General features: G+C 61.9%; 52 protein-coding genes, 1 tRNA gene and 1 pseudogene (1 of these 54 running past the window's edge). 32 read left to right on the top strand and 22 right to left on the bottom strand.

Annotation, left to right across the window (positions count from 1 at the left end):
• Window positions 1-42: the 5' end (the start) of a hypothetical protein gene (locus tag VFI82_01735; GenBank protein ID HET7183374.1), read on the bottom strand. The gene continues 225 nt to the left of window position 1, outside the view; the window shows 42 of its 267 coding nt (coding positions 1-42); the start codon lies at window positions 40-42; its stop codon lies off the left edge, out of view.
• A gap of 298 nt (window positions 43-340) precedes the next feature.
• Between VFI82_01735 and VFI82_01730 the strand changes: the two genes are divergently transcribed.
• On the top strand, window positions 341-628 hold the full coding sequence (locus VFI82_01730; protein HET7183373.1) for a DUF2007 domain-containing protein: 288 nt from the start codon (window positions 341-343) through the stop codon (window positions 626-628).
• On the opposite strand, the gene VFI82_01725 is transcribed toward VFI82_01730, so the two are convergent.
• The 5 genes from VFI82_01725 to VFI82_01705 all read right to left on the bottom strand — a co-directional run bounded on the left by VFI82_01725 (window position 597) and on the right by VFI82_01705 (window position 7592).
• Entirely contained in the window at window positions 597-3236 is a 2640-nt protein-coding gene (locus tag VFI82_01725) for a ComEC/Rec2 family competence protein (protein HET7183372.1), read from the bottom strand. The two genes, VFI82_01730 and VFI82_01725, sit on opposite strands and share 32 nt — an antisense overlap.
• Window positions 3237-3285: 49 nt before the next feature.
• Window positions 3286-4599, bottom strand: coding sequence for a 23S rRNA (uracil(1939)-C(5))-methyltransferase RlmD (gene rlmD / locus VFI82_01720; GenBank protein ID HET7183371.1), 1314 nt, complete (start codon window positions 4597-4599; stop codon window positions 3286-3288).
• An 89-nt stretch (window positions 4600-4688) separates the two neighbouring features.
• Complete coding sequence (locus VFI82_01715; GenBank protein HET7183370.1) at window positions 4689-5423, bottom strand: hypothetical protein; 735 nt, start codon at window positions 5421-5423, stop codon at window positions 4689-4691.
• Window positions 5424-5565: 142 nt separating this feature from the next.
• Window positions 5566-6390: a type III pantothenate kinase gene (locus VFI82_01710; protein HET7183369.1), complete on the bottom strand. Its 825-nt coding sequence runs from the start codon at window positions 6388-6390 to the stop codon at window positions 5566-5568.
• A gap of 83 nt (window positions 6391-6473) precedes the next feature.
• Window positions 6474-7592: a biotin--[acetyl-CoA-carboxylase] ligase gene (locus VFI82_01705; protein HET7183368.1), complete on the bottom strand. Its 1119-nt coding sequence runs from the start codon at window positions 7590-7592 to the stop codon at window positions 6474-6476.
• Between the two features lie 130 nt (window positions 7593-7722).
• On the opposite strand from VFI82_01705, the gene VFI82_01700 reads away from it, so the two are divergent.
• Window positions 7723-8253: a hypothetical protein gene (locus tag VFI82_01700; GenBank protein ID HET7183367.1), complete on the top strand. Its 531-nt coding sequence runs from the start codon at window positions 7723-7725 to the stop codon at window positions 8251-8253.
• Window positions 8254-8336: 83 nt separating this feature from the next.
• On the opposite strand, the gene nadC is transcribed toward VFI82_01700, so the two are convergent.
• The 3 genes from nadC to VFI82_01685 all read right to left on the bottom strand — a co-directional run bounded on the left by nadC (window position 8337) and on the right by VFI82_01685 (window position 13867).
• A complete protein-coding gene (gene nadC, locus VFI82_01695; GenBank protein ID HET7183366.1) occupies window positions 8337-9215 on the bottom strand; it encodes a carboxylating nicotinate-nucleotide diphosphorylase in 879 nt (292 codons plus the stop codon).
• Window positions 9216-9229: 14 nt separating this feature from the next.
• Window positions 9230-12049, bottom strand: a complete 2820-nt coding sequence (locus VFI82_01690; GenBank protein ID HET7183365.1) for a valine--tRNA ligase — start codon at window positions 12047-12049, stop codon at window positions 9230-9232.
• 174 nt (window positions 12050-12223) lie between these two features.
• Entirely contained in the window at window positions 12224-13867 is a 1644-nt protein-coding gene (locus VFI82_01685; GenBank protein HET7183364.1) for a winged helix-turn-helix domain-containing protein, read from the bottom strand.
• A 318-nt stretch (window positions 13868-14185) separates the two neighbouring features.
• Between VFI82_01685 and VFI82_01680 the strand changes: the two genes are divergently transcribed.
• Together VFI82_01680 and VFI82_01675 are read left to right on the top strand one after the other, a co-directional pair.
• Complete coding sequence (locus VFI82_01680; GenBank protein HET7183363.1) at window positions 14186-14650, top strand: hypothetical protein; 465 nt, start codon at window positions 14186-14188, stop codon at window positions 14648-14650.
• Window positions 14651-15181: 531 nt separating this feature from the next.
• Complete coding sequence (locus VFI82_01675; protein ID HET7183362.1) at window positions 15182-15577, top strand: STAS domain-containing protein; 396 nt, start codon at window positions 15182-15184, stop codon at window positions 15575-15577.
• A 211-nt stretch (window positions 15578-15788) separates the two neighbouring features.
• Here the strand turns inward: VFI82_01675 and rpmB are convergent, their stop codons facing one another.
• Complete coding sequence (rpmB, locus tag VFI82_01670; protein ID HET7183361.1) at window positions 15789-15977, bottom strand: 50S ribosomal protein L28; 189 nt, start codon at window positions 15975-15977, stop codon at window positions 15789-15791.
• A gap of 411 nt (window positions 15978-16388) precedes the next feature.
• Here rpmB and VFI82_01665 point away from each other — a divergent pair, with 411 nt between their 5' ends.
• The 5 genes from VFI82_01665 (at window position 16389) to add (ending at window position 22289) form a co-directional block, all read left to right on the top strand.
• Complete coding sequence (locus VFI82_01665) at window positions 16389-16802, top strand: DUF971 domain-containing protein (protein ID HET7183360.1); 414 nt, start codon at window positions 16389-16391, stop codon at window positions 16800-16802.
• Between the two features lie 78 nt (window positions 16803-16880).
• Window positions 16881-19484 (top strand): UvrD-helicase domain-containing protein, encoded by a 2604-nt coding sequence (locus VFI82_01660; GenBank protein ID HET7183359.1) that lies wholly within the window; start codon window positions 16881-16883, stop codon window positions 19482-19484.
• A 67-nt stretch (window positions 19485-19551) separates the two neighbouring features.
• A complete protein-coding gene (locus tag VFI82_01655; protein ID HET7183358.1) occupies window positions 19552-19713 on the top strand; it encodes a hypothetical protein in 162 nt (53 codons plus the stop codon).
• The gene (locus VFI82_01650) at window positions 19714-21270 is read left to right on the top strand and encodes an amino acid permease (protein ID HET7183357.1); all 1557 of its coding nucleotides are present in this window, start codon (window positions 19714-19716) and stop codon (window positions 21268-21270) included.
• Complete coding sequence (gene add, locus VFI82_01645; GenBank protein ID HET7183356.1) at window positions 21270-22289, top strand: adenosine deaminase; 1020 nt, start codon at window positions 21270-21272, stop codon at window positions 22287-22289. Before VFI82_01650 ends, add begins: the two co-directional genes overlap by 1 nt.
• Before the next feature lie 8 nt (window positions 22290-22297).
• Here add and VFI82_01640 read toward each other — a convergent pair whose 3' ends face one another.
• On the bottom strand, window positions 22298-23158 hold the full coding sequence (locus tag VFI82_01640) for a hypothetical protein (GenBank protein ID HET7183355.1): 861 nt from the start codon (window positions 23156-23158) through the stop codon (window positions 22298-22300).
• Between VFI82_01640 and VFI82_01635 the strand changes: the two genes are divergently transcribed.
• Together VFI82_01635 and VFI82_01630 are read left to right on the top strand one after the other, a co-directional pair.
• Window positions 23157-24086 carry a universal stress protein gene (locus tag VFI82_01635; GenBank protein ID HET7183354.1) on the top strand — a complete coding sequence of 310 codons (930 nt, stop codon included), beginning with the start codon at window positions 23157-23159 and terminating at the stop codon, window positions 24084-24086. The genes VFI82_01640 and VFI82_01635 overlap by 2 nt on opposite strands.
• 209 nt (window positions 24087-24295) lie before the next feature.
• On the top strand, window positions 24296-24514 hold the full coding sequence (locus tag VFI82_01630) for a hypothetical protein (GenBank protein HET7183353.1): 219 nt from the start codon (window positions 24296-24298) through the stop codon (window positions 24512-24514).
• 129 nt (window positions 24515-24643) lie between these two features.
• Here VFI82_01630 and VFI82_01625 read toward each other — a convergent pair whose 3' ends face one another.
• Window positions 24644-26854 carry a bifunctional (p)ppGpp synthetase/guanosine-3',5'-bis(diphosphate) 3'-pyrophosphohydrolase gene (locus VFI82_01625; GenBank protein HET7183352.1) on the bottom strand — a complete coding sequence of 737 codons (2211 nt, stop codon included), beginning with the start codon at window positions 26852-26854 and terminating at the stop codon, window positions 24644-24646.
• Window positions 26855-27105: 251 nt separating this feature from the next.
• Here VFI82_01625 and VFI82_01620 point away from each other — a divergent pair, with 251 nt between their 5' ends.
• From VFI82_01620 to VFI82_01605, 4 genes are all read left to right on the top strand, one after another.
• Entirely contained in the window at window positions 27106-27999 is an 894-nt protein-coding gene (locus VFI82_01620; GenBank protein HET7183351.1) for a hypothetical protein, read from the top strand.
• Window positions 28000-28076: 77 nt separating this feature from the next.
• Window positions 28077-29000 (top strand): hypothetical protein, encoded by a 924-nt coding sequence (locus tag VFI82_01615; protein HET7183350.1) that lies wholly within the window; start codon window positions 28077-28079, stop codon window positions 28998-29000.
• 126 nt (window positions 29001-29126) lie between these two features.
• Window positions 29127-30098 carry a TIGR01777 family oxidoreductase gene (locus VFI82_01610; protein HET7183349.1) on the top strand — a complete coding sequence of 324 codons (972 nt, stop codon included), beginning with the start codon at window positions 29127-29129 and terminating at the stop codon, window positions 30096-30098.
• 248 nt (window positions 30099-30346) lie between these two features.
• Window positions 30347-31678 carry a hypothetical protein gene (locus VFI82_01605; GenBank protein HET7183348.1) on the top strand — a complete coding sequence of 444 codons (1332 nt, stop codon included), beginning with the start codon at window positions 30347-30349 and terminating at the stop codon, window positions 31676-31678.
• 81 nt (window positions 31679-31759) lie between these two features.
• Here VFI82_01605 and ftsH read toward each other — a convergent pair whose 3' ends face one another.
• The 4 genes from ftsH to VFI82_01585 form a co-directional block, all read right to left on the bottom strand.
• Entirely contained in the window at window positions 31760-33673 is a 1914-nt protein-coding gene (gene ftsH, locus VFI82_01600; protein HET7183347.1) for an ATP-dependent zinc metalloprotease FtsH, read from the bottom strand.
• 188 nt (window positions 33674-33861) lie between these two features.
• Window positions 33862-35352, bottom strand: coding sequence for a tRNA lysidine(34) synthetase TilS (tilS, locus tag VFI82_01595; GenBank protein ID HET7183346.1), 1491 nt, complete (start codon window positions 35350-35352; stop codon window positions 33862-33864).
• 102 nt (window positions 35353-35454) lie between these two features.
• Window positions 35455-36612 (bottom strand): Ig-like domain-containing protein, encoded by a 1158-nt coding sequence (locus tag VFI82_01590; protein ID HET7183345.1) that lies wholly within the window; start codon window positions 36610-36612, stop codon window positions 35455-35457.
• 509 nt (window positions 36613-37121) lie between these two features.
• Window positions 37122-38045, bottom strand: a complete 924-nt coding sequence (locus VFI82_01585; protein ID HET7183344.1) for a redoxin domain-containing protein — start codon at window positions 38043-38045, stop codon at window positions 37122-37124.
• Window positions 38046-38298: 253 nt separating this feature from the next.
• Here VFI82_01585 and VFI82_01580 point away from each other — a divergent pair, with 253 nt between their 5' ends.
• The 5 genes and pseudogenes from VFI82_01580 (at window position 38299) to VFI82_01560 (ending at window position 40982) form a co-directional block, all read left to right on the top strand.
• Window positions 38299-38448 carry a hypothetical protein gene (locus VFI82_01580; protein ID HET7183343.1) on the top strand — a complete coding sequence of 50 codons (150 nt, stop codon included), beginning with the start codon at window positions 38299-38301 and terminating at the stop codon, window positions 38446-38448.
• An 18-nt stretch (window positions 38449-38466) separates the two neighbouring features.
• Window positions 38467-38805 (top strand): annotated as a pseudogene (locus VFI82_01575) (redoxin domain-containing protein).
• Window positions 38806-38990: 185 nt separating this feature from the next.
• Window positions 38991-39605 carry a DNA protection during starvation protein gene (gene dps / locus VFI82_01570; protein ID HET7183342.1) on the top strand — a complete coding sequence of 205 codons (615 nt, stop codon included), beginning with the start codon at window positions 38991-38993 and terminating at the stop codon, window positions 39603-39605.
• 93 nt (window positions 39606-39698) lie between these two features.
• A complete protein-coding gene (locus VFI82_01565; protein ID HET7183341.1) occupies window positions 39699-40067 on the top strand; it encodes a 2Fe-2S iron-sulfur cluster-binding protein in 369 nt (122 codons plus the stop codon).
• Between the two features lie 174 nt (window positions 40068-40241).
• On the top strand, window positions 40242-40982 hold the full coding sequence (locus tag VFI82_01560) for a YIP1 family protein (protein HET7183340.1): 741 nt from the start codon (window positions 40242-40244) through the stop codon (window positions 40980-40982).
• Window positions 40983-41021: 39 nt separating this feature from the next.
• On the opposite strand, the gene selA is transcribed toward VFI82_01560, so the two are convergent.
• On the bottom strand, window positions 41022-42407 hold the full coding sequence (selA, locus tag VFI82_01555) for an L-seryl-tRNA(Sec) selenium transferase (GenBank protein HET7183339.1): 1386 nt from the start codon (window positions 42405-42407) through the stop codon (window positions 41022-41024).
• A gap of 170 nt (window positions 42408-42577) precedes the next feature.
• On the opposite strand from selA, the gene thiL reads away from it, so the two are divergent.
• The 4 genes from thiL to VFI82_01535 all read left to right on the top strand — a co-directional run bounded on the left by thiL (window position 42578) and on the right by VFI82_01535 (window position 46446).
• On the top strand, window positions 42578-43513 hold the full coding sequence (gene thiL / locus VFI82_01550) for a thiamine-phosphate kinase (protein HET7183338.1): 936 nt from the start codon (window positions 42578-42580) through the stop codon (window positions 43511-43513).
• A gap of 142 nt (window positions 43514-43655) precedes the next feature.
• Window positions 43656-44093, top strand: a complete 438-nt coding sequence (locus tag VFI82_01545) for a DoxX family protein (protein HET7183337.1) — start codon at window positions 43656-43658, stop codon at window positions 44091-44093.
• A 248-nt stretch (window positions 44094-44341) separates the two neighbouring features.
• A complete protein-coding gene (locus VFI82_01540) occupies window positions 44342-44818 on the top strand; it encodes a hypothetical protein (GenBank protein HET7183336.1) in 477 nt (158 codons plus the stop codon).
• A 77-nt stretch (window positions 44819-44895) separates the two neighbouring features.
• The gene (locus VFI82_01535) at window positions 44896-46446 is read left to right on the top strand and encodes an acyl-CoA carboxylase subunit beta (GenBank protein HET7183335.1); all 1551 of its coding nucleotides are present in this window, start codon (window positions 44896-44898) and stop codon (window positions 46444-46446) included.
• Between the two features lie 5 nt (window positions 46447-46451).
• Here the strand turns inward: VFI82_01535 and VFI82_01530 are convergent, their stop codons facing one another.
• Window positions 46452-47624, bottom strand: coding sequence for an alpha/beta fold hydrolase (locus VFI82_01530; GenBank protein HET7183334.1), 1173 nt, complete (start codon window positions 47622-47624; stop codon window positions 46452-46454).
• Window positions 47625-47715: 91 nt separating this feature from the next.
• Window positions 47716-48378 (bottom strand): deoxynucleoside kinase, encoded by a 663-nt coding sequence (locus tag VFI82_01525; GenBank protein HET7183333.1) that lies wholly within the window; start codon window positions 48376-48378, stop codon window positions 47716-47718.
• Between the two features lie 180 nt (window positions 48379-48558).
• Between VFI82_01525 and VFI82_01520 the strand changes: the two genes are divergently transcribed.
• Window positions 48559-49266 (top strand): polysaccharide deacetylase family protein, encoded by a 708-nt coding sequence (locus VFI82_01520; GenBank protein ID HET7183332.1) that lies wholly within the window; start codon window positions 48559-48561, stop codon window positions 49264-49266.
• Window positions 49267-49283: 17 nt separating this feature from the next.
• Here the strand turns inward: VFI82_01520 and purE are convergent, their stop codons facing one another.
• A complete protein-coding gene (gene purE / locus VFI82_01515) occupies window positions 49284-49793 on the bottom strand; it encodes a 5-(carboxyamino)imidazole ribonucleotide mutase (GenBank protein ID HET7183331.1) in 510 nt (169 codons plus the stop codon).
• A 38-nt stretch (window positions 49794-49831) separates the two neighbouring features.
• Between purE and VFI82_01510 the strand changes: the two genes are divergently transcribed.
• Window positions 49832-50206, top strand: coding sequence for a hypothetical protein (locus VFI82_01510; protein HET7183330.1), 375 nt, complete (start codon window positions 49832-49834; stop codon window positions 50204-50206).
• Here the strand turns inward: VFI82_01510 and purD are convergent.
• Entirely contained in the window at window positions 50158-51438 is a 1281-nt protein-coding gene (gene purD, locus VFI82_01505) for a phosphoribosylamine--glycine ligase (GenBank protein HET7183329.1), read from the bottom strand. The genes VFI82_01510 and purD overlap by 49 nt on opposite strands.
• A gap of 94 nt (window positions 51439-51532) precedes the next feature.
• Between purD and VFI82_01500 the strand changes: the two genes are divergently transcribed.
• From VFI82_01500 to VFI82_01485, 4 genes are read left to right on the top strand one after another with little or no spacing between them, the layout of a single operon-like run.
• On the top strand, window positions 51533-52930 hold the full coding sequence (locus tag VFI82_01500) for an Nramp family divalent metal transporter (GenBank protein ID HET7183328.1): 1398 nt from the start codon (window positions 51533-51535) through the stop codon (window positions 52928-52930).
• Window positions 52931-52932: 2 nt separating this feature from the next.
• Window positions 52933-53367: a universal stress protein gene (locus VFI82_01495; GenBank protein ID HET7183327.1), complete on the top strand. Its 435-nt coding sequence runs from the start codon at window positions 52933-52935 to the stop codon at window positions 53365-53367.
• Entirely contained in the window at window positions 53364-54188 is an 825-nt protein-coding gene (locus tag VFI82_01490) for a transporter (protein HET7183326.1), read from the top strand. The genes VFI82_01495 and VFI82_01490 overlap by 4 nt, the downstream gene beginning before the upstream one ends.
• Window positions 54189-54239: 51 nt before the next feature.
• A complete protein-coding gene (locus VFI82_01485; protein ID HET7183325.1) occupies window positions 54240-54743 on the top strand; it encodes a DinB family protein in 504 nt (167 codons plus the stop codon).
• A 339-nt stretch (window positions 54744-55082) separates the two neighbouring features.
• Here the strand turns inward: VFI82_01485 and VFI82_01480 are convergent, their stop codons facing one another.
• A complete protein-coding gene (locus VFI82_01480; protein ID HET7183324.1) occupies window positions 55083-56315 on the bottom strand; it encodes a GGDEF domain-containing protein in 1233 nt (410 codons plus the stop codon).
• A gap of 215 nt (window positions 56316-56530) precedes the next feature.
• Between VFI82_01480 and VFI82_01475 the strand changes: the two genes are divergently transcribed.
• Both VFI82_01475 and VFI82_01470 read left to right on the top strand, forming a co-directional pair.
• Complete coding sequence (locus VFI82_01475) at window positions 56531-56836, top strand: metal-sulfur cluster assembly factor (GenBank protein HET7183323.1); 306 nt, start codon at window positions 56531-56533, stop codon at window positions 56834-56836.
• 79 nt (window positions 56837-56915) lie between these two features.
• Window positions 56916-56992 (top strand) — tRNA-Pro (locus VFI82_01470).
• The last annotated feature ends 172 nt before the right edge of the window (window positions 56993-57164 follow it).

The raw sequence follows: 57164 nt of genomic DNA, 5'->3' as shown, positions 1-57164 counted from the left end.
CGCCTGGCTCCATTCCCGATTGTGCGTTTCCCCTGATTCCATGTGGTCCCTTGAGAAATGAAAGTCACCCCCGCATGCCGTTCTCATTGGATGCGTCCAGCCAGCAATAGAACCCGCCCTGGTTGCGGATTTCAGGGCTAACCCGAGCGGCGATTACGTACGGTTTTCCCGGAGCGGCACGAGCCTTGCCGCCTGCTGCAGCAACTACCATCCTCGGGCGCGGAAATTTTGTTACGATTTGCAGTCCAAGGCGCATCATACCCCGGGTCGCAAACCCGGCAAGCGGAATTGCGGATAACGAAAGTAACAAGCGGGGCGCATCTCAAGTAAGGGGGGGACTATGGCCACCAAGCCGATGCCGAATGAAGAGCTGGTCGAAGTGTTTGGCGCGAAAGAAGAGTCGGAAGCGATGGTGGTAAGCGGGCTGCTGGAATCCGCCGGGATTGACTGCATGATCACGGCGACTGAGGCTCCGCAGGACGTGCTGCCCGGGGTCGGTGATACGGTGGTCAAGGTCTCGGCGGAAGATGCGGAGGAGGCGCGCCGGATCATCGAGGAAGCGCTCGCCAGCGGCGAACTGAACGCCGACAACGAACTCAGTTCGGGTGAAGAGGAAGAACCGGCTTGACCTGCTCGCCGTCGAGATAAAAACCGACAGCGCCGAAGGTGTCGGTGCGATAGGTGATGATGCCCCGCTCCGCCAGGCGCTGCAGCACCTCCGGTCGCGGATGCCGAAAAGAATTCCGGTAGCCCACCGAAATGACCGCGAACTGCGGATGCACGCGGTCGAGGAATTGCGGAGTGCTGGAGGTCAGGCTGCCGTTGTGGGCCACCTTGAGCAAATTGGCCTGGGGTTGGAGCCCGTTGTCGAGCACGGCACGCTCGATCTTTTTCTCCGCATCGGCGGGCAACAGCGCCGCCGAATTCCGGTAGCGAACCCTCAAAACCAGCGAATCGTTGTTGCGTGGATTCTTCGCAACCTGCCAGCCGGGCGGCGGTGAGAGCACTTCGAAGCCGGTGCCGCCGAATTGAAAGGTGTCGCCAGCGCTGCGGCGGATGACGGCGACATTGTTGGCCGACGCGTGACGCAGCAGGTAGGTGTAGGAGGCAGTCGGCGCGTTCGGTCCGACCCAGAGTTCGCGCGGGCGGAAGGTGCTGATGATGGTGGCCATGCCACCGAGGTGATCGGCATGGGCGTGGGTGAGCACGGCGGCGTCCAGCCGGGTGATCCCGCGCGACCACAGGTAAGGAGCGATCACGTCTTCGCCGAAATCGAACTCAGAGTGCGAGGGGCCAAGCGCGCCGGCGGCGTCCACCAACAATGTCTTGCCTTCGGGTGTAACGAGCAGCGCGCAATCCGCCTGGCCGACATCGATCGCGGTAATCTCCAGCACCCCGGCCGTCCATTGCGGCCTGCGGGGAAGCACCGTCAGGAGCAAGGCCGATAGCGCGAGCGCTCCCACCCCGGCGAACACCAGCGCCCGGCGGCGCTGGCGGAGCGACCAGAGGCAAAACAGGAACGCCAAAGCGGCGGAAGCGGCGGCCATGACTGTGGGCGGAGGCACGCGCCAATCCGCGGCGCGCAAGCCGCCGAGCACGCGGATGGAGCCGGTAATCCCGTCCAGCGACCAAGCGGTGACCATGATCGCGGGTTTCGCCAGCACCGGGGAGACGCAGGAGAGCGCCAGCGCCGCCGCCGCGGCCGGCATCAGCACACCGGTCAAAGGCACGACCACGGCGTTTGCGGGAAGGCCGACAACCGTGGCGCGGTGAAAATAGACGATCATCGGCAGCGTGAGCGCGAACTGCGCGACGATGGAAATCACGAGCACCTCGTAGGTGGCAACGGCGATGCGCGGAATGCCCATCACCACAAGGCGCGACATCCATGGGCCGGTCAGCTTGGCCAGCCGCCCGCAGAGCAGCCGCATATCGAGCCGGAACTGGGCTGCACGCGGGGGCATAGCGAGGTCGAGCTCGGGGTCATCGATAACTGACAGGGCGAGACGGTACGGCTCCGAGGTTCGCCGCAACAGTGGCACGCCAATCCCGGCGATGGCCAACACAGCGCCAAAGGTCAGCTGAAAACTGGGGTCGGAGAGGGAGCGCGGATCCATCGCCAGCAGCACCAGGGCGGCGATGCCGACGGCATTGAGCGCGGCACGGTCGCGGTAAAGGAGGCGGGCGCCGAGATAAACGGAGAGCATGAGGACGGCGCGCAGGACCGGCGCGCCCAAGTCGGCCAGACAGGCGTAGCCAAGCGACATTACAACCGTCACCGCGGAGGAGACCACGTCGCTGACCCGCAGCCGACGCAGCACCCAGAAGATCACGAAAGCCAAGATGCTGACGTTCATTCCCGAGACCACCAGGATGTGGTACACGCCGGTGCGCTGGAAGGCCATGCGGGTGTCGCGATGAATGGAAGCGGTGTCGCCGATGAGCATGGCATCGATCAGCGCGGCGCGCTGCGGATCCCACAAGGCGTGCACGCGAGAAAGGATGCTGCGGCGAGCGCGGCTGGTCCACACTCCGGCAGTCGTGCCGCTGAAACCCGGGAGCAGTTCGACACGATCGGCACGGACAGCGGCCAGCGCGGTGATACCGCGCCCGGCGAGATATCCGCGATAGTCCCACGCGCCGGGATTGCCGAAATTACGGGGCTCGCGAAGGCGAGTAGTAAAACGCAGGCGCTCACCGTAAAGAAACTGATGGCGCTCGGCGGTTTCAGAGGCGACGGCGTCTTCCGATTCCTCGCGCGAGTAGAGGGTCAGGCGGATGCCGGCGCGCGCGAGCGTGTGGCACGGGTCTCCGACCCGGGTATCTGTGCCGCACCGATCCATTGCCTCGGTTTCGATCTCGACGATCTGACGGCGATCGCCGGAGAGCAAGCGTACAACGCCGTCCTTGACGACGTGGGCAGTGATCGTCGCTTCCGATCCGTCGAGAAAGGGCGTGACCTGCTGCGCACGAAGGGAACCGGAGGCCTCGGAATTGCGAGCACCGGCGGCCAGGCATCCCAGCGCGGCGATGGCGCAAAAAGCAGCTATCACCGCCAGGATCGCATGCTTACGAAAAAAAACGATTGCCGCCAGAACGAATGTCACCGCCGCGACTGCCCACCACATCGGGGGGCGCCACGCCAGCGAGTCGAGCAGGATTCCGCAAGCAAATGCCAGCGCGGCAAACACCGCGGGCAGACGCTCGTACGGCGGCGTGTCAACAGCCGGTTGCATAAGCAGAACCACTAATTATGGAGCGGAATACTGGTCGAGAACCCGGAAGTTAGCGCTCCAGCGCCACCAGAGTTTCGATATGGAACGTTTGCGGGAAGAGGTCGAGCAGGTGAATCTCGCGAATGCGATAGCCGGCGGCGTTAAGGATGCCGAGGTCGCGCGCCAGCGTAGCCGGGTCGCAGGAAACGTAAGCCAGATGCTGCGCCTTCATGGCGGCAACGGCGCGCGCCACCTTTTCGCCCAAACCTCCACGGGGAGGATCGAGGACGACGCAGTCGAATCGCGTTTCGGATGGAACTTGGGTGAGGAAACTTTGAACGTCAGTCCGGTAAGCGGCAGCGTTTCTGGGCAAATTGGCGCGCAGGTCAGAGAATGACGATTCCGAGGACTCCACCGCCGCGACCTGCCGGAAGTTTTGCGCCAGGGCGAGGGAAAACAATCCGACGCCGGCGTAAAGATCGAGCGCAAAACCGCCGCTGCGGCCGTCCGTTACCAGTGCAACCATTTCGTCGAGCAGGAAACGGTTGGCCTGAAAAAAAGACCCGGCACTGACACGGTACTCGGCTTGGGCAGCGCGATAGCGGAGGCAATCCGCTCCGAAGTTCGCCTTCTGTTCTTTGGGCCCCGCGATGCGGACTGCGCTGGAGTTCGCGGTTGCTCGAAAGGGAACGACGCCGACGATGTTCGGCAGCTCGTGCCGCAGCGCTTGCGCAAACTCCCCGACCGGGAGCAGCTCGCGCGCGCGCTGTGGCGTAACCGAAACCTCCAGGAGCAGTTCGGAATCTTTGGCATTGGCGAAGAACTCGATTTCCGTAACGCCGGCGGGAATGCTCGCGGCTTCGCCGAGCTTCCATACCGCCGCCAAAGCGCGATTGATGAGAGGCGAGCTGATGGGGCACTCGCGCACGGAGAGCAGCGCGTGCGACGCGAAACGGTTGTAGCCGATGGCAAATTCGGGCTCGGTGCGGACGCGCATGCGCGAGCGATTGCGGTAATTCCAAGGCAGCGAAGGGTGGGCGCGAATCTCGCCGGGGAATTCCAGCTTGGCGATACGGCGAAGCGTCTCGCGCAGGATCTCCGACTTGATCCGTACCTGCTGTTCGTACGGCACCTGCTGGTACTGGCATCCGCCGCACTGGCCGAAGTAGGGGCAGGCGGGCTCGATGCGCGCGGGTGATGGCTGGAGCACGTGGTTCAGCCGGGCACGCGCAAATCCAGGCTTACTGTCGCTGAGGGTGACGTCAACGCGCTCGGCCGGAAGCACAAAAGGAACGAAAACGGCTTTGCCTTTGCCGTGTTCGTCGGGCGGCAGATGCGCCAGGCCGTCGCCGCCGTAGATCAGCTTCTCGATGGTTAGTTCCAAGCGGCGATTATAGCGGCACACCGAGACACGGAAGAGGAATGAAGAATTCAGAATGAAGAATGACGCATGACCAACGCACTCATGCGCGATCACTGCATATAGAAGAGGCTCAGGCGGGGCAGTCCGAATTTCTCCAGCAGGCGCTTGTGAACGTATTGCTTCAGCAACTGCTCGATCTGCGGCGCGCTCATGTTGCGACGATAGGGCGCCAGTTCGCGGTCGGCCTCGGCGCGGACGGCCACCAGTTGCTCATCCGGTGTGGCTGCTAACAAAGATGCGAACAGTTTTTCTTCCAGCACGGTGAGGCGGCGCTCGAAGTCCTCTAATGGGATGGCCGCGCCGGTATGCGGTTCAGAGACCCGCGGCACACAGGATCGGGCAAGCGCGCCTAGAGAGCGCGCGGTTTCGCGGGCGAGGGCTTGCGAACTGGCGGGCAAGCCGGCGGTTGAAGCCTCAATGGCCGCAGCGTTGCGTTCCAGGTAGGCGGCGACTTCGGCCGGCGCAAATCCAGCCTCAGGTTTTTCCGCACGCGCGGTTCCCACCTCCGCCTCCTTCATTTCCTCGGCGGCGGCCAGGATCTCCTGCGCGCAATAGGCAAGGCTGTTGACCTTGCGCGTCTTCGACGGGCGCCGCTCCCAGCGCGCGAAGGCAGCGTCAATGCCGCGCAGCGCGGCTTCCAGCGGAATGCCGGCATCCTTCCAGGTCTCGATCAACGCCCAGTCAAGCGTCGAAAGCAGCAGGATGGTGCCGCGGCGGCGCTGGAAGTGCTCCTCGATTTCGGTGAAGTAGTTGAAGTAGTTTTCCACGCAAAAACAATCTGCCATAGATCAGCGGGCGAAGAACAGACTTTCATCAGGGCGAGGTTTCACGTTTCGCGTTTCGAGCGGAGATACCGAGACGAGCCGCGTCATTAGGATTTCAGATGATCGGGATTGACCGGTCAGTCGGGACTCTCGGCTTTTGTAGCTACTTGGCGCTTTTCTTTTTCGCGGCGGTCGCCTGGTTGCGCTCCCAGATGAGGCGCAGGCCCTCCAGCGTCAGCAGGTCGTCCACCTCGGTGATGAACCGCGAGTGCGCGCCGATCAGGCTGCCGAGACCGCCGGTAGCGACCACCTTGGTCTTCTCGCCAAGTTCCGCGATCAGCCGCTCCAGGATGCCATCCACCAGGCCAAGATAGCCATAAAACAAACCGGCTTGCAGGCTGTTCACCGTATTGGTGGCAATAATCTTCGCGGGCTTGCGTATGTCAACCCGCGGCAACCGCGCCGTGTGCTCGAAAAGCGCATCCGCGGAAATGCCAATCCCGGGCGCGATCACCCCGCCCAGGTACTCGCCCTTGACGGAGATCGCGTCGAAGGTGGTGGCGGTGCCGAAATCCACCACAATGCACGGCCCGCCGAATTTCTGGTAAGCGGCCACACCGTTGACCACGCGATCGGCGCCGACTTCCGCCGGGTTGTCGTAGTGCACCGGCATCCCGGTCTTTACCCCCGGCTCGATGAACAGCGGCTTGGTGCGGAAATATTGTTCGCAGACTTCGCGCAGCGTGGTGTCCATGGGCGGCACTACCGAAGAGATCACAATTCCCTTCACCTGCGCGACTTCCAGTTCGGCCATGGCGAACAGGTTGCGGAACAGCACGCCGTACTCGTCCACGGTCTGCGTCTTGATGGTGGCGACGCGCCAGTGCGCCAGCAGGCGCGCGGGTTCGCTGTCGCGGTCGAAACCGACAGTGGCTTCGAAGACGCCCAAAACCGTGTTCGTGTTGCCGACATCAAGAACGAGAAGCATTTTTAGTGATTCTTTCCCTCCGGGGCTAAAGCCCTCATTTTTGACAGCTCCCGGGCGGCACGGCTGAAGCCGTGCCCTACCCATTACTCAATCTTTCTCACTCCGCCTGACAGCACCGTGCGCAACCCGCTCTCGGTTCGCACCCGCAAGAATCCGCGTTCGTCGAGGCCTTCGGTGAAGCCTTCGTAGCCTCCGTCTTCTTCCACGCGCACCCGGCAACCGCGCGCCGAGGAAGAATGCTGCTCGAAGCGCCGCCGTATTTCCGCGCGCGCTGCGGAATCGGCAAGGGTGCGGTACTCGCGATCGAGGGATTTTAGCAAAGCCGAGGTCAGCTCTACCCTCGACCAGGCCCTGCCGCTTTCGATGCGCAAGGAAGTGGCGAGCGAATCGAGGCTGGCGGGAAAGGACTCCTGGTTGACGTTCATGCCGAACCCGACTACGGCGTAGCGCACGCGCGTGGTCTCGGCATTCATTTCGATGAGGATGCCACAGAATTTTCTGCCGCCCAGCAGCAGGTCGTTGGGCCAGCGCAGATCAGCACGCAGGCCTGTGACTTGTTCGACCGCCTCGCGCACCGCCAAGCCGGCGGCCAGCGAAAGCAAGAGCACGTCTGCCGGCGGCAGCGCAGGACGCAGGACCGCGGAACAATAGATTCCCGCCGACCGCGCCGAATGCCAGCCGTGGCCTCCGCGTCCGCGCCCCGCCGTCTGCTCCTCGGCAACGTACACGGTCCCTTCCGGCGCCGGTGCTGCCGCCGCATGCGGCTTTCGTGCCCTGCCGTGGTCAGGAGTGACGCCGGCCGCAGCCTGCATGGCGTCCGCATTAGTCGATCCAACCCGGAAGTAATGGTGGATATGATCGGCGAAGATGGTGCCCTTCAGCGCCGGGGCAAGGAATTCCGGCAAGAGCAGATCGGGGACGCTTTCAATCTGGTATCCCGTCGCCGGGCGGCCGGCAATGCGCACGCCCAACCGGCGCAAGTGCTGCACCAGCCGCCAGACTTCAGAACGGCTGGCCGCGATTTCCTGCGCCAGCTTGGTCCCGCTGACCACGACCATGGCATGGTCGGAGAGCAGCCGCACCACGCGCCCCAGTCGAGCGTCGGTCAGTCCGACATCGCGCGCGCGCACAGCGGCGACTGACCGCAGCGACCGCCGCGTCCGCGTTGTGCTGTTGCGAGGAATACCGGAATTATGCTCCACAAGTGCCCGGTTTCCAATGGAAGGAATCATGGGACTAAGGTGAATCGCCGGGACAATTCGCGGGAACGCCCGAGTGTCACCACCGCGGCTCCTGCCTATATTCGTGGCCTCCCCACAATCAGGAGGATGAATGGGACAGGGAAGGCGCGGGCTGGCCGGGCCGCTGGTGTTGCTGTTGGCCGTGACCGCGATTGCCGGCGAATTGCCGGATTCACCGTCGACGAACTTCGCGCCGGAGCATTCCCTGGTTTCGGTTTCGGCGACCGAACTGCGCGTAGCCCTGCCTCCGGCCCTGGACTTGGCGGAAGCGATCGCATCGCCGGCGATTGTCATCGAAAGCAAACCTGTCGCGGCGCCGAAGAAGAGAGTCTTCGATAAGAAATTTGCGGTGCTGGCGGGACTGGCGGCAGGCCTGACCGTCGCCGACTTCGAGATGACGCAGCATTGCCTTGCTCGGCGCACCTGCGTGGAATCCGATCCGCTGATGCCGACCTCCCGTGCCGGCATGTACGCCAGCAACATTCCGCTGAACGCCGCGCTGTTCTGGTGGAGCTATCGGCGCAAGCAAGACGGCAAGCGGCTGTGGTGGCTGGCGCCGCTGATGGTAGTGGGCTCGCACGCGGCGGGAGTGGGAACCAACATTCGCTTCGTCGGCAAATAACAGACAGCCACTGATTTTTTCCCGGATGAACACAGGTGAAAAATGCTGTGTGCTGGTCCGTGTAATCCGTAGCGGATACCTTTCTAGGCGGGTTTGGTGCGCAGGTTCATGTCCACCGCCGACAGCGAGTGCGTCAGCGAGCCGACCGAGATAAATTTCACGCCCGTCTCGGCGTAGGCACGCACTGTTTCCAGAGTCACCCCGCCGGAAACTTCCAGGGGCACGCGCCGGCTGTGATGCGAGACGCGTTCGACCGCCCGCCTGACGTCCTCCAACGACATGTTGTCGAGCAGGATGGCTTCCGCGCCGTGCTGCAGGGCGGTCTCCAGCTCTTCCAGGTTCCGCACTTCGATTTCGATGGGCTGATCGCCGCGGCGATTATGGATGGCGCGCTCGAGCGCAGGCGCAATGCCGCCGGCCAGCGCAATGTGGTTGTTCTTGATCAGAACGCCATCGCTCAGGTCAAGCCGGTGATTGTGGCCGCCGCCGCAACGCACGCCATATTTGTCGAGCATGCGCAAGCCCGGCGCGGTCTTGCGGGTATCGAGAATGTAGGTGCCGGTGCCCTCGACGGCGTCCACGAACTTGCGGGTCATGGTCGCGATGCCGCTGAGCCGCTGCAGCAGGTTGAGGATCACGCGCTCGCAGGAGAGGATGACACGCGCGTTGTGCTGGATGACAGCAACGAAATCGCCCTTTTTCAGCCGCACCCCATCGAAGACTTCGGGATGGCTCTTGACGTCGGGAAAGGAGCGGACCGTGCCATCGAGCTGCGCGAACACTTCAAAGATGCGCGGGATGGAACCCAGCCCGGCCAGCACGCAATCCTGCTTGGTCATGATGGTCGCGACGGCCTGCTGGTTGGGCTCGATGCAGGCATAGGTGGTGGCGTCGCGCGTGGCCCTGTCCTCCAGCAGCGCGTTCTCGATGACCGCAGTAATACGCCGGCTATGCCAGTCCATTTGCGTCTTTCATGTCAACCCAGCTCGGCGAGCGCTGCCCGCGCTTTCTCCCGCAGCATCTTCGCTTCTTCCAGCTGCTTGCGCAACCCTTCCACGACCTTCGGCGGCGCTTTCGCCAGGAACTGCTGGTTGCCCAATTGCCGCTCGCCGCTTTCGATCTGTTTTTCGATCCGCGCCATTTCCTTGTTCAGCCGTTCGCGCTCGGCAGCAACATCAATCTTCTTTTCGTAGACGACGCGCACCTCGAAGCGCGCCGTGGAACGCGCCCCGGATTCCCGGGCCAGGGACTGCGGCACGAACGCCATCTGCTCCACGTTGGCCAGCCGCTGCACCGCGCCACGATTCTCCTCGAAGATGCGCTGCACGCCGTCCTGCGTGTGCACCTGGATGGGAATGTTCTGCCGCGGTTCGACCTTCAACTCCGCCCGCAGGTTGCGCACGCTGACGATGAGGTCCTGCAGGATGGCCATCTCGTTCTCCGCCGCTTCCTCCACCTGCCTGGCATCCGCTTGCGGGTAAGCCGCCAGCGCGATCGACTTCAGCGGCGGTTTCTGGTCATACAGCGCATGCCAGATTTCCTCGGTGATGAACGGCATGATGGGATGCAGCAGGCGCAATGCCGCTTCGAACAACGACACCAGATTCGCGATCGCGCGCGAGACCGTCTGCTTGTCGTCGCTGTTGAGCCTGGGTTTGATCAGCTCCAGGTACCAGTCGCAGAACTCGCCCCAGAAGAACTGGTATATCGTGTGGCAGGCATTGTCAAAACGATAGCTCCGGATGGCCTCGTTCATCTCCTCCGCCACGCGATTGAATCGCGACAGGATCCAGCGGTCTTCCAGCCCCGCCGCTGTAAAGCCCTGCACGCCGGCCACCTGTGTGGCGCGGGTTTCCGACCCGCGCTCCCAGGTCAAAGACCCGGGCCACACGCCTTCAGCCCGATCCAGGTTCATGAACATGAAGCGCGCCGCATTCCATATCTTGTTGGCGAAGGCGCGATAGCCTTCCGTACGCGACGGATTGAACGCAATGTCGGTGCCCGGCGCGGCCTGCGCCGCCAGCGTGAAGCGCGTCGCGTCGGTGCCGTACTGCTCAATGACCTCGATCGGATCGAGCACGTTGCCCTTCGTTTTCGACATCTTCTGCCGGTCGGCGTCGCGCACCAGCGCGTGGATGTAAACCTCGCGAAACGGCACACTCTCGGCAAGGTCGCTTGCTGCCGGCGGTCGACCGCCGACCGTCGAGCCGGGTCGATGCGGCGGCATCATGAAGTGGCAACCCATCATCACCATTCTTGCCACCCAGAAGAACAAGATGTCGAAGCCGGTGATGAGCAGCGTGTTCGGGTAAAACGCCGCCAGGTCGGGCGTGGCATCAGGCCAGCCCAACGAGGTAAAGGGCAGCAGCGCCGAGGAGAACCAAGTGTCCAGCACGTCAGGATCCTGCTCCAGTTGCGGGCTGCCGCAGTGCGGGCACGCCTGCGGGGCTTGGCGCGCGACCGTGATCTGGTTGCACTGTCCGCAGTACCAGGCCGGAATGCGGTGTCCCCACCACAACTGGCGCGAGATGCACCAGTCGTAGAGCTTCGCCATCCATTGCAGGTAAATGGCGGCATTATTTTCCGGAGTGAAGCGCAACGCGCCGGTGTTCACCGCCTCGATGGCCGCCGCTGACATGCTCATCCCGCCGCTACTCGGTTCCTTGTTCACGGCGACAAACCACTGCGTTGAAATGCGCGGTTCCACGATCGAGTGACAGCGCTGGCACTTGCCAAGCGGCACCACGTAATCCTTGGTGCTCACGAGCAAGCCCTGCTCCTGCAGGTCGCGCACGATGCGTTCGCGCGCCTCGAAGCGGTCCAGGCCCGCGTACGGTCCCGCGTTTTCGTTCATGCGCGCGTGCTCGTCCATCACCGTGATCTGCGGGAGGTGATGGCGTAGCCCGGCCTGATAATCGTTCAGGTCGTGCGCCGGCGTCACCTTCACCGCGCCGGTGCCGAATTCCGGGTTCGCAACCTCGTCGAGGATGATCGGGATCTCGCGGTGCATCAGCGGCAGAACAACCTTCTTGCCGTGCAGATGGATATAGCGCGCATCGGTCGGATTGACGGCGACGGCGGTGTCGCCCAGCATCGTCTCCGGACGCGTGGTCGCCACCGTGATGGATTCTTTCGCCGACCCGCTGACCGGGTACCGCACCTGGTAGAGCTTTCCCGGCGTGTCCTCGTGCACGACTTCCAGATCGCTGATTGCGGTGGAGCAGCGCGGGCACCAATTGATGATGTAAGTCCCGCGGTAGATCAGCCCTTCCTCATAGAGGCGCACGAACACTTCCTTGACCGCGCGCGAGAGCCGCTCGTCCATGGTGAAGTACTCGCGGTCCCAATCCACCGAGGTGCCGAGCCGCTTCATCTGCTTCAGGATGGTGCCGCCATAATGCTGGCGCCACTGCCAAACGCGCGCCAGGAACTTCTCGCGTCCCATCTGCCGGCGGTCCAGCTTCTCGGCGGCCAGTTGCCGCTCTACCAGCATCTGGGTGGCGATGCCGGCGTGATCGGTGCCGGGGATCCACAGCGTCAGGTCGCCCTTCATGCGGTGCCAGCGCACCACGATGTCGCTCTCGGTGTGCTCCAGCATGTGGCCCATGTGCAGCGCTCCGGTCACATTCGGCGGCGGCAGCAGGAGAGTGAAGTTGGAGCGAGCTGGATGCGGGGGCGCCCCGCGGCCATCGGCCTGCGGCGCCTGCACGTGGAACAGTGTTTCGCGCACCCAGTATTCCGCCCAGCGCTGCTCGATGGCGCCCGGGTCATACGCTTTGGGCAATTCGTGAGGCATGAGGATTCGGTGAGCTCAGCGCAGTCCCGGTTCGGCGTCGGATCGAAAGCTGAACTGGAACTGTTTTTCGATATTACAGGCGGGCGGAAAAGAGGGTCAAACGGGGGACGGGGTATTACCTTTCGGGAAAAATTCGGCTACACCCCCGCGAGTGCACATTCGGACGTTGGGAGGTTACGGCGAAAGGCTTAGGCGGTGAAGCAGCTCGGCAAAGCGCGGGTGGGAGTGGAGGCCATCGAGTCGCGGGTCCACTTTGGTGAAGACCACCATAGAGTAACGCTGGTCCGCAGCCTTCAGCAACCAATCGAGCGCCTGATTATTATCTCCTAGGTGCATATAGTTCTCGGCAATCCCATAAGCATCGGTGCCTGTCGCCTGATGCTGAAGCATTAAATCGATCTGCTTCTGGCAAGCACCCCGCCATCCTCCCCGGGCGTGCGCCTGCTCAACCGCCTCTAACTCCGGCATGCCTGACAAGGTTATTCCCCTGCGATACATCTGGTAAGCTTCTTCTTGCATGCCCTTGGCTTCATACACGCGCGCCATGTTCCAGTAGGTCAGCGGGAAACTTGGGTCCAGCTCTTGAGTCTTCTCGAGGTGTTCGAGGGCTTGGTCGTACCGCCGCGCAAAGAAAAGAATCATGCCCACGTCGCCGTTGATGCCGAGCGAGAGGGGGTCCAGGTCGTGTGCACGTCGGATTTCTTCTAGTGACTCGTCCAAGCGCCCCAGGGCCGCAAGATACATGGACAGGCCGTCACGAGCGTTAGCGTTGCTCGGGCTGAGCTCGATAGCGCGGCGGAATTCGCGCTCGGCTCCGGACCAGTCGCGCTCGTAGAAGAGTTTTTCCCAACCCAGTGGGCCATGAGCTTCGCTGAAAGCTTCGTCAATCTCCAGCGCCTTCATCGCGGCGGCCCTCGCCTTCGCATTGGCCTCACGGGGAGATAGCACGCCCAAGGGATGCCCCAAAACACCGTAGGAAGCCGCCATGCCAGCGTACGCCTGCGCGTAACCCGGATCTTTGTCAATAGCCTGTTGGAAGTACTCCAGGCTCTTGTTCAAACCGGGGACGGTGAACTTATTCCAATAGTACAAACCCTTGAGGTATGCCTCGTGGGCGTCGGGGTTGACTGCGCGCGTCCTCGTGAGTTGCGCATGTTCCTGTGAGCTGAGTTTGGCTTGCACCTCTCGGGCAATGGACATGGCGAAATCGCTCTGCAAGGCGAGGATGTCGCTTGCTTCGCGATCGAACATCTCCGCCCAGAGGTGTTGGTCCTTCGAGGCATCAATCAGGTTTGCAACGACTCGCACCCGGCCACTCGAGCGTAGCACCGAGCCTTCGACCAGGGCATCGACATTCAACTCCCGCGCAATCTCCTGCAGAGGCTTCTTACTGCCTTTGTAGCGCATCACCGATTGCCTGGAGATCACACGCAGCGCGCTCACCTTGCCTAGCTCGGCGATCAGCGCATCGGTCGTCCCATCGACAAAGTAATCCTCCTCGGACTTTCCCGAAAGGTTCTCTAGTGGCAGCACTGCAATTCGGGCACCGGATAGCGGTGGCCGTTGTGTACCGTTGACTCCGGCGATGAAGCGGTAACCAAGGCGGGGTAGCGTTTCCACAAACCGGGGATTCTCTGCCTCATCACCCAGGGCGTCTCGCAGCCTCTTGATCGCGGCGTTCAGGCCGCTCTCGAAGTCAACGTAGGTATCCCCCGGCCAGAGCCTCTTCTGTAGCTCCTCCCGTGTGACGACCTCGCCGGGACGTTCCAGCAGCATGGACAGGACTTCGACCGGCTGCCCCAGAAGTCTAATCTTCATCCCTCGCTTGCGGAGTTCCCGGGATCGGGGATCGAACTCGAAGACCCCAAAACGGAGGGCATCGGGGGGTGACTCAGACTGTCTCATAGCCCACCATTCGGCAGGATTCTACCACCCTGCCGAACTGGAAGCTTGGCTTGAACGTTCCATCCATAGCCCTAAGTCTCCTGATCTTATCGCGTTGTCCTATCGCCTACATTCCATCGACATGTAAGCCTTCTTCCATTGAGCTGTAAACGAGCCCGCGTAACACTTGCGTCAGCGTGCGGCTCGGTGACACGAGCTGCCGGCCGAGCGCAAAGTTGAGGAGGAGGTCCCATGAAGCCTAGGAAAAACCCTTTCGGCAAGCTGACTGCAAGACTCTTGGTGGCTAGCCTAGCGGCAGCTGCCTTGTTTGCCCCCGCGAGCGCGAACGCCGCCGCTCCATTCTTCCAGGGCAGGTTCTCGCTGCCGCACAAAGTGCGCTGGGGCAAGGCCATGCTCCCCGCGGGCGAGTATCGGCTCCGAGTCGATAACCTTAGCGCGGCGACCGTGGCCGCGATCCAGGACGTAGAGAGCGGCAAGACCGTTGCCATGGTGTTGTGTGACATCACCGAAGACGACAAGAACACAAAAGAGGGGAACGCACTGCTCATCTCCAGCAAAGGAGGACAAAGGATTGTTCATTCCCTGAAGCTGGCGACTGTGGGCAAGGTTTTTATCTTCGAACCCGCCCTCGCGCGTGGACAGGGTACGATCGAAGCGCGCGAAAGGCAATCCGTACAGGTCGTGGCGACCAAGTGAGTGTCTCGGCCAAGAGGCAGGGGGCTGGCTATTCATCCCTAGTGGCGTGCCGACCCGGACCCTCGCTGCCTCTTGGCTGGAAGCGGATACGCTGCAGTTGGAGGAGGAGAACCGGCAACTGAAGCACATCGTGGCCGAAACGATTTGAGGAAACCGTTGAGTGTGAGGTGCTTGTTCCTCAGGGCAGCCCAGGACGGCCACGTCGAGGAATCGGCCTCGATATACAAGTCTTGGCTGTTTCTCGGGCGTTGAAGGCGGCAGGGGTGTACAAAGATTTGGCTAATGACGCGGTCAAAACGCATGCCATGGCGGTTTTAGCCGATATTTATGCGTATTTGCGTGGCATCGCGATGGAGGGGTGTGTACAGAGCGACAGCATATATACATACTCCCGTCAAACGGGGGGAGGGGATTTCCCTGCTTGGATGATAGCGAATTGTCCCTTGAAATTTACATGGTCGTGACAAACCTTTGACATCGACTTTCGCGCTGCGGGGTCTAACCAGCAGCAGGTGAAGTTACGGAGGTCGTGTGCTCAAGTTGGAAGTTCAGGAATCGCCGCTGGTCACTATTCTGCGCTGCTCAGGTCGAATTCTTCATGGGGATGGAGCCGATACCCTGGTAAAGGCCGTGATGTCGGAAGACACGCGTTATTTTCTGATTGACCTCCATGGGGTGAACGCGATTGACGCGGCCGGATTGGGAGCCTTAGCCGGATTGGAAGGCTGGGCAAGAAGCGACAACCGAGCGGTTCATCTGGTGAATCTCTCGAAACGAGTCCGTGAGGCTCTGGAGATCACGGGGCTGAGTTCGATGCTGCAGATTTTCCCCGCCTCAGAAAGCACGCCAGCGCGCGGCGTAAGCAACCCACGCACGGCGCGCCCGCGAAATATTACCGCCGCACCAGTGGTAGCTAGCTTCTGTTGACACTTGGGAGGTTTTCGCGAAACCACACCTCGCGCGCAGCCGTATAAAGAGAACGCGGTGGGTTTCTCCGGGCGACGGCAATCAACTCTACGCCGCTTCTCTTCTCCCGGTTTTCATTCACGCCGGTTTGGCTAGCCCAAGCAGACACGGATGGGAGCCCATGCCACCCAAGTAGGTACAAATTCGAGGCTGGAATTTGCGCTTTTGAAACTTAGGCTTTGACCACTTTGCCGCTGCGCAGGCAGGCGGTGCAGACGCGCAGCCTCTTGGCGGCGCCCTTGACCCTGGCGCGTACCGGCCGCAGGTTGACGTTCCAGCGACGCTTGGTCACGTTGTGGGCGTGGCTGATATTGTTGCCGAATTGCGGTCCCTTGCCGCAGACATCACAGACTTGTGCCATGACTGCTCAGAATCCTTCCATACCCAAGCGGGGCAAAACATAGATTTTACAGGAATCTGTGCTGGTTTGCCTAGGCCGCGTCGAGGGCGGGGCTTGAGCTTGCGTCTTGTTCCCGGCCGCCGCGACTTATACAATGCAGCCAGTAGGAGCGGTTCCGGTGACTAAGAAGACCGGGTTCAAGTCAAAGCGGCCGCGGTCAGGGCAGAAGAATGACGCGGCTAACGACGCCAAGACTGCGCAACAGGGCAACTCCACGCCATGCGGCCAGGCGCAGCAACCGAATTTGCACAAGGCCAAGCCATCCATAACCTCCTTCGGCGTAGAGAACTCGAGCTGCGGCAAGCCCCCTTTCTAAATTGCTAGAAGCGTCGAGGACAGCCGCATCTCGCGCGCGTGTGCGAAAATAGATTCATGTCTGCGGCCGCCAACTCCACGCCCAAGTCGGTGAAGGTCCACCTGAAAGACGGCACCGGCATGGATATCGAGTGGATGGACGGCCACAAGAGCTCCTATTCGTTCATGTACCTGCGCGATGCCTGTCCCTGCGCCCTCTGCAACGAAGAACGCGTCAAGCAGAACCGGGAGCCGGGAGAACGCCCCAAGCCGGCGCCCGGAGCGCTGCCCATGTTCACGCCGCCGCCGAAGGCGACGGTAGCGGAAGCGGTCGGCAAGTACGCCATCCGCTTCAACTGGAGCGACGGCCACGAGCACGGCATTTTCTCCTGGGACTTCCTGCGGGAGTTCTGCCCCTGCCGCGAGTGCTCCACCATGCGGCGCGAGATGAAGCCGCCGGGCGCGCCGGTAACGCGAACCGTGCCTCATTAGATTTCAAGGTTTCACGTTTCAAGTTTCACGTTGCTGTGGCCTTGGGAGGTGAAACGCGAAACGTGAGACTAGATTAACGTGTCGTTCCTCGACGAACTGAATCCGCAACAACGCGAAGCGGTCGAAACCGCCGACGGGCCGATCCTCATCCTGGCCGGGGCGGGGTCGGGCAAGACGCGCGTGATTACCTACCGGATCGCGCACCTGATCGAGCAGCTCGGGGCCGCGCCCGAGTCGATCCTGGCGGTCACGTTTACCAACAAGGCTGCCGCCGAGATGGCGGAGCGCGTGGAACAACTGGTCGGCGGCCGCAGCTTCGCCAAGCCGTGGATTTCCACTTTCCACTCCATGTGCGTGCGCATGCTGCGGCGCGACATCGAGGCGCTGCGCATCAACAACATCGGCTACACCAAGCAATTCGCCATCTACGACGAAGCCGACCAGCAATCGCTGGTCAAGCAGGCCATCCGCCGTCTCGGGCTCGATGACAAGCAGCTCACGCCGCGCACCGTGCTGGCGCGCATTTCCTGGGCGAAGAACCACATGCTCGACCCGCAGGAAACGTTCCTGCAATCCTCCGACCTGAAGTCCGAGCAGGTGGCGCACGTCTACGAGATTTACCGCCAGGAACTGCGCAAGGCGAATGCCATGGACTTCGACGACCTGCTGCTGGAGACGGTGCGGCTGCTCAAGGTCGCCGAACCGGTGCGACACTACTGGAACCGGCGGTTTCAGTACATTCTGATCGACGAATACCAGGACACCAACCGCCCGCAGTACGAACTCATGCGCCTGCTCGCCGGAGAGCGGCACAACGTGTGCGCCGTCGGCGACGAGGACCAGTCCATCTACTCGTGGCGCGGCGCCGACATCCGCAACATCCTGGAATTCGAAAAGGATTTTGGCGATGCCAAGATCATTCGCCTGGAGCAGAACTACCGTTCGACGCAGAACATCCTGAGCGCCGCCTCCGCCGTGGTCGCCAACAACGTGAAGCGCAAAGGCAAGAACCTTTGGACCTCGCGGCAGGGCGGGGACAAGATCGGCTACTACGAAGCTCCCGACGGCGAGAACGAAGCACTGTTCGCCGCCGATTTGTTCTCCAAGTACCTGCAGGAGTCAGCCAAAGAAGGCGACGACCGCGCCCGGGCGGCCGTGCTCTATCGCACCAACGCGCAGTCGCGGCTGTTTGAAGAAGCGATGCGCCGCTACCAGCTGCCGTACCACGTGGTGGGCGGCTTCTCGTTCTACGAGCGCGCCGAGATCAAGGACATGATCTCGTATCTCAAGGTAGTACAGAATCCCGACGACACCATCGCGCTGATGCGGGTCATCAACACGCCCGCGCGCGGCATCGGCCGCAGCACCCTGGACACGCTGGAACGCATCGCGCTGGAAACGGGCAAGTCGCTATGGGGTGCGATCGGCAATGCGGTCGATGCCTTGCTGGTACCGCAGCGCGCCGCCGCATCGTTGAAGAACTTCCACGACATCATCGAGGGCGGGCGGGCCATGCTCTCCGGGACCTATGCGAAGTGGCTGGGGGACTCCATCGACGGCAGCGACAGCGAACCGGAGGACCGAACCACGCCGGAAGCCGCACCGCCGGGAGAAGACGGCGAGGATCTGTCGTTCGACTTTGGCGCGAACCTGGAATCCTCGTCCGACGATGGAGGCCACGGCGCCACCGCCGGGTCTGACGAAACCGACAGCTCCGATGCCGCCAGCGCCCCCGCCGCCGGCGAACAACCCCCCGCCGCCACCGCTGAGCTGCTGAAGTACCTGCTTGACCGCACCCGCTACATCAAGTCGCTGGAGGAAGAAGACACGCCCGAGTCGCTGGCGCGCATCGAGAACCTTCGCGAACTGGTTAATGCCGCCATGGATTCCCGAGACCGCGGCGAGTCGCTGCAGGAATTTCTCGATCACGCCGCGCTGGTCAGCGACGCGGACCAGTACGATTCCGCCGCCAAGATCACGCTCATGTCGCTGCATGCCGCCAAGGGCCTGGAATTTCCGGTGGTGTTCCTGGCCGGGATGGAAGAGGGACTGTTCCCGCATTCGCGGACGTTCCTCAATCCTGACGACATCGAGGAAGAGCGCCGGCTGTGCTACGTCGGCATGACGCGAGCGATGGACCAGCTGATCGTGAGCCGGGCCCGTTACCGCCGGCGTTACGGCACGGACATGCCGGAAGCATCCATCCCGTCGCGCTTCCTGGAGGAGATCCCGCCCCAGTTGCTGCAGGAGCTTGGCTCTCCCCGGCGCTCGAGTTGGAGCACGGAGGAAAAGATCCGCGAGTACAAGGACGACTACGCTTCCTCGCACTACGAGCACGACCGGCACTACGACTACGAAAACGAGGACCAGCGCGGGTCCACTGGCCGTCAGAAGCAGCGGCCCTCGTATGCCGGTTCGCACCATACCTACAACTCGATCGACAATATCGCGGAATTCTTCGCTTCCCGCGGCAAGAAGTTCACGCGTCCGAAAGTTGACGTGCCTGCTCCGAGCGGGCGCACCGGATTTCGTCCCGGGCAGCGCGTGAAGCACCCGAAATACGGCGAAGGAACGGTGTACAAGCGCGAGGGCGACGGGGAGGATGCGAAGATTACGGTACAATTCCCAAGATTCGGGCTGAAGAAGCTGGTCGAGAAGTACGCGCAGCTGGAGCGGGTGTGAAAGAGGCGGTTAGCCATTAGCTCTTAGCTGGCACAGGCACGAATTGATTCCATCGGAAAGAGAACTCATGGCAAATACCTCAGCTTTATCCAGAGAAGAACGCAAGAAGAGCAAGCGCGCGTCGCGCAAGAAGGCGACGATTGAGAAGCCGAAGAAGAAGCGCGACTACGCCCGCGGCTCGAAGAAGCCCAAGGTGAAGAAAATGGCCCGCGGCCAGGCGAAACGGTAATTGACGACAACCGACAAACCAGCGGCTCAAGTCACGGGCTCGCAACTGCTCGCACGCAAGTCCATCGACAAGCTGATCGCGGACTCGGAGGAGCCCGAGCACCGGCTGAAGAAGACGCTGGGACCATGGAGCCTCACCGCGCTCGGCATCGGGGCCATCATCGGCAGCGGGATCTTCGTGTTGACGGGCACGGCAGCGGCGGGCGAGCACTTCGAGGTTCCCTCCATCCTGCACGCCCAGGTGCTCGACCTGATCGCCAACTTCCTGCGCCACGGGTCGAGCGCGGGCGCGCTCATGCATGGACGTCCGCCTGCGGGTCCGGCAATCGCGATCTCGTTCATCCTGGTTGCCGTGGCGTGCTCCTTCGCGGGACTGTGCTATGCAGAACTGGCCTCGATGATTCCGATCGCGGGCAGCGCCTACACTTACTCGTACGCGACGCTGGGCGAGATCTTCGCCTGGATCATCGGCTGGGACCTGATTCTGGAGTATGCGGTCAGCAATGTCGCGGTGGCGGTCGGATTCAGCGGATACCTGAAGGCGCAGCTTGCCGCCTTCGGCATCGTCTTGCCCGACGCGTGGTCGAGCGCGGTGTACGCCTCGGGGAAATTGACAGGTGCATATTTCAATGTGCCTGCATTTCTCGTCGTCTTCATCCTGACGGTTTTACTCGTGCGCGGAGTGCGCGAATCGGCGGAGACCAACAACGTCATGGTGATGGTGAAGCTTGGTGCGATCGTCACCTTCCTGGTCGTGGGCGGAATGCTGGCGCGTCCGGCGAACTGGCATCCCTTCATGCCGTCAGGATTCGCGGGCGTGGTCACCGGCGGCGCCATCATCTTCTTCACCTACATCGGCTTCGATTCGGTCTCCACCGCTGCGGAGGAATCCAAGGAGCCGCAAAAAGACATCCCCTTCGGCATCATCGCCTCGCTGATCGTTTGCACCATTCTCTATGTCGGCGTGGCGCTGGTGCTGCTCGGCATGATGAAGTATTCGACCTTCACTTCCGGCGCCGCGGCCGAAGCGCCAGTGGCTTACGCCTTGAAGCAGCTGGGCGCGAACCGCATCTGGCAGTCGGTGATCATCATCGGCGCGCTCACCGGAATGCTCTCGTCGCTGCTCGTCTTTCAATATGGGCAGACGCGTATCTGGTTCGCCATGTCGCGCGACGGCCTGCTGCCGAAAATCTTCTCCGCCGTACACAAGAGATTTAAGACGCCGCACTGGTCCACGTGGATCGCGGGATTCGCGGTGGGAATCCCGGCAGGACTGGTGGACATCGGCGATGCCGCGGACCTCTCCAATATCGGGACGCTGTTCGCCTTCGTGCTCGTCTCGCTGGGAGTGATCTTTCTGCGCAGGACGCAGCCGGATCGGCCGCGCGGCTTCCGTGTGCCGCTGGTGCCGCTGTTCCCGCTGATTTCGGTCATTCTCTGCGGCGGGCTGATGACGGGCCTGACGGTCATCACTTGGATCCGCTTCTTCGTGTGGCTGGCAATCGGCCTGTTCATCTACTTCCTGTACAGTCGCCGCCACTCGGAATTCGCGCGCTGATGCAGGCCAGCGAGCCATCGGCGTTTATTCGCTCTCTTCCCAAGGCCGAGCTCCATCTTCACCTGGAGGGTTCGATCGGCCCGGATGAGTTGGCAGAGCTGATCGTGTTGCACGGCGGGGGCCCCGTCGATCGCGAGCGCCTGGCGCGTCTCTACAAGCACGAGAACTTCACCGCCTTCCTGGACGCGTTCAAGCGGGTCACGCACTGGCTGCGCACGCCGGAAGATTACGAGCTCATCAGCTATCGCCTGATGCAGAAGCTGAAGGCGGAAAACGCACTGCACGCCGAGGTGTACGTATCGGTGGGCGTGATCATGTTTCGCGAGCGCGACTTCGACGCTATCTTCGAGGGCCTGGAGCGAGGGCGGGAGCGTGGCGCGCGGGATTTCGGCGTGTCGCTGTATTGGATCTTCGACGCGACGCGTCAATTCGGCGTGGAAGCCGCGCAAAAAGTGTTCGACCGGGCGCTCCAGCTGCGCGAGCGCGGCGTGATCGGAATTGGAATTGGCGGGGACGAGGCACAGGGACCGGCGCAGTGGTTTCGCGATCTCTACGCGCGCGCCCGCGACCACGGCCTGCGCTTGACCGCGCATGCGGGCGAATCGGTGGGCCCGGAATCCATCCGTGCCGCCCTGGACGTGCTGCAGGCTGAACGCATCGGACATGGCCTGGCGTTGTGGAAAGACCGCGAGCTGATGTCGCAACTGGCACAGGCGCGCGTGCCGGTCGAGATTTGTCTCACCAGCAACCTGCGCACCGGGTGTTGCGCCGCGGCGCAGGAGCATCCGCTGAAGACTTATTACGACCAGGGAATCATGGTGACGTTGAACACCGATGATCCGGCGATGTTTGAGACGACGTTGTGCCGCGAATACCAGGTTGCGCAGGAGACGTTCGGTTTCAGCGATGAGCAATTGCGGGAAATGGCGAGGAATTCGTTCGAGGCCTCGTTCTTGCCGGAAGAGAAGAAGCGGGAGTTCCTTTCGGGTTTTTCATCGCTCGGCATCCGGCAGGTTTAGGCGCCACGTCAACGGGTGCTCTGCTTCGATGCCAGGTGTGCTCCGACCGCCTGAGATACAAACAAAACCATAGAGCAGCCGACGGGAAACAGCAGCTCGTTGACAGCGCGCGGCACCAGGTCGGCGACGGTGACGACACCGCTCCTGTAGGTGCAGCCGAGTGCAATTCCGCCGAATATCGCCCCGACAGACAAACCCACCAACGCGTAGGCCCCGCCACCTGGCTTGCCGCGCTTCGCAAGCCAGCTGACAACACCTCCGAGAGCAGCGTACTCCAGCGACTTGATGATGCCCAGCAGCAGCGGCGAGGGACCGGGGGCGCCGGCGATTGACAGATGAAGGGCGGTCGAGACGCCGCGATGCACGGTGCGCGCTACATTGAAGGCGATGGGCGCGGAGAGAAGCCCGGCAAGCGAGGTGGCGCCCACATCCAATTTTGAAATGACAGCTCCGATTGCGACGCCGACGCAAACTACCGTGGACCAAGAGATGGTCGAAAGCGTGGTGGCGAAGATACGGGTCACATTGCCGGATTTGCCAAAGGCAACGCCGACAACAATGAGCAATACTTGCATGGCAAGCCCAAGCAGAACAGCCAGCCAGGCGACACGCAAGACGACGGCACCCACCCGGGGCGCTTCCACCTTCTGAGAGCTGGACTGAAGTTGTGCGCCGCTAGTACTGCTGGCTTCCATCTCGCCCCCCACAGCGGCGTGATGGTAGCCGCGCGGGCTGCGGGAGTCAATCGGGAACGGGCGAAATGGTGTGCGATGCGTCACAGCAGGGATCATGGCCGGGGCGTAGGATGAAGTCGAACAACTGCCCGCGCCGAGCCGGAAGCTGACCCGACGCTTGAGGAGGCGGGCCATGGCTGCCACAGCTCCGCGAGTCGCGCTTGCGATCCGCAATGTCCTGGTCGCAACCGATTTCTCACCCTGCTCAGAACGCGCCCTGCTGCACGCGGTAACCGCGGCGCACCATTTCCACTCCAGGCTGCACATGGTGCACGTGCTGCAACCGGGCATTTTCACCTTCGTTCCTCCGGAGGCGTACATGGGGACGTCTGAGGCCCTGGAGCGGGCACTGCAACTGGCGCGGGCCGAGGCCGAAGCGCGGCTCGGGGATGTGCTGAAGCGCACCCGCTGCCAGGACCTCCGCCATCACACCTGGGTGGACGTCGGCGGAGTCGGCGAAATGCTGCGCGACTTCATCCGGCGCGAGCACATCGACTTGGCAGTGGTGGGGACGCATGGCCGCACCGGGTTGCGAAAGATCGTCCTGGGCTCGGTGGCCGAAGACCTGTTTCGCCATGCCAGCTGCCCGGTGTTGACCGTGGGGCCGCGCTCCTGGACATCAGATCCGCAATCGGTGCGGCTTAAACACATTCTTTTTCCGACCGACTTTTCACCGGAATCGGCGCAGGCGCTACCGCTGGCTACGGCGATCGCCGACGACTTCGGCGGCCGTATCACGATGTTGCACGTGGTGGAGCGGCTGGAAGCAGACGCGGCGCGGGACCGCGCGCGCGTCATCACCGGGCTGCAGGAGCGCATGCGAGAGATGGTGTCACTGACGGCGCAGCTATCGCCCAGGATGGATTTCCAGGTTGGGTTCGGCGCGGTGGCCGAAACGGTGATCGAAACGGCGTCATCGCTTGGCGTGGACCTGGTGGCCTTCGGGCTGAAGGCGCCAGACAGCTACGTGGACCGGCTGCCCTGGATGCACGCGTACAAGGTTGTGTGCGAGGCAGGTTGCCCGGTGCTAAGCGTGCGGGGCGCGTCGCAGGGGCGTAGCTGACGTTTTAGCCACAGAGGCCGCAGAGGATTTTTTTCTTTTTCGGCTGTCAGCCCCTGTTTCAGACGCCGCGGTTTCGTCACCACAGCCGTCTTTGTTTTCTGCTTTGCCGTTGTCTATTTTCTCTCTGTGGCTAGGTTCTTCGGCCGCGCCACACAAGTTCCTGCCATCTATTTTGTCGTATACTGCGCGGCGACATCGGAGAGAGGCGAATGGCAACCAAGAAGAGCAGCGCGACGACAGCGAAAGAGAAATCGACAAGGAAGCGACCCGCCGCGAAAAAATCGCGCCAGCGCGCCACGGCAACGAGCGCTTCGACGCAGGCTGCTGGTCAACCCGCCAACCGGGACCGGCTCACCGAGGTAGCGAAAACGATTGGATCAACGGTGGGCGATATCGTGGCCAAGACGAAGAAGGTGCTGCACCGGTAGGGAAAGCTTCGAGTTTTCCCACCCTAGCAAGAGCGGCTGGGGTGGACCACCCGGCCGCCGGAATAAAGAATAAAATCCGCCGCTGCACCGGACTTTGAGATCAGGCATTCAATCGAGATCAGGGACTCGCTAGATTTTCTGGACGCGCTGGACATCGTGCACGCCGTCGATCTTGCGCAGGCCGGCGACGATGCGTTCCAGGTGTTTGAGGTCCTCGATATCGATGACGAAGTCGACGGTGGCCTGGCTGTTGGCGGTGCGGGCTTCGATGTTGCGGATGTTGACGTTTTCGTCGCTGATGAGCGCCGTCATCTGCTTGAGCATGCCGCTGCGGTCGTCACAAAAAACGGTGAGCTTGACGGGATATCCGGCGGCGCCGTCTTCCTTGCGGGGCCGCGCCCACTCCACGTCGATGCGGCGGTCCGATTCGTACATCAAATTCATGACGTTGGGGCAATTGCGGGCGTGCACGGCGACGCCCTTGCCGCGGGTGACGTAGCCGACGATGTCCTCGCCGCGGATGGGATTGCAACATCGGGCGCGGTAAACGAGCAGGTCGTCGTGCCCTTTGACGGAGATGGCGCCGCCGCCGTCGCCGCCGAAGACCCGGCGCAATAGCCCTCCGGGCTTTTCTTCGGGCGCCGTCTCCGGGGTAGGATCCGCGGCTGACGCCGGCGCCAGCCGGGCCAGTACTTGGCGGGCGGCAAACTTGCCATAGCCGATGGCGGCCATGAGATCGTCGGCGCGTCCCAGGCCCATGTCGCCGGCGACCTTCAGGTACTGCGCGTCGGAAATGTCCTTCATCGGAACACGATATTTGCGCGCTTCCTTTTCGATCAGCTTGCGGCCGATTTCGATGGCGCGCTCGCGCTGGTGGACGTTGAGCCAATGCTTGATTTTCTGCCGCGAGCGGCTCGACTTGACCAGCGCCAGCCAGTCGCGGCTGGGCTTGTGTCCGGGCTGGGTAAGAATTTCCACGATGTCGCCGCTTTTCAGCTTGTAGCGCAAAGGGACCATGCGCCCGTTCACCTTGGCGCCGACGCAGGAGTGCCCGACCTCGGTGTGCACGGTGTAGGCAAAGTCAATCGGGGTGGCGTCGCGCGGCAGCACCACGACTTTGCCCTTGGGGGTAAACGTGTAGACCTCTTCCGGGTAGAGATCGATTTTGAGGGTGGAGAGAAATTCGTTGGGATCGCTGACATCGCGCTGCCACTCGACCACCTGGCGCAGCCAGGCGAGGCGCTGCTCGTCGCGCGCGGAAACGGGGCCGTCCTTGTATTTCCAGTGCGCCGCGATGCCCTCCTCGGCCATGTGGTGCATCTCCTCGGTGCGGATCTGGACCTCGAAGGGGGTGCCGCTTTCGGGGATGACGGAGGTATGCAGCGACTGGTACAGGTTGGGCCGTGGCATGGCGATGTGGTCCTTGATGCGGCCTGGCACCGGGCGCCACAGATTGTGGATCATGCCCAGCACGGCGTAGCAATCCTGCACGGAGCCGGTGATGATGCGGACAGCGAGCAGGTCGTACATCTGGTCGACGGTGATGCGCTGCCGCTGGATCTTGAGGTAGATGGAGTAGAGGCGCTTGATGCGGCTTTCGACGCGGGCCTGGATGCCGGCTTCCTTGAGCTTCTCGCGGATGATGCCGGTCATGCTGGCGAGAAATTCCTCTCCGGACTTGCGGCGCGCCTCCACCGCTTCGCGCACCTGCTCGTAGGCGATGGGATCGACGTAGGGGAATGCCAGGTCCTCAAGTTCGCCGCGAATCTTGCCCATGCCGAGGCGATGGGCGATGGGGGCATAGATCTCCAGGGTCTCGCGGGCGATGGAAAGGCGGCGCTCTTCCGGCAGGTGCTGCAGGGTGCGCATGTTATGCAGGCGGTCGGCGAGCTTGATGAGGACGACGCGTATGTCGTCCACCATGGCGAGCATCATCTTGCGCAGGTTTTCGGCCTGGCGCTCTTCGCGGGTGTGGAAATCGATTTTGCTGATCTTGGTGACGCCCTCGACGATGTGCGCCACCTGGTCGCCAAACTCTTTTTCGATTTCCTGGATGGTGACCGATGTGTCTTCGACCAGGTCGTGCAGCAGGCCGGCGGCAATGGCGACGGTATCGAGCTTGATTTCGGCCAGCACGCAGGCGACTTCCAGGGGATGAACCAGGTAGGGCTCGCCGGAGGCGCGCGTCTGGCCGGTGTGATAGCGGAGGGAAAAATCGTACGCCTTCTTGATGACTTCGAGGTCATCATTGGGGCGATAGGCCCGGACCTGCTTCATCAGGTCACGGAAACGGGTGACCCGCAAGACATTGGTCGCGAGCTGCTGGCGGAGGGTCGCCATACTTGATTATAAGGGGTGAAGGCGGCGGCGCAAGACCGACGTCGCAAAGCGGCGAACTTTGGGATGGTTCCAAATTCGTATCTGCGGCCAGCATCGATGGCAATTCGCCGCATAACTGACCATTGACACTGCTTCCGCCCAAGGATAGGCTGAGGCACGCTCAGGTAGCCAGTTTCCGGGTGGGGCCCCTTCCTTTTATACACAGCTCGCCAACATTTCACTGAACTAACAGTCGGAGAAGAGGAGGCCATATGCGCAAAGTCCTTGAGTGTCTGTCTGTGTTCGCGCTGCTTGCCTGCCCGATCGCGATGATGGGGCAGATGTCGGGCGACATGGACAAGATGGGAGGCCCGCCGAAGGTGCTGCAAATCATCCGGGAAGACAGCAAGCCCGGTAAGACGATGGCCCATCGCCAACATGAGGCTGCCTGGACCCAGGCCATGATCAAAGCCGACCCGAAAATTCCCCACATGCTGACTATAAGCGCGGTCAGCGGGCCGGATGAAGACTGGTTCATGATGGGGTTCGACGGCTTCGCGCAAGTGGAGAAGACCAACGAATCGTACGAAAACAATCCGACACTGGCCCAGGTAATGGCCAGTTATTCGACGAAGGAAACGGATTTTGTTTCGGAAACGCGCACCATCCTGGCGCGCTACCGCCCGGAGTTGAGCTATCAGCCGAATTTCCCGCTCGGCGAATACAAGTACTTCAGCGTCCTGCTGGTGCGTTACAAGCTGGGCTCAGGGCCGGACGAAGTGGCGAAAATCGTTGCCGCCGCGCGCGAGAAAGCGCATCCGGATTATCACTCGATCGGTTATGAAGTGACCTCCGGCATGCCGGTGGGCACTTACATCTATTTCACGCCGATAAAAAGCATGGCTGCCTGGGACGAGCCGCCCAACAAAGAGTACAGCGCGGCCTTGAAAGAGGGTGGGTTTTTCGACGCGGTGGGCAAGACGGTGCAGTCCGCCGAAAGCCGGTTGTATTCGTTCAGCCCGCGCATGAGCTACGTGCCGGAGGATGTAGCGAAGGCGAACCCGTCATTCTGGCATCCGAAGACGCAAATGACCAAGGCATCGCCGGCCGCCAAGACAGCCAAGCCGGTGGGCCTGAAAGAAACCAAAACCGAACAAAAACAGTAGGAACATGGCGCGCGGCCAAACAGCGCACCTGTTGAATTTTTGCAGAAAAAGCAGAAAAAAAGAAAAGAGGAGACAGGATGAGAAAAGTCGGAATTGAGTTGTTTGCATTGCTGGTGATGGCGGCCATCATGGCGCCCCCGCCGGTGGCGGCGCAGAACGCAACAGATCCGGAAGGCGCCAGTGGCCCACCCCCGATCATTCAGATGTTCCGGGAAGAAGTGAAGCCTGGCAAAGGGCCGTTGCACGCGAAAACCGAGGCGGCGTTCCTGGCTGCCTACAAGAAAGCCAACTTGAAGTATTACTACCTGGGAACGACGACGATGAGTGGGCCGTCGGAGGCGTGGTACATGAGCCCGTACGCCTCGATGGAGGAAGTGGAAAAAGCCAACCAGGCATTCGAAGCGAACAAAGCGGTGCAAACCGAATTGGATCGCGCCAACGTAGCCGACGGCGACTTGCTGAGCGGCGTTCGTTCCACCTTCCTGTTCTACAACTCCGAGCTGAGCTATCGCCCGAACTTCAACCTGGGCGAATACAAGTACTTCATGGTGGACACCTATCGGGTGAAGTTGGGCCACTATGAGAAGTTCGCGGAGATGCGCAAGGCGGTGAACGCGGCGCACGAGAAAGCGAACCTCGATGAGCACATGCTGGTGTACGGCGTGGGACTGGGCGGGCCCATGGGAACGATTATGGTGTTCCAGCCGGTAAAGTCGCTGAAGGAATTTGATCAAGCCGGCAAAACGCACGGCAAGGGCTCGGCGTACTACGAAGCGATCGGCGACGAAGGGCGGAAGGCGTTCACCGAATTCGCGCAGAATGACGAGCAATACTTCCAGCGTGATTTCCTGTCCATCAGCCCGGGCATGAGCTACGTATCGGAAAAGGTGGTAGCGGCAAACCCGAGCTTCTGGACCCCGAAGACACAGATGACCAAGACGCCGGCCACAAAAACCGCAAAACCGGCGGCCATGAAGGACGTAAAAACAGAGACCAAGTAAGAGTTGAGAAATTAAGCCCCAGCCCGGTCCGAAGAGGCCGGGCTTTTTTTTTTGCTCGGTCGATCAGTCTGTCAGTCACCGGTCATCAGGTGCTTGGTGACATGGCAGATCTGGCCGACTGAGAGAATGCCAGACAATTTCGCGACCGTTCGATTCGATCAAACCGCACGCCAAAAGGCATTCCTCAGCTACCATATCCCTGTGCGGGTGTTGGTGACAGGAGCGTCGGGACTGCTTGGATCGGCATTGATGCCGGCGCTGCGAAACGCGGGGCACGAAGCCGTCGCGCTGGTGCGGCGGGCGCCGCGCGCGGGTGCCGCTGAAATCCAGTGGGACCCGGGCGGCGCAATTGATGGCTCCCGGTTCAGCGGGGCCGATGCGGTGGTGCACCTGGCAGGGGAGAATGTGGGCGCCGGCCGCTGGAGCGAGCAGCGCAAGGCCCTGATCCTGAACAGCCGTGTCCAGGGCACGCAGACGATCGCCGCCTCGATGGCGCGCGCCAACCCGAAGCCGCGTGTGCTGGTCAGCGCGTCGGCCAACGGCATTTATGGAGAGACTGGGGACAAGGTGGTGGCCGAATCCGATCCTCCGGGGTCGACATTTCTGTCTGAAGTCGGACGGCAGTGGGAGCAGGCGACGCGCGCAGCCAGCGAAGCGGGGATCCGAACCGTCATGCTGCGCACCGGGATGGTCCTGAGCGCAACGGGCGGCGCGCTTCCGCGCATGCTGCCTCCGTTTCGGATGGGGGCCGGCGGACGCATCGGAGACGGCCGGCAGTGGATGAGCTGGATTGCGCTGGACGACGTGGTTGCGCTGATCCTCTTCGCCCTGACCAACGAATCGCTGCGCGGCCCGTTGAATGCCGTTGCGCCGAACCCGGTGACCAATGCCGAATTCACGCGCGTGCTGGGGGCGGTGCTTCACCGGCCCACCCTGTTTCCGGTGCCGGCATTCGTCGTGCGCACGGTGTTTGGTCAGATGGGAGAGGAATTGCTGCTGGCGAGCAACCGGGCGGTGCCGCGGGCGGCGCTGGCCGGAGGATTCCAGTTTCGCTACCCGGAGTTGCGCGGGGCTTTGCAACACGTGCTGGGAAAGTAATAAGACTGATAGAAAAAAGCCCGGTCCCTCTGTGGCGCGGCCGAGGGCGACCGCGCTCCAACGAGCGTGGCTTCCTCCAGGGCAGCCCCGGCGGAGAGCGCCGGGGCCCACCGAGAAGTAATCCCAAAATGGCACGGAGCCGATTCCGTATTCCGGTCGCGGAATGCAGTTCCGGGCTCCCACGACGCCGGCCAGCCGTAGAATTCGGTTCCTAATCGCTTCCTAAGTTGATCGTGAAGGGAAAAAACATGAAATGGCATAAGAGATACGCTTGGGCCCCTGGCCTCGCCGTGGCGGTCTTGGTATGCGCCGCCCTGTTGAACGCGCCCTGCGCTCCGGCACAGGACATTTCCTTCCGCAGTTTCAGCGGCTGGGCGACCATCGGCCCTCCCGCCGATGAGTACGCCGCGAAGCTGGCAAACATGTCCGCCACTACTCTCGGCAAGCAGGGACAAATCAGGTTCGCCAAGGCGACCCCTACTCCACCTATTCCGAAAGAGTTCAAGAACATTGTGGATGCGGTGTCAGCCGGCGGTCCGCTGGCGGGGGGTACCGGATTCGACGCTGCCTATGTCTCGGGCGGGGACCTGAACGCGGCATGGGGCTTCATCTACAATTCGGGAGTTCCCTTCGGCCCCAACTTCGATGAGTTCATCGGCTTCCTGTATGGGAAATCGGTGGACAACGGAGGCCGCACCGGCCTCGAGCTGCTGCAACAAATCCTGGACAACAGCGGGCGGAACATTGTCGCGTTTCCGATCGTGGCCAGCAGCCAGCAGGGGTCCGGATATTTCATGCTGCCGGTGGGCAACGTGGGAAAAAAGCCCGGGATCGGGCTGGCCGGCCTGTGCCAGCAAAACTGGACCTTCCGCTACCTGCCGCCGGCACAGTTCGTGATTGACCGCGCCTGCGACAACCTGGTCGAGAAGGGCGCAATTCCCAAGAAGAACATTAAGTTTATCCAGGCGGTGTCAGGGAACGCGTCGCTGGTAAAAGCGGTATCGGAGGGCCAGCTGCAAGCTTATGAGATGGCGACGCCGATGGACGATTACACGCAGCTTTGCGGCCTGCCGGAAGGAAATCCCGGCACCGTCGGCACCCGCTACATGCATTTTCCGGGCTGGCATCAGCCGTTCCTACTGACGTACATGATCGTCAACAAGAAGGTATGGAAGCAATGGACGCCGGCGCAGCAGGCGCTGGCTCTCAGCGTGGGCCGGGACAACGTAGTCTCGTCGTACGGCGAAAACCTGCGGCAGCAGGGCACCATGCTGCAGCAGATGCTGGCGGTCAACGATCATGACAACAATCCCGACAACGACATGGTGCTGGTGCAGTGGCCGGAGAAGGACCTGCTCCTGCTGCGAGATGCGACCATCCAATTCCTGAACGCGCGCACCACGGACGCGAAACTCAACGATCAAGACCGGAAGGACTACGCAAAGATCCTGGATTCGCTTGGAACTTACATCGGCGCCAACAGCGGTTACTGGAAGGTGCGTCAAGTTCCGAACGAGCTTCGTTTCCAGGGATGGCGCGATCCGGAAGGCAAGAAAGGCTGGGACCAGGCGCTGAAGTAACACCTCGGCGACGCCTGGACTTCAATCGGCGAAAAATAAAGGGCGGCCCGAAGGCCGCCCGATTAAGAGAAGAAACTCAAACTAGGCCGGCGTGGGCCGCTCGCCCGGCACGATGCCCGGCTGTGCTCCGCCCGGCGCTGGTTTCAGCACCTGCTGCACGCCCTGGTCATCGTGCGAGCTGGGTTGCTTGACCGGCGGAAGCGCCTTGCCTTCGATCACCAGCTTGATCTCGTTGGCATCGAGCACCTCGCGCTCCAGCAGCGCCAGCGCAATTCGGGTCAGCGCCTCGCGGTGGCTGCTCAGGATCTCCACCGCCGACTTGTATCCGGAATCCACAAAGCGCCGAACTTCCTGGTCAATTTTGATCGCCGTGTCCTCGCTGTAGTCGCGATGTTGGGCGATCTCGCGTCCCAGGAAGATCTGCTCTTCCTTCTTGCCGAAGGTGAGCGGGCCGAGGTCGCTCATGCCGAACTCGCACACCATCTTGCGCGCCAGTTCGGTGGCTTGCTCAATATCATTGCCGGCGCCGGTGGTCATGGTGTTGAGGAACAATTCCTCCGCCACGCGCCCGCCCATCATAATGGCCAGCCGCGTCTCCAGGTAGGTCTTGCGATAGGTATGCTTATCGTCGATGGGCAACTGCATGGTCACGCCCAGCGCCATGCCGCGAGGGATGATGGTGACCTTGTGCAGCGGGTCGGAGTCGTCACGCAATGTCGCGACCAGGGCATGGCCGGCCTCGTGATAGGCGGTCACGCGCTTCTCCTCTTCGGAGAGCAGCATGGACTTGCGCTCGGCGCCCATCAGCACCTTGTCCTTGGCAATTTCCATGTCGTACATGGTGACAACCTTGCGGTTGGCGCGCGCCGCCAGAAGCGCGGCCTCGTTCACCATGTTGGCCAGGTCGGCGCCGCTGAAGCCAGGGGTGCCGCGGGCCAGGACGGACAAATCGACATCGTCGGCGATGGGAATCTTGCGGGTATGCACGCGCAGGATCTCTTCGCGACCGCGCACGTCGGGACGCGGAACCACCACCCGGCGGTCGAAGCGGCCGGGCCGCAGCAGCGCCGGATCGAGGACGTCGGGACGGTTGGTGGCGGCGATCAGGATCACGCCTTCGTTGGATTCGAAGCCGTCCATCTCCACCAGCAACTGGTTGAGGGTCTGCTCGCGCTCGTCGTGTCCACCGCCCAGGCCGGCGCCGCGATGGCGGCCGACCGCGTCAATCTCATCGATGAAGATGATGCAGGGAGCATTCTTCTTGCCCTGCTCGAACAGGTCGCGGACGCGGCTGGCGCCCACGCCGACGAACATCTCGACAAAATCGGAGCCGGAGATGGAGAAGAACGGTACGTTGGCTTCGCCGGCGACCGCGCGCGCCAGCAGCGTCTTGCCGGTTCCAGGAGGTCCGACCAGCAATACGCCCTTGGGAATGCGTCCGCCGAGCTTCTGAAACTTTTGCGCTTCGCGCAGGAATTCGATGATCTCGCGCAGTTCTTCCTTGGCTTCGTCCACACCGGCCACGTCCTTGAACGTGACCTTCTTCTGCTGCATGGAGAGCAGCCGGGCGCGCGACTTGCCGAAGGACAGCGCCTTGTTACCGCCAGTCTGCATCTGGCGGATCATGATGAACCACAACGCGCCCAGCAGGATCAGCGGCGCCAGGTTCAGCAGCCACGTCGGCCAGCTTCCACTCTGCACGTCTTTGACGGTGATGTTGACGCCCTTCGCCTGAAGGGTTTTGAACATGTCGGGATAGTTGGCAGGAACCGTGGTGTGGAACCCGATCTTGTCGTTGCGGTTCTTCCCCTGGACCTCGGTGCCCATGATCGTGACTTCCTGGACGTTGCCCTGGTCCACTTGGGACATAAATTCGGAGAAATTGATCTCCTTGGGTTTGGTCCCCGTCCCCCCCGCCTTCACCACCTGCCACAGCAAAACGCCGGACAGAACGATTACCAGCCAGAACACCACCGTCTTAACCGTTGAATTCACTCAGAGACTCCTCTACGCGCCCGGGGTGAAAACGAGGCGCAAACCGGCACACCCTGACAATTAGATGCTGCGCCCCACCAACCGAACCGGGTTTTTGCCGCCTTTGTAGAACCGTACAACCATTGTAACGTGCTCCTGCCTGGAATGGCGGTTGCGGTAAAACTAAATTGCGGTTCACTTTCGTAACTTCAGGAGCGATTCGGTTCCACCGGCAGCAGAACTTCTTCCAGCAACAGCGCCTGTGGAGCCGATTCCCGTGCCTGGAACCGTTCCGGAGCGGCAAAGCCGGGAACCCAAACGATAACTTCGCCATAGGTCACCACCGGCCAGTACGGCTTCTGCTCTCGTGGGATGTGCGGCGACTGCAGCAATTCCTTCAGCTTCTTCGCCTCTTTTGTATGCGCCGGCCAGTAGCAGTCTCCGGCGCGCCAGTTGCGCACAGAAAGGCCCCTCAAGGCCGAATCGAGCACGACGGCCCTTACGTAAGGACCTTTCTCGCGCCCGCCGCACCCCAGGTCACGCGTCAAGGAAGCGCGGATTTTGCGTCCTGCGACTTCACACTCCCCGGGGACATCCAGCGCCAGCGTGTAACAAGGGCCTTCCGTGATTGGACGCCGATGGCGGAACCAAAGTTCCCGCTCCCGGCGAACCGCTTCGTATCCATTGGGAAGCTCGACAACCCGTTCGGCGCGCCTGGCCTCCTCTGCCGCCAATCTCCGCACCGCTTCCACATGGCGAAATTCCAAGTGAACGTCCGGCCCTTCCGCCATCATGCGAATCAAACGGCGCTGCAGTGCGACCGGCTTGGAGAGGAGCACATCCACCCACATTTTCGAGGGAACGGAAAGTCCGGGTTGTGCGCTGCGCGGCGCCCACAAGTCTGGTTGCGCGCTGGTCTGCTCATGCCACCAGTTTTCTTCTTCTCGCGCGATCTCAGCTGTTTCGCTCAGGACCTGCTCCAGATTCGGATTAAGCTGCCGAAGCAGCGGAAGAATTTCGTGTCTCACCCGGTTCCGGGTGAAGCCGGTATCCGCGTTGCTGGCGTCCTCGCGCCAGGTTTGTCCAAGCTGCTGCAAGTAGAGGCGAAGTTCCTCGCGTCCAACCTCTAACAACGGCCGAACGATGCGTGGGGCAGGCGGCGGAGCCGGCACCGACGAAACCGCGGTTGGCGGATCGCCGGTCTTGCGGACGCTTGACGTGACCGACGCGCTAATCCAGCCACCTGCACCGGGATAAATGCCCGCCAGACCCTTGGTTCCCGAGCCGCGCAAGAAGCGCATGAGCACCGTCTCGGCCTGATCATCGAGGGTGTGGGCGGTGGCGACACGATGCACGGTGCTGCCGCCGGTGAGGCGATCGAAAAAACCGTAGCGCAACTTGCGCGCCGCCGCCTCCAACGACATCTTGTGGTCGCGCGCGAAAGCAGGGGTGTCGCCGGAATCGGAATGCAACTCGAGGTCGAAGGCTCTTGCCAATTCGCGCACGAACTGCTCGTCGGCGTCGGCTTCCGCACCTCGAATCTTGTGATGGAAGTGCACGACCGAGAGGACGATGCCGAGTTCCGCCCGCGCTTCCAGCAGCAGCCGCAGCAGCCCTACCGAATCAGCCCCGCCCGACACCGCCACCCCGACCCGGTCTCCAGGCTGCATCAGTCCGTGCCTGCGGACGTAGTTGAGCATGCGCTGCAGCACGCTGCCATGGTACTGCAGCCTTGGTGGCCGGTTGCCAGTTATCGGTCGTCTGTCAGCGGCAACCAGGGGAGAACCGGCAACTGTCTTCGCCTACCAGATTGACAGCTGGACGTTGTCCACCCACTCGTGCAGGGGTGTGCCGGAGACGTCCTGGTCAAGCTGGAACTGTACGCCGACGCTGTCATCCCAGCCTGCCCAGTTGGTGTCAAAGGTGAGGTCGAAGGTATGGACATTGCCATCCACCACCAGCACGCCATAGTGATATTGCGAGTCCCAGCGCTCCACGTACCACTGGATGTGGTGCCAGGTATCGGGCGTGAAGCGCGGGCAACCCGCCCCGGTCCCCACCCAGCGAAAATTCTTGCTGTCCCAAACGTCCCAAACGCCGGATTCGAAATTGCATTGGCTTCCCATCATGAACTCGCGCCCGCCGATGGACTGCCACATGTCGTATTCTGCGGTGTGGGCGTGAGCGGCAGAGGTGCCGTCGAATCGCACCCAGAAATCCCACAGGAAGTGCGAAGCCCAGCTCTGTCCCGGTTGAACCTTCTCGTACCAGAGCGCATTCGACCATGCGCTACCGCCGATAAAAAACTCGCGGCTGCTCCCGCTCATCGAGGGCGAACCCTGGTTCGCGGCCGACCAGAAATTGCTGGTGGTGGAAGCCCCTCCCGCACAATCGCTGCAGCTTTGCCATCCACTCCGGTTTTGAATCGAGCCCCACACACTGGCGTTCCCCGGCACGTTGGGCAGGGGTCCCGCCGGAGGCGCGGGGGGAGCAGGGGATGGAGCCGGCGATGAACCCGAGGCGGTTACCCCGCTGGATGCGCTGGCAGCCTGGGAAACCATTGCCTGGCCTCCGGTCACGGTGATGTTCATGGTGGCCGAGGTGCCGAAGCCGCCGTTGCCCTGGTCCCATGCGCGTACATACATGCTGTGGCTTCCATTGCTCACCGGCACTGAAACCGACAGCGAGGTCGAATTGGAATTTCCTTGAAAGGCAGGATTGTCGTCCACATAGACGATCCAGCCCGAAATTCCGTTGGGGCTGGACGCGGTTGCCTGCACGGAAATTGGTGTGGTTGCACTGCCGACCTGCGGCGACTGCAGTGTGACTTGCGTGGTGGTCGCCTTGGCTGTCGCGGTCGACGCCATGGAGGCGCTGTTGGATGACCGCGATCCTCCACCTCCGCAGCCGGTGAAAATGGCAAAGGCAATGAGTGCAATGGATAAAGAGTTTTTTGCCATGCTCCTCCTGGAAAACGTCTGGAACATGGCAAGCTAAAGGGAGATAACGGCCGCGCCAATCGGAGTACCGCCTTATGGCGTCTGCGTCCTCTACCCTAGGCGACCTCGGGAAACTACTCGGACTAGAGGAGTTCCCCGAATCCAGGGTCCCTTCGACTCGGGCTGACGCCGTCGCGGAACGGCTTGTCGGCCTTGAAGGGGCTCGGGTAATTTGTTTGGACGCTGACCCACGGCTGACGCCGCGGGCGCACCAGGAGTCAAAAAGCGGATAGGAATGCCTGTCAATTGTTGCGTGGTGGGAGGCGCTGTAAGGGGTCCTTCGACTCGGGCGTGCGCCCTCGCTCAGGATGACATTGCTCTTAAGTTTAAGTGCACCTCGGGCTGCATGTAACTCATTTTGAAAAGCTTGTGACTCGATTTAGAAGACCGTGGAATGCGAAACTTGATTTCGGGCGGGTTGGAGGCAGCCCCGGCGTGGCGCCGGGGCCTGGTTGTTGGTGTTGGGGCGTTCAAATGCCGACCGCGTAATCTCCTTCGGTCGTCTCTCGCGGCTGGACTCCCTGGTAGCGATAGGGACTACGCAGCGATCCGTAGCGCTGCCAGCGCAACTTGCGTCCCAGGAGCAGCCCGCCGACGATGACGCCCCCGGCAATCAGCGCTGCCGCAAAAGCGCGTCCGGGGTACAGCGCGATCGGCTGTGCCACCCGGCTTGCCGTGTGCGCCAGGCGTCCCGGCATGCCCAGCTCGCGCCGGAAGTCCTCGATTGCCTTGTCGCCGCCGCGGTCCAGGGCGCGATGCGCGTGGAAGAGAGCGTACGCGATGGGCATGGAGGTGTCCTCTCCGCCGCGCACGATGGCGTGATCGCTGTCGCGTTCCTCCTGTCGTTTGAGCAGCTCGTCGAGTGCGTCCTCCAGGACGCTGGCGCGCGTCCACAGGGAGCGGAATGCCACCCGGCCGGACTTGTCGATGATGTAAGTCGGATTCGGCAGCGAGCCATATTTGCGGTGAATCTTGCCGTTGAGTTCGTCCACGAGGATTGGAATATCAACCTTTTCTTGCGTGGCGAACTGCTCGGCGGCGGCGCGTTTGTCGTCGCCGGTTTGGTGACGTCCCAGCTTCTCGCCGGGATGCGCTTCGCGCACGTACACGAACAAGAACTCCACGTCGCGGTCCGCGTAGTCGTCGTAGAGATCGTTCAAGCCGCCGATGGAAGCGGCGGTAAAGGGGCAAGTGGCGGAGCCGAAGGTCAGCACCACGTTCTTCTCGCCTTCAAAGTCGCTGAGGCGGAACTTCCCCCCATCGAGAGTTCGGCCTTCGAAGCCGGGAGCGCGGTCGCCAGGCTCCGGGCCGCTGCCGAACTTCGTTTTCACGGCGGCTTTGATCAGGAGGTCTCTGGTGAAGGTGTTGTAGTTGTAGCGTTTGAGTCCAAACATGGGGAAGCCTCCTTAGCTGGGCGGGGACCGGACACCTCTCTAGATGCCGGGATTTCTTCCCCGCGTTACCCAAGGCCAGGATGTTTTCTGTGGAGCAGTTTAGTGAAGTTGGGTACCGCCCAGGCTGACCTGAATTCCCCAGTTGACCGAATTCACGATTGTTTAATTTTCCCGCACTTGCCCGCCCTCCGGCAGGCAATTAAAATTCGTAGGTTTGCGGTTCACTCAGGAATTATCCCAGAGAGGAGAGCTCATGGCAGCTCTTGAAGTGGGGGCCCGCGCGCCCGATTTCGATGTCCCGGCGTGCACCGGCGAAGAGAAGCACCGCCTCAAACTCGGTGAGTTCCGGGGAAAGAAGAACATCGTGCTCGCCTTTCACCCGTTGAACTTCACCCCGGCTTGAGCGGCGCAAACGTCGGCGTACGAGGCAGATCGCGATAAGTTCGCCGGCTTTGATGCCCAGGTCGTGGGCATGAGCATTGATTCGGTTTTCAGTCATATCGCTTGGCAGAAGTATGAAGTGGGCAAGCTCAGCTACCCGCTGGGGAGCGACTTCTGGCCCCACGGGGAGGTCGCTCAACGGTATGGGGTGCTGCGCGAGGGTAGTCCGATCCCGGGCATCAGCGAGCGCGCCGTGTTCCTGATTGATAAAGAGGGAGTCATCCGTTTTTCCAAGTTGTACGAGCTGGGCGAGGTGCCGGAAAACGAAGACGTGTTCGAAGTCCTGCGCGAGATGACAAAAACGAGGGCAATTTCTTAAATCGCAGCGGCCCGGCCTTTCATCTGTAATCAACTGCTTCCGGAAACCGGAAGCTCCGGTTTCCGCAACCACGGTATTTATCCGGCTCCGGCAGCGCCGGGGCAGCCCGCATTCGTTGTTCAACCAACCAGCCGCCGCAGCACGAGCGTGCTCGGCCCTTTGCCGATGAAAGCAGGAGGAATGGAATGGCACCAACCGATACTGTGAAGCCGGGGGACGTTACCCAGCGCGTGGGAGTGGAAGTGATCCGCAAACGTGGCGTGGACGTCGAGAAGCTGATCAAAATGCTGATCGCCAATGCCGCCGCCGAATTTGCCAGCACCTACTATTACTACACAATTCTCCGCATGCACCTGGCGGGACACGAAGATTACAAGGAAATCTGCGAGGACGCCCGCCTGGAAGACCGCGCCCATTGGGAGCTGATCGTTCCTCGCATTTATGAACTGGGCGGCGAACTGCCCAACGACCTGCCCGCCTTTCACAACCAGGCCGGTTGCGCCGCGGCCAAGCTGCCCAATCCGCCCACTGCGGCCAATATCCTGCAGTTGCTGCTGGAATCGGAGCGCTGCGCCATCCGCAGCTGGATCGAGGTCTGCGACATGACCTTCGGCAAGGACCCGCGCACCTACGACATGGCCGCGCGCATCCTGAACGAGGAAATCGAGCACGAGGCCTGGTTCATCGAGTTGCTGGCTTTCGAACGCGACAAGAAGTCGGTGCCCAGCGGACACTTCCGCCGCGGTGAACCCGGACACGCGCCCTACAGCAAGAATGCGTCGTTCTACATTGGAAGCTAACCAGATTGCAGAATTGTTGAATGGCCGAATTGCCGAATCTTTCACGGCAATTCGGCTTTGTTTTTCGATTCTGCCATTCCGCAATTCCTCAGTTTGACAATTACAATCTTGCACGTGGTCGAAAGCACGCATTTCTATCGGGTTACGCTGGTCACTCCCAACGGCGAATTGTCACTCTGGGTGCGGGAGGACGAGCACATCTGGGACGCCGCCGCCGCCGCCGGCATCAAGCTTCCCGCCATCTGCCACCAGGGACGCTGCCTTACCTGCGCCGGGCGTCTTGACGGCCCCGGCGAAGTCGATCAATCCGATTCCAATGCCTACTTTCCGACCGACCGCCAGGCCGGCTTCGTGCTGCTCTGCACCGGCAAGCCCCGCTCCGACCTGCGCATCCTGACCGACCAGGCCGACGCCATGCGCCAACACCGCATCTCCCTGAAGCAACCGGCGCCGTATTCGTGAATGCTGATGGGCCGAATCTGGGAAGAGCCACAGAGGTCGCAGAGAGAAGGGTTTTGCGAGTTGCCAAAACGCCCGCGGCAAATCGCCGGATCAGCAAGACACCCAATCGGAAAATCAGCAAGTTTGCTACAATCCCGCGTCACACTAGCGCCAATCACTCCGGAGACTTTTCCCATGAGCGCTGCGTCCGCCCCTGTGAGCCCACCGCCGTTGTCCGAAGCCGCGCGCGTCATTAACACCTTCGTCGCGCCCAGCAGTACCTTTGCCGACATCCGGCGCAACCAGAGCTGGTGGGTGCCCTGGGTGCTGTCGTCGCTTGCCGCCCTCGCGTTCGTGTTTGTCATGGCCCAGAAGATCGGCTTTGAGCAGATCGTGCGCAATGAACTTGCCAAGAAGCCGGCGCAGATGGAGCAACTGGAGAAACTCTCGCCTGAGGACCGTGCCCGCCGCATGGAAATAGGCGCCAAGGTCACTTCTTATTTTTCCTACGGCACGCCGCTGCTCCAACTCGTGGGAGCTCTGATCATAGCTGGTGTATTCCTGGTGATTTTTAACTTCGGCATGGGCGCGGAGATTGGGTACAAGCAATCGCTGGCGGTTACGATGTACAGCTATCTACCCTTCCTTCTCAGCACCGTGTTGGCAATTGTTTCGCTGACTGTGGGAGTCGATCCGGAAGGCTTCAATGTCAGGAATCCGGTCGCGACCAATCCCGCGTATTTCATGAACCCGCTGGAACACAAGTTTCTCTACGGCATTCTTTCAGCCGTGGACGTGTTCTCCCTGTGGGTGGTTGTGCTGCTGGGGATTGGCTATTCTTCTGTCAGCAAAGTGAAGCGCTCCACCGCCATCGTCACCGTGCTCGCTGTCTTCCTGATTTACAAGATTGTTGGGTCCGCCATCGCCGCAATGTAAAGCAGTTGTAACCGGGAAGCCGAGATTCCGGGAGGATAACTAGCTGGCGCCGATCCCCTGCAGGGCGCGGGCGATCTCCTGGTCCTGCTCGGGAAAAATTGTCCGGAAATCCAGCAACACCCGTCCTTCCTCAACTCGCGCAATGATCGCCGGGTCATTCGCTCTCAGCCGCGCGGCGAATTCGTCCGCGCTCCAGCCTTCGCGGGTTAGCGCCAGCAACTTCGTCGACAGCGTGGCGCCCGGCGCCGCACCGCCGCCGATCACCGACTCGCCGGCGATCACCTCTCCGCGAATGGGAAGGTGCAGATTCTTCGCTATCGTCTCGGCGCGCCGGCCAATCTCCTCCGCCGGCAGGCGCATCATGCGCAGCGCGGGTATGGCGTCGTGGTCCTGGCGCACGTAGGAAAGCAGCGTTGCCTCGAGCGCGGCATAGATGAGCTTGTCCACGCGAAGCGCGCGGAACACAGGGTTGGAGCGAATGCGAGTGATCATCTCGCGCCGCCCGCTGAGCATACCTGCTTGCGGTCCTCCCAGCAGCTTGTCGCCGCTGTAGGTGACCACGTCCACGCCCGCGCGCAGGCTGTCACCGACTACCGGCTCGCTGCCGATGCCGATGGTCCTCAAATCCAGAAGGGCGCCGCTGCCCAGGTCTTCGACGATGGGTAAACCGCGCTGGTGTGCCAGCAACACCAGTTCTTCGAGCGGCGGCTGTTCGGTGAAGCCGACAATCTGAAAGTTCGACCGGTGCACGCGCAGGATCAGCCGCGTGCGCTCGGTGATGGCGCGCTCGTAATCGGCCAGCCGGGTGCGGTTGGTGGTGCCAACCTCGCGCAGCGCCGCGCCCGACTTCGTCATCACGTCAGGAATGCGGAAGGAGCCTCCGATCTCCACCAGCTCTCCGCGCGACACCACCACCTCCCCGCCTTCGGCCAGCGTATTCAGCGCCAGCAGCACCGCGGCCGCGTTGTTGTTCACCACCACGGTGGCGACATCGTCGGAATACTCGCTGAACAAACGCGCGAACAGCCGGTCCACGTGGACGTCGCGCTTGCCGCGCTCGCCGGAATCGACTTCGAATTCGAGGTTGGAATATAACTCCGCAACCTGGCGCGCGTGCTCCAGCGCAGCCCGGCCCAGCGGCGCCCGACCCAGGTTCGTGTGCAACACGACCCCGGTGGCATTGATCACCGGCCGCAGGGACGGTTCCAGGGTTCGACGCAGCTCGCGTTGCACCGCGTCCGGAAGCCCGCCGATCGCCACCTCGATTCCTGGCTCGTTCATGCTTCCGGAGCTGATTTCCGCGCGCAGCCGCTCGAGCACGGTCCGCGCCGCGTCGAGCGTGGCCGCGCGGCCTTCCCGCTCCACCATGCGCGTCATTTCCGGCGTCCGCAGCAGCTCGTCCAGGGAGGGCAGCTTGCGGAACAATTGAGGGTTCCGACTTTCGACTTTCGAGTTCTTAGCCATGGCCCGTCGAGATTATTGCACCACCGGGACTACGAGGCACCGGGAAACATCGACCAGCCAGTAACGCGCTTTTTGAAGTTTCACGGTGATCTCTGTGCCAGCCTGGCGAATATTTCGTATAGTAACGGCGCTTGGTTCTGCCCGAACGAAAACTTATCTCACGCATCGCCCGTGCGGCCAGAACGCGTTCCCATGCGCTGGTGCGCGGTATCGGTGACGATTGCGCCGTCCTGCGCCCGCCCCGCGGCCATGAAATCCTGGTCACCACCGACTTCAGCCTGGAGAACGTTCATTTCCGACGCGACTGGCATCCGGCTGACTCCGCCGGCCATCGCTGCCTGACGCGCGGCCTGAGCGACATAGCAGCCATGGGTGGCGATCCCCTTGCCGTCTTTCTGTCGTTTGCCTTACCAGTTGACCTCCCGCAGCGCTGGGCCGACGGATTCCTGCGCGGCCTGCTGAAACTCGCCGCCAAGTTCAAGCTGCCGCTGGCAGGCGGAGACATCGCGCAATCGCCAGGCGGCGGCGTGCTCGCCGATATCATTGTCATCGGCTCGGCGCCGCGAGGACAAGCGCTGTTGCGATCGGGGGCAAGACCCGGTGACGCCATCTACGTCACCGGCGTTTTGGGGAGATCCGCAGCTGTGATCCAGCAACTGCGGCGCGGCAGGAAACTTCGCGTGGCGCAGAACCGCGCCTATTTTTATCCCGAGCCCAGGATTGCTGTTGGCCGCGCTCTGCGCCGGTTCGCAACCGCCGCGATCGATCTGAGCGACGGCCTTTCCACCGACCTTTCCCATATCTGCGAAGAAAGCGGCGTCGGCGCCGTGCTCTATGCCGAGAGCGTGCCGGTTGCGAAAGGCGCCTCGCTGGAACTCGCGCTCCACGGTGGCGAAGACTACGAGTTGCTTTTCACCGCCGCGCCGCGCACCCGCATCGCCGACCAGATTGCCGGCATTCGCGTCACGCGTATCGGTGAGATTATTCGCGGGAATCGGGCCTTCCTCGCCGACCGCCAAGGCCGCCGCCGCCCCCTGCCCGCCCGCGGCTGGGAACACTTCCGCTGAAGCCTGCCGTTTTGTTGAGTCCGAGCCGATTTCCACTCAAGCCAGACGAAGCTTGAGTGGGGCACCGAACTCGTTGCCCCTGACCACTGGCTGACGTTATCCCCGCATCCAACTCGGGAGCGCGATCGAAAGGAGAGCACCCATGCGCACAGTCGGACGTCTTATGCTGGGCGGATTCTTCATTATGAGCGGCATTAGCCACTTCAAGAAGACGAAGGACCTGGCTGGCTACGCCGCCGCGAAGGGTGTTCCGCAACCTGAGGTGGCGGTGCAGGTGTCGGGCGCGATGATGCTGCTCGGGGGCACCATGCTGGCCATTGGGTTAAAGCCGAAGTTCGGCGCCCTGCTGATCGCGGGATTTCTCGGCGGCGTCTCTCCCGTGATGCACAACTTCTGGGCAATCGAGGATCCCGCCCAGAAGATGAACGACGAAATCAATTTCATGAAGAACATGGCCCTGCTGGGAGCGGCGCTGGCGATCGCAGGCGCCGAAGAGAAGATCAAGGAAGTAAAGTCCGAACGCGAGAAACCACGGGAGCGTTCGCGGGCGCGCGGCTTGCTTCGCAAAAAGGCAGCCTGACGCGCAGATTCGCCTGCCAGCAAGCAACAGGCCCCTGGCTCAGGTGGAGCGGCGGAATTTATTCCGCTGATCACGACGGAATGTATTCCGTTGCTGCGTAACTGACATCCTCTTTGCCACTTTGCCCAGACCGACGGCGGGGATAGAGTACGGGAATGCGGAGAATCTCCGTCCCGGTTCTTGTCCTCTGCGCCGCCGGCGCCCTGCATTGGTTTGCAAGCGCGCAACAAACGCCCGCAGTCCAATCCATGGCTGCCTCCGAAGCGCAACAAATCTGTACCCGCGAATTTGGCGAGCAATTCAAGCTGGATCCGAAATTTGCGCCCATCACCGCAGACCTGGATGGCGATGGCCAGGAGGACCTGGTGCTGGTGGCAACAGCGAAAAATCCGCTCAGCGGCGAGATGGACTATCACTACCGCGCCATTGATCCTTACGACGGGTACTTCGGTTGGAGCAATGCGAAGGACACCTTGCAGTTCTCCGCTACCAACGCCGGCACAACCCGCTACGTGCTGGTGGTGCACAGCTGGCGGACGCCTAAGGACAAGTTTGTAATCGTCAATCTCCCCTTCGACAGTCTCAGCGCCGGGCGCATGCCCATCAAGAGAAAAAAGACGACCGTGAATACCATCCACGCAGTTGAGTATGGCGGCCTGGGCGCCGACGTCTACTGGGACGGCAAGAAGTACCGTTGGGAACCCACCTCCAGCGGCCAGGACTGAGGGCGCCGGGAAGCGACCATCGCAAAACCCGCATTTCTCTGCTTGGCGCCACGGCCTGCGTCTATAATTCGCAGGCCATGAACCTGGAACAAAAACTGGAAGAGCTGAAGAAACGCGATCACCTCGCCGAGCAAGGCGGCGGCGAGCAGCGCCGCGCCAAGATGCACAAGGAAGGCAAGATGAATGCGCGCGAGCGCATTGCCTTCCTCCTCGATGAGGGCACCTTCGAAGAGACGGACAAGCTCGTCACCCATCAGTGCCACGATTTCGGCATGCAGGAGCAGAAGTATTACGGCGACGGATTCGTTACCGGGTTCGGCCGCATCGAGGGACGCCTTGTCTTCGTCTTCGCGCAAGACTTCACCGTGTTCGGCGGATCGCTTTCCCTCGCCAATGCCAACAAGATCGTCAAGATCATGGACCAGGCCATGAGGGTGGGCGCTCCCGTGATCGGGCTCAATGACTCCGGCGGCGCGCGCATCCAGGAAGGGGTGATGTCGCTGGCCGGTTATGCCGACATCTTTCTGCGCAATACGCTGGCCAGCGGGGTCATCCCGCAGATCTCGGCCATCATGGGACCCTGCGCAGGCGGCGCCGTGTACTCGCCCGCCATCACTGACTTCACCCTGATGGTGGACAAGACTTCCTACATGTTCATCACCGGGCCTGACGTCATCAAGACCGTCACCCATGAAGAGGTCAGCAAGGAAGAACTGGGCGGCGCCATGACCCACAACGCCACCTCCGGGGTGGCGCACTTCATGGCGCACGACGATGCCGAGTGCCTGAGCATGGTCCGGGAACTGCTCAGCTTCGTCCCGTCCAATAATTTGGAAGACCCGCCGCGCCGCGACTGCACCGACTCGATGGACCGCGCCGACGCCGGTCTCGACAAGCTTGTCCCCGCCGAATCCAACCAGCCTTATGACATCAAGGACGCGATCAACGCCGTGATCGATGACGGCTACTTCTTCGAGGTGCAGGAGCACTATGCGAAAAACATCGTCATCGGCTTCGCGCGCCTGAACGGACGCCCGGTGGGCGTGGTGGCAAATCAACCGGCATTTCTTGCCGGCGTGCTGGATATCGCCAGTTCCATCAAGGGGGCGCGCTTCGTGCGCTTCTGCGATTGCTTCAATATCCCGCTGATCACCTTTGAAGACGTTCCCGGGTTTCTGCCGGGCGTGAACCAGGAGCACGGCGGCATCATCGTGCACGGCGCCAAACTGCTCTATGCTTTTGCCGAGGCAACCGTGCCGAAGATCACGGTGATTACGCGCAAGGCTTACGGCGGCGCGTACTGCGTCATGGCATCGAAACACATCCGGGCGGATGTGAACTACGCCTGGCCGACCGCCGAGATCGCGGTCATGGGGCCGGAAGGGGCAGTCGACATTGTTTACAAGCGGGAACTCGACAAGGCGCAAGACCGTGACGCCACGCGGCAGGCCAAGATCAACGAGTTCCGCGAAAAATATTCCAACCCGTATGTTGCGGCCGAGCGCGGCTACATTGACGCCGTCATCCAGCCGCGGGAGACGCGCAAAAAGCTGATCCAGGCGCTGGAGATGCTGCAGACCAAGCGCGACAAGAACCCGCCCAAGAAGCACGGGAATATACCGCTATAGGGCGGCTATTCCGGCTTGGCTCCTAATTGTTTCAGCTTCTGTTCGCAGCTGGCCTTGATACCGTCGCGGATCCGTTGTGGCGTGGTGGTATCGGTCTTGAGCATTTCGAGCGCGCGCTTGACATTGGCGAGCGCCAGGTCTTTCTGGCCGTTGGCCAGGTACGCGTCGGATAAGCTGTCGTAGACGTTGGCGGAGTGGGGATACGCTTCGGCATTGAGCTTGAGGATTTCGACGGCGCCGCCGTTGTCGCCCGCCTGCATGTGCTCATAGCCCATGATGTTCACCACGTCTTCCGGGAACAGTGTTGCTTTGTTGTCTTTTTTTCGCGCTTCCGCCAGCATGGCGGAAACCTTGGCGGCGCCTCCCGGTTCTTCGAGCAGGGTGAAAAACTGGATCGACTTCGGCAGCGCGGGTTTCTCCTTCGAAACCGGCGCCTGCCCGGGCGTCCTGATTAGCGTGGTCACGAACCAATCCCTGATCACGGTTTCAAACTCGGGGTGCACCTTGAAGATTTCCGCCCCATGACCGCCGTCGGGATAGCGCACAAGCTTCTTGCTGGGACTAGGCGTGAGCGCATACTGCCACTGCGTATTCAGCGGCGATGGCGGGAATTCATCATCGTCAGCGTAACCGTAGAGGATGGGCAGGCTGGTGTGGCGCAGGAAGTTGCGGCCATCAAGATCGGTGGGACCAGCGAGGAGCACGAGCGACTTGACCTCAGGATGACGGCGCGCGGCCTGCACCGAGTTGTTGACCCCACAACTGGCGCCGGCGAGTCCAATGATGTCGCGCTTCACGTCCGGTTGAGAGACCAGGTACTGGAACGCGGCATCGACGTCGGCAGGCCACTTCCGCGCCGAGGCTTGCGCCTCTTCCGGTGCCAGCTGGTCGAGGGGCTTGCCTTCGCTCTCGCCAAAGTTGCGCAAATCGAACGTCAGCACGTTCAAGCCCGATGCGGCGAGTTGCCGAGCCAGGCTGTCCCATATTTTGCGGTCTTTATTGCACTGGTGCAGCAGCAGGACTCCGGGACCGGGATTGGCGGGGGAGAAGAACGTCGCCTTCAGCCTGGTTCCATCGGCGGAGGTCAGGTCCACGACGCGGTCGGCTGATTTCGTTTGCCCGAGGCAAGAGAGTGCAAGCAGAAAAACAGCAGGAATGTACGATATCCGGCGGGTCATACGGGCGCCTCCTTGAGGCGAGCGGAATCATACACGCAAGGCAGGGGATTCCGGATTCGTATCGGTAGTGGGACAGTCGGAAAATCCCGCGCTAGGCGGTTGCGGCCTGGCCGCCCAGGGGCAGGAAGTACTGCGTCCCACGCACCGGCTCGCTGACTTTCCGCAGCAGCTCCTGCAAGTCCTCGTTGCGATCCACGAAATCGATGTCGCTGGTGTTGACGATCAGCAGATCGCTGGCGGTGTAGTGAAAGAAGAAGTGCTCGTAGGCCTTGGCGACCTCTTCCAGGTAATCGTCGTTGATGGATGCCTCCGCCGTCGCACCCTTCTTGCGCAGGCGCTTCTTGAGCACCTCGGGCGTTGCCTGGAGGTAGATGACCAGGTCGGGAGTCGGGAGCTGCTCGCGAAATTCGCCGTAATAGCGGTTGTAGATATCCAGCTCGGGATCGGTCAGGTTGAGGCAGGCGAAGAGCTTGTCCTTTTCGAAGATGTAGTCGGCGACCACGATGCGCCGCGACTTCGGCCCGACGTCGAGCGCCTTGAGCTGCTCGAAGCGCCGCACCAGAAAGGCCATCTGGGCCTGGAAGGCCGCGCCGCGCTCGCCGTCATAAAAAGCGCGCAGAAACGGATTGTCCTCGGCCTCGGAGATGCGTTGCGCGTGCAGGCGCTCGGCGAGCACCTCTGCCAGCGTGCTCTTGCCGACTCGTATGGGACCTTCGATTGCGATGTATCGGGGTAGCTCGAAAAGATTGGCCATGGTGCCGGGTCGTCGTCCTGGGAACTGGGCGCAGCATAACGCGCAAAGTTGCGGGAAGCAATTGCGGATTCAGTAAACAAATTGCGAAATTGCCGAACCGCGGTATTGCAAAATTGAAATCCGGCAATTCAGCGGTTCTGCAATTCAGCAATTTACTCCCAACCTTTACAATGCAAACGGATGATCTGGCCACTCATTGCCGGCGGGGCTGCCGTTGTGGCTGCCGGTTACAACACCATGGCGCCGCGCTCGCAGCTTTACGGCCGCACCTTCATCGGCGAGCCGCCCCCGTCGCGCCGGCTGGCCTTGACCTTCGATGATGGCCCCAACGACCCGCACACGCAACGCCTGCTCGAGGTGCTCGCCCGGCGCCAGGTCCTGGCCACTTTTTTCATGCTCGGCAGCTACGTCCGGCAGCGGCCCGAGATCGCGCGCGCCGTTGCCGCCGCCGGACACGTCATCGGGAACCACACTACGACCCATCCCAACCTGATCTTCCGCCGCGAACGGGAAATCCGTGCGGAGCTGGAAAGCTGCGAGCGCGCCTTCGACGAAGCCGGTGTTGCGCACGCTCATCTGTTTCGTCCGCCGCACGGCGGACGCACCCCGGCGGTGTTGCGCACCGCGCGCCGCATGGGCCTGGAACCGGTGATGTGGGGGGTGAGCGGCTGGGATTGGAATCCGTACCCGCCGGAGAAGATTGCGAAGCTGGTGAGCAAACAGGTGCTGGGAGGGGACGTCATCCTGCTGCATGACGGCAGTCACAAGCAATTCGGCGCCGATCGTTCGGCTACGGTGCGGGCGACGGAGCTGATGCTGGAGCGCTTCCTCGGCGAGGGGTTTGAGTTCGTCACTGTCCCGGAGATGATGAACGGAATGAAGATTTAAGAGAATTCAGATCCCGGCTACTCATTCGCCTTCAGCTTCCTGGATTTTTCTTCCACGCCGCGGGCCAGCTTTTCCTTGTGCGCCCTCATGCCCTTGGCAATTTCCGGATCGCTGATAGCCAGCATTTGTGCGGCAAGAATGCCGGCGTTGATGGCGCCCGGCTTTCCAACCGCCACCGTCGCGACGGGAATTCCCGCCGGCATCTGCACCGTGGCCAGCAGCGAATCCAGGCCGCCGAGGGAGGTGGAAGGAATGGGCACGCCGATCACGGGCAAGGTGGTTTCGGCGGCGATGACACCGGCCAGATGCGCCGCCCCGCCTGCGCCTGCAATGATCACCTTGATGCCGCGTCCGGCGGCGTTGCGCGCGAACTCGCTGGTGCGCGCCGGTGAGCGGTGCGCCGAGGTGACGTCCATTTCGTAGGCGATGCCGAACTCCTCCAGCGCCTTGCCGGCTTCGCGCATGATTTCCAGGTCGGAGTCGCTGCCCATCACGATGGCGACCACTGGTTCCTTTTCCTTGCTCATGCTGTGCGCCTCTTGCTTCGCGATGCCTTCGATGCCGAATGACCGCCGGGGTTTTGCTGCATGCGCCGGCACTGTTGGCACCGGCGCGCCAGTTCGGCCAGGTTCGCGCGCCGGTGGATGCGGCCGCCGCGTACGGGGAGAAAATTCGGCAGCGGCGAGTCATGGCGATAGCCGCGCCGTTGCAACTCGCGAACCAACTGCTCGTGCCGCCGCGTTATATTGTGCGGCTCAAGCAGATTCTTCTCGAGGTACCCGCGCAAGTTGAGGCCGCGCCGGAAACCGGAGACGAACATGTGCAGTTCGACGTGTTCTCCGAGCAGGTGCTTGCGGCACATGAGGCGGGGGTTGACCATCCACATGCGCATCAGCCGCCGGCCTGTTTCAAGGCGCGCGCGCCGATGTCGGTTCGGTAATGCATGCCGTCGAAGCGGATCTTGGCGCAGGCGGCGTAAGCGCGATCGATGGCGAGACGCAAGTTACTGTCGCGGGCGCAGACGCTGAGCACTCGCCCGCCCGCGGTGTAATAGGCGCCATCGCGAAAGTTGGTTCCCGAATGAAAGATGACGACGTTTTCCATGGCCTCCGCTTCCTCGAGGCCGGAGATCCGCTTGCCGATTTCGAACTGGCCGGGGTAGCCACCGGACGCCAGTACGACCGCGACGGTGGAGTCATGAGACCACTTGAAGTCGCCGTCGCTGACGCGTCCCTCAATGGAGGCGATAAAGGCCCCCAGCAGGTCGCTGTCGAGGCGCATGACGGTCGGCTGCGTTTCGGGATCGCCGAAGCGCGCGTTGAACTCCAGAACCATCGGCCCGCGAGGGGTCATGATCAAGCCGCAGTAGAGGACGCCGCGGTATTCCGCGCCTTCCTCGCGCATGCCGGCAACCACCGGACGCGCGATGTGGTTCACCAGCCAGTCGCGCATCTGGTCGTCCACCAGTTCCGGCGTGGAATAGGCGCCCATGCCGCCGGTGTTGGGGCCGGTGTCGCCGTCGCCGACACGCTTGTGATCCTGCGCCGCGACCAGCGGGGTGACGCGCTCGCCGTCGCTGAGGACGAGGAAGGAAAGCTCGTCGCCTTCGAGGAATTCTTCCAGCACCACGCGCGCGCCGGCCTCGCCGACCATCTTGCCGGTCAGCATGTCGGTGGCAGCGGCGACGGCTTCCTCGCGATTGCGGGCGATGACGACGCCCTTGCCCGCTGCCAGGCCGTCTGCCTTGACCACGATGTGCCCGGTGAACTGGTCGAGGTTCTTGCGCACGTCGTCGGCAGAGTCGCAGATTGCGTACCGTGCCGTGGGAATGCGGTGGCGGTACATGAATTCCTTGGCAAAGCTCTTGCTGGATTCCAGGCGCGCGGCCGATGCGGTGGGCCCAAAGATGCGCAGGCCGCGACGGCGAAATTCGTCGACCACGCCGAGCGACAGCGGCCCCTCGGGACCAACCACGGTGAGATCGGGCTGGATGCGGTGCGCGGCCTCGAGCATGGAATCCAGGCTATGCAGGTCGGAAGCGACGCACTCGGCTGCGGCGCAGATACCGCCATTTCCGGGCGCGCAATAGACGCGTTCCACGCGATTTGACTGTCGCAGCTTCCAGACCAGCGCGTGTTCGCGCCCGCCGCTGCCGATGACCAGCACTTTCATGTGGCGCTCAGAGTACAGGTTTCACGTTTCACCTTTCAAGTTTCACGTTGCGAGCGGCCTCCACGCCGGTTTAGCCTCACAGTGACACCGCCTCATGAACACCCGTACCAATTCGGAGGTTACCCCCATCGCCGGGCACCGGTCGCTGGAGGAGGTGCACAGCTCGGTCGAGGTGCCGCACCACGAAGCGGGTTTTTGGGAGCAATGGCGGGCGTTCGTGGGACCGGCCATCCTGGTCAGTGTCGGTTACATGGATCCGGGCAATTGGGGAACCGACCTGCAAGGCGGCGCCCAGTACAAGTACGCGTTGCTATGGGTGGTCGGGCTGGCGAGCTTGATGGCGATCTTCATGCAGGTGATCGCGGCCCGGCTCGGTGTAGTGACGGGCAGGGACCTTGCCCAATGCTGCCGCGATTGGTACCCGGGTTGGACGAGATGGCCGAACTGGCTGGCAAGCGAGCTGGCGATTGCGGCTTGTGACCTGGCGGAAGTGCTGGGCAGTGCGGTAGCCCTGAACCTGTTGTTTCACATTCCGCTGTTATGGGCGGTGATCATCACCGGGCTGGACGTGCTGCTGCTGCTGGCATTGCAGCAGTTTGGAATTCGCACCATCGAGGCGGTGGTGGTGCTGCTGGTGACGACGATCGCGGTCTGCTACTTCATCGAATTGTTCATACTGCCGCAAACCCGGCCCAGTTTCCTGGAGATGGGCGGCGCGCTGCTGGCGCCGCGCTTGCGCGGAATGGGAATGCTGTATGTCGCCATCGGCATCATCGGCGCAACCGTGATGCCGCACAACCTTTACCTGCACTCCGCGCTGGTGCAGAGCCGGAGGTTCCAGAAGGATGAGTCCTCCATCCGCCGGGCGATCCAGTTCAACAACATTGATTCGGTGATTGCGTTGTCCATCGCGTTCTTTGTCAACGCGGCCATCCTGGTGCTGGCGGCGACTGTGTTCTACGGGAAACAAAGCGTGACGGTTTCGGGCGGGCAGATTGTCACCTTCAGCCCGGAGAGCGATTGGATTCGTGTCGCTCACCTGACGCTGGCGCCACTGCTCGGAACAGCAGCGGCAAGCACGCTGTTCGCGGTGGCGCTGCTGGCCAGCGGGCAGAGCAGCACGATCACCGGCACGCTGGCAGGACAGGTGGTGATGGAAGGCTTCATGCACTGGCGCATCAAGCCGTGGGTACGGCGCCTGATTACGCGCACGATTGCGATCCTGCCGGCGGTGATCATCATCGGGCTGCGCGGCAGCGGCAGCGTCACCGACCTGCTGATCCTCAGCCAGGTGGTGCTCGCCCTGCAACTCCCGTTCGCCATGTTTCCGCTGCTGCAGTTCACCAGTTCGAAGAAGCGCATGGGCAGGTGGAGGAATGGGCGAATGCTGATGATTGCGGGCTGGGGCAGCGCGATCCTGATCACCTGCATGGCGCTCTATGGATTGCCGGATTTGCTGAAAATGGCGTGGCAGGTAATCAGCGGCGGCTGACGATGACCAAGACCAACACCATGTACGAGACGATCCTGGTCACGCTGGATGGAACGCCGACCGACCGGGCGATCATCGAGCACGTGAAGCAGCTTGCCAAGCTGGCCGGCAGCCGGGTGGTGTTGCTTCATGTCGCCGACGGGTGGGCGGCCAGAACCTACGGGGCGGACGCCGTCAGCCGAGAAATCGCGGAAGATACCGCCTACCTGCAAACGGTTTTGGAAGATTTTCGAGGCGCCGGCATACCCACCGAGGCGGAACTGGCTTACGGCGATCCGGCCAAAGAAATCATCCGGTGGGTGGAGAACAGGGGATGCGACCTGGTGGCGATGAGCACGCACGGGCATCGCTTCCTCTCCGACCTGTTCAAAGGCGTGACCGCGACGCGCGTCCAGCACAGCATCAAGGTGCCGGTTCTCCTGTTACGGGCGAAATGAGGGTTCCGCACAAGAAGCCGTGGGGGGTGCCGACGTTGTTGCTGGCGCTGACAATGACAGTGGCGGCACAGCAGCCAAGCTCAGCGAAAGCGGATGCGGCAAGTCAGGCAGATGAGCCTGAGGCGAATCCAGCCAGGCCTACGGTTTCGACGCCGGCGACGCTGGTGCCGGCCGGATATTTCCAGTTTGAAAGCGGGTTCCTGGCGGCGTGGCATTCTCCCGAATTCTCTTCGCAGGCAAGCATTAACGAAGTGGTGAAGATCTCGGTGTCACCGCGAATCGAATTCCTGGCCTCGGCGACGCCTTTTGCCCATTCGAACCTGGCGCCCGCCAACGCAGCGGGCGACGTCTCGTTGGGCATGCAAGGTGTCGTTCACCATGGCGAGGGCACCCGACCGACGCTGGCGGTGAGTTATTTCGGGCGAGTTTACAGCGGAACCGCGCCAAATCTCGACATCGGCAGCGCAAGAAATACGGTGATCCTGCTGGCGAGCGCGGACGTGATGGGGTTTCACTACGACACCAACTACCTGTTCAGCGAAATCATCGATGATCGGGCCATTCACCGCGCGCAGTTCGGGCAGACGCTTTCGGTGTCACATCCGATCCGCCGGCAATTCGGGCTAGGAGGAGAAATCTGGCATTTCACGCAGCCGTTTCTGCGCAGCCACGCGATCGGAACTCTATGGGCACTCAGCTACACGGCGAAGAAGAACCTGGTATTCGACATGGGATTCAACCGAGGACTGACGAACACGTCGACGCGATGGGAGGTGTTCGCCGGGTTCACTTACCTGCTGCCCAAGAAGCTGTTTCGCTAACCGGCATGAGAACGGGCATGGGCAAGGAAGTTTTGTTCCAGGGATAAACCAATGGAGATCACGTCAATCGAGTCGTTTCTTCCGTACTACAAAAACATTCGGGAGCGGACCATGCGCGTGGCCCGGGTGATTCCGCCCGCGATGATCGAGTGGACGTACGCTCCCGGGAAATTCACGCTGGGCGACCTGTTGCGGCATATCGCCACCATCGAGCGCCACCTGTGGGTGGAGATCCTGCAGGGCAAGCCGAACCGCTACCGCGGATGCGGGCGCGAACTGGCGGACGGATACCAGAACGTGATTGCCTACGTCGAGCGACTGCACCAGGGATCGATCGAAATTATTTCCCGCCTTACGCCCGAGGACCTGCAGAAAAAGTCCATCACCCCGGATGGTTCGCCGATCAGCACTTGGAAGGTGCTGCGGCTGATGGTCGAGCACGAGATCCATCATCGCGGCGAGATCTACATTTACCTGGGAATGCTGGGAGTGAAAACACCTCCGCTGTACGGGATGACTTCGGAGCAGGTGATGGACCGGGCAGCGAAGGCGTAGTGGGATGGTGTGAGTTCGGAACCCCGCGATGGAAGAACCCACGGCAACGAAAAAGCCCCGCCGCGGCGGGGCTTTTGGCTGGAAAGAACGTTAGATAGAAGGGCGGCCAAGCTTGGTTACGAGATTTGCCACCGCCACGACACCGGCGACGCAAACCGCCGTCAATGCAAAAACCATGGGTCACTTCTCCTGCTGGGAATGGATACAAATTAGACGGCGTGAAGGCGTCGTAAGTCGCAGGAATTTACTCGAATCAAACCTGAATCCCTCCTTACGATCGGGATGACATGGGTTCGGATGTCGATGGGTGCAAAGCGATCAGGTTGGTGTAAGGGCTGTTCAGCGGCTTGATTCGGTGATTGCGAGGTCGCGGCGGCCAGCTTTGGCGCCGGCGCGCTCGACGCGGTTCCTGCCATTGTCCTTGGCGCGATAGAGAGCCTGATCAGCCGCCTCGATCACGCGCTCCGGCGTGAGCAGCCGCGTACTCGATTCCGCCACTCCCATGCTGACGGTCACATTGGTCCGGGTCTTGGCGCTGCCCACGGGACGGCGGCCGGGCTTGGTATAACGCCGCTCACCGCGCCGGCGCTGGCTGCGGTCCGGCCCGCGCACCATGAAGCTGGACTTCGCAATCGATTCCCGCAGCTCATCCAGGTGCTCAACGCAATCACCCGCGTGGCGACCGGGGAAAACGATGGCGAATTCTTCGCCGCCGAAGCGAAACGCTTGACCTCCGCCTTTGACCTCTCCCAACCTCCCGGCAACCATGCGCAGAACCTGGTCGCCGGTGTCGTGGCCGAAGGTGTCGTTGAAGCGCTTGAAGTGGTCCACGTCGACCATGGCGATCGAATATGTGTCTTGCAACGTGAGCAGGGCCTGGTTGAAGGCGCGGCGTCCGGGCAGCCCGGTCAATTCGTCGTGGAAGGCAAGCAGGTACGAGGTCTCAACCAGGGCGGCGGCAAAGATCAGCACCCCGGTCGCCAGGTACAGCGAGGACGCACGCCCGGGGGTGGCGGCCGTCAGTCCGGCAAAGGCGGCGCAGATGCTCCAGAAAAACGCGCTATCGACCGGCTTGCGCAGCAGGGTCATGCGCATGGCCAGCCATGCAGCGGCGCCGGCGAAGGCCAGCAACGCCAGTTGCGGCAGCGGCGTCCAGGCAAACAATCCCCGGGGCAGGTAGGCGCGCTCGGCCCAGCGGGCGAATTCAAAGTTCTCCGGACGGGCGAGCACGACCAGGGCGATGGCCTGCACCGAGATGATGCCCATGCCTGATCCGACCGACGCCAGCTTCAGGCCGCATTCGCCAATCACGGAAAAGAAAACCAGGTTCAGGGGAACGAGCAGCGCCAGCAGGGCAAAACCGGCATTGGCCGCCTGCGGCGAGGCGTGCACCAGCAGGAGCAGAGCGCGGTCGGCCAGGAACAATACGACAACGGCAAACACGACGCGGCTGGAGTGGAAGCGCCAGGCCATGGCCAGCGCGCCGATGATCGCCGCCCAGAGCAGGAAATTGACTACGTAAGGCGTGGTGGCGTGGGCCGCCGGGACGTGCGCCAGCGCCAGCGCGGCCATGAGCAGCGCGCCTCCGGGCACGAAAAAAGAAACGAATGTTCTTGCGGAGGCCGAGTGCAAAGCTGCGGCTCCTGGTAGCAGGCCAATTATGAGGGCGGAGGCGGGATGTGGCAGGTGACCGACAGGGTACACGGGGAAATTGGATTGGGGCATTGCAGGCCGGGACCCGCCATCGTCAGAGCCACGGTGTGCCGCCGGTTCGGTACAATATGGCCATGCCGACTGTGGATGACATCATGGAGCGGCTCCGGAACTGCTACGACCCGGAGATTCCGCTGAATATCGTTGATCTGGGGCTGATCTACAACGTGCAGGTGGACAACGAAGCCGACGTAACGGTGGACATGACCCTGACGGCGCAAGGTTGCCCGTCGCACACCGAGATCAGCCGCGACGTGCGCACCACGCTGCTCAGCACGCCGGGGGTGAATACGGCGAAGGTGAACGTGGTGTGGGACCCGCCGTGGACTCCGGACCGGATCAGTCCGGAAGGCCGGCAGAAGCTGGGAATCGAGGAATGAAGGCGAGGCTTCATCCGCTGGGAATCCGCGTTTGTTAGAATACGTTTACCCCACCGGTACGTCGTACTGGTTTCCCCGTCGGGACGTGGCGCAGCCTGGTAGCGCACTCGCTTGGGGTGCGAGGGGTCGGCAGTTCAAATCTGCCCGTACCGACCACTACTTTCCTCTGTACCCTCAGACCGCCTGGGCCAACGCTATCAGGTAATCGGCCTGGGGCGAGGTGAGAGCTTTTCCTCGCTGCGCGTTCACGTGGTTGATGAACGCCTGCAGCTGGCCCGCCTTCGCTTCCTGGGTGGGCGCCGAGCTGATGCCCGTGGCTTGCGATAGG

This window comes from Terriglobales bacterium (assembly GCA_035691485.1).
Lineage (GTDB): Bacteria > Acidobacteriota > Terriglobia > Terriglobales > Acidobacteriaceae > JAIQGF01.
This window is presented reverse-complemented; position numbering and strand designations above follow the sequence as displayed.

What these genes read in the sequence shown, in the direction of transcription:
- VFI82_01730 (HET7183373.1), top strand. Translation starts at nt 341, where the DNA reads ATGGCCACCAAGCCGATGCCGAATGAAGAGCTGGTCGAAGTGTTTGGC.
- VFI82_01725 (HET7183372.1), bottom strand. Translation starts at nt 3,236, where the DNA reads ATGCAACCGGCTGTTGACACGCCGCCGTACGAGCGTCTGCCCGCGGTG.
- VFI82_01715 (HET7183370.1), bottom strand. Translation starts at nt 5,423, where the DNA reads ATGGCAGATTGTTTTTGCGTGGAAAACTACTTCAACTACTTCACCGAA.
- VFI82_01710 (HET7183369.1), bottom strand. Translation starts at nt 6,390, where the DNA reads ATGCTTCTCGTTCTTGATGTCGGCAACACGAACACGGTTTTGGGCGTC.
- VFI82_01700 (HET7183367.1), top strand. Translation starts at nt 7,723, where the DNA reads ATGGGACAGGGAAGGCGCGGGCTGGCCGGGCCGCTGGTGTTGCTGTTG.
- nadC (HET7183366.1), bottom strand. Translation starts at nt 9,215, where the DNA reads ATGGACTGGCATAGCCGGCGTATTACTGCGGTCATCGAGAACGCGCTG.
- VFI82_01690 (HET7183365.1), bottom strand. Translation starts at nt 12,049, where the DNA reads ATGCCTCACGAATTGCCCAAAGCGTATGACCCGGGCGCCATCGAGCAG.
- VFI82_01685 (HET7183364.1), bottom strand. Translation starts at nt 13,867, where the DNA reads ATGAAGATTAGACTTCTGGGGCAGCCGGTCGAAGTCCTGTCCATGCTG.
- VFI82_01680 (HET7183363.1), top strand. Translation starts at nt 14,186, where the DNA reads ATGAAGCCTAGGAAAAACCCTTTCGGCAAGCTGACTGCAAGACTCTTG.
- rpmB (HET7183361.1), bottom strand. Translation starts at nt 15,977, where the DNA reads ATGGCACAAGTCTGTGATGTCTGCGGCAAGGGACCGCAATTCGGCAAC.
- VFI82_01665 (HET7183360.1), top strand. Translation starts at nt 16,389, where the DNA reads ATGTCTGCGGCCGCCAACTCCACGCCCAAGTCGGTGAAGGTCCACCTG.
- VFI82_01655 (HET7183358.1), top strand. Translation starts at nt 19,552, where the DNA reads ATGGCAAATACCTCAGCTTTATCCAGAGAAGAACGCAAGAAGAGCAAG.
- add (HET7183356.1), top strand. Translation starts at nt 21,270, where the DNA reads ATGCAGGCCAGCGAGCCATCGGCGTTTATTCGCTCTCTTCCCAAGGCC.
- VFI82_01635 (HET7183354.1), top strand. Translation starts at nt 23,157, where the DNA reads ATGGCTGCCACAGCTCCGCGAGTCGCGCTTGCGATCCGCAATGTCCTG.
- VFI82_01640 (HET7183355.1), bottom strand. Translation starts at nt 23,158, where the DNA reads ATGGCCCGCCTCCTCAAGCGTCGGGTCAGCTTCCGGCTCGGCGCGGGC.
- VFI82_01630 (HET7183353.1), top strand. Translation starts at nt 24,296, where the DNA reads ATGGCAACCAAGAAGAGCAGCGCGACGACAGCGAAAGAGAAATCGACA.
- VFI82_01625 (HET7183352.1), bottom strand. Translation starts at nt 26,854, where the DNA reads ATGGCGACCCTCCGCCAGCAGCTCGCGACCAATGTCTTGCGGGTCACC.
- VFI82_01620 (HET7183351.1), top strand. Translation starts at nt 27,106, where the DNA reads ATGCGCAAAGTCCTTGAGTGTCTGTCTGTGTTCGCGCTGCTTGCCTGC.
- VFI82_01615 (HET7183350.1), top strand. Translation starts at nt 28,077, where the DNA reads ATGAGAAAAGTCGGAATTGAGTTGTTTGCATTGCTGGTGATGGCGGCC.
- VFI82_01610 (HET7183349.1), top strand. Translation starts at nt 29,127, where the DNA reads ATGCCAGACAATTTCGCGACCGTTCGATTCGATCAAACCGCACGCCAA.
- VFI82_01605 (HET7183348.1), top strand. Translation starts at nt 30,347, where the DNA reads ATGAAATGGCATAAGAGATACGCTTGGGCCCCTGGCCTCGCCGTGGCG.
- tilS (HET7183346.1), bottom strand. Translation starts at nt 35,352, where the DNA reads ATGCTCAACTACGTCCGCAGGCACGGACTGATGCAGCCTGGAGACCGG.
- VFI82_01590 (HET7183345.1), bottom strand. Translation starts at nt 36,612, where the DNA reads ATGGCAAAAAACTCTTTATCCATTGCACTCATTGCCTTTGCCATTTTC.
- VFI82_01585 (HET7183344.1), bottom strand. Translation starts at nt 38,045, where the DNA reads ATGTTTGGACTCAAACGCTACAACTACAACACCTTCACCAGAGACCTC.
- VFI82_01580 (HET7183343.1), top strand. Translation starts at nt 38,299, where the DNA reads ATGGCAGCTCTTGAAGTGGGGGCCCGCGCGCCCGATTTCGATGTCCCG.
- dps (HET7183342.1), top strand. Translation starts at nt 38,991, where the DNA reads ATGGCACCAACCGATACTGTGAAGCCGGGGGACGTTACCCAGCGCGTG.
- VFI82_01560 (HET7183340.1), top strand. Translation starts at nt 40,242, where the DNA reads ATGAGCGCTGCGTCCGCCCCTGTGAGCCCACCGCCGTTGTCCGAAGCC.
- VFI82_01545 (HET7183337.1), top strand. Translation starts at nt 43,656, where the DNA reads ATGCGCACAGTCGGACGTCTTATGCTGGGCGGATTCTTCATTATGAGC.
- VFI82_01540 (HET7183336.1), top strand. Translation starts at nt 44,342, where the DNA reads ATGGCTGCCTCCGAAGCGCAACAAATCTGTACCCGCGAATTTGGCGAG.
- VFI82_01535 (HET7183335.1), top strand. Translation starts at nt 44,896, where the DNA reads ATGAACCTGGAACAAAAACTGGAAGAGCTGAAGAAACGCGATCACCTC.
- VFI82_01530 (HET7183334.1), bottom strand. Translation starts at nt 47,624, where the DNA reads ATGACCCGCCGGATATCGTACATTCCTGCTGTTTTTCTGCTTGCACTC.
- VFI82_01525 (HET7183333.1), bottom strand. Translation starts at nt 48,378, where the DNA reads ATGGCCAATCTTTTCGAGCTACCCCGATACATCGCAATCGAAGGTCCC.
- VFI82_01520 (HET7183332.1), top strand. Translation starts at nt 48,559, where the DNA reads ATGATCTGGCCACTCATTGCCGGCGGGGCTGCCGTTGTGGCTGCCGGT.
- purE (HET7183331.1), bottom strand. Translation starts at nt 49,793, where the DNA reads ATGAGCAAGGAAAAGGAACCAGTGGTCGCCATCGTGATGGGCAGCGAC.
- VFI82_01510 (HET7183330.1), top strand. Translation starts at nt 49,832, where the DNA reads ATGACCGCCGGGGTTTTGCTGCATGCGCCGGCACTGTTGGCACCGGCG.
- purD (HET7183329.1), bottom strand. Translation starts at nt 51,438, where the DNA reads ATGAAAGTGCTGGTCATCGGCAGCGGCGGGCGCGAACACGCGCTGGTC.
- VFI82_01500 (HET7183328.1), top strand. Translation starts at nt 51,533, where the DNA reads ATGAACACCCGTACCAATTCGGAGGTTACCCCCATCGCCGGGCACCGG.
- VFI82_01495 (HET7183327.1), top strand. Translation starts at nt 52,933, where the DNA reads ATGACCAAGACCAACACCATGTACGAGACGATCCTGGTCACGCTGGAT.
- VFI82_01490 (HET7183326.1), top strand. Translation starts at nt 53,364, where the DNA reads ATGAGGGTTCCGCACAAGAAGCCGTGGGGGGTGCCGACGTTGTTGCTG.
- VFI82_01485 (HET7183325.1), top strand. Translation starts at nt 54,240, where the DNA reads ATGGAGATCACGTCAATCGAGTCGTTTCTTCCGTACTACAAAAACATT.
- VFI82_01480 (HET7183324.1), bottom strand. Translation starts at nt 56,315, where the DNA reads ATGGCCGCGCTGGCGCTGGCGCACGTCCCGGCGGCCCACGCCACCACG.
- VFI82_01475 (HET7183323.1), top strand. Translation starts at nt 56,531, where the DNA reads ATGCCGACTGTGGATGACATCATGGAGCGGCTCCGGAACTGCTACGAC.